This window comes from Mucilaginibacter phenanthrenivorans (genome assembly GCF_024721155.1).
GTDB classification, from domain to species: Bacteria; Bacteroidota; Bacteroidia; order Sphingobacteriales; family Sphingobacteriaceae; genus Mucilaginibacter; species Mucilaginibacter phenanthrenivorans.
The window spans coordinates 403700-461370 of sequence record NZ_JAHVAP010000004.1; the positions used below are offsets into that span (position 1 = coordinate 403700).

The following is a 57671-nucleotide window of genomic DNA, read 5'->3' on the forward strand; positions in this document are numbered from 1 at the left end:
TACTTTTCGCGTGCGAATAAATGAGCACAGGCCTCTCCTATTCCGGAGGTGGCACCTGTAATTAATGCAATTTTAGCCATATATAGGTAACTAACGCAGCGAAATTATGTTTTTTAACCGGAATAACTTGTCATTTACAGGCAATGAAACTGCTAATAAAGGTACAATCCTGCTTTATTCAAAAATTAAACTGAACATTACCGTATGCAATCCTAATTTATTGATTGGGCTTGAGTATGGCTGATTGTCATGGATTAGCATATCGCCAAATGAGTTTGACACCTTTATTTCAGGCGAGAGTTTAAAGAACTCGAAATAAATATCGCAGCCAAGACCGGCCTCGTACGAGCCAAATCCTCCAACATTTTTAACCAGCCTGGCCAGTGGATCGATGTTCGGGTCCTGATTTTTTGATCCTATAGCTAATGAATATTTTAAACCACCCAAAATATAGGCTCTAAAGTCTTGGATCCGGTCTGATTTTAGTTTTATCGATAAGGGAAAATCAATAGTGGTTGCCTGTACTTGCTTGGTTACGTCCTTAGTTGCATCGCCATAAGTATAACTAAGCGACCTGTCCGAAAAGACCAGCGACGGGTTTACACGCGTTTCCAAATGGTCCGTTATCCGGTACCTGGTAATAAAGCCAATAGCAAAGCCCGGCGAATTTGCGGAACTGATACCCGTGAGCGGATCGGTTATATATCTATTGGTACCCGTGTCAAAAAACGGGTCGCGCCAATTGGTTTTTTTATCAATTTTATAATAGCTGCTAACGTACGAAAAGGAAAAACCAAAGCTCAAATCGTTCAAATCGGCACCACCACCCCAGGCTGGTACTCGTGCCTGCCCCAGTAAATCACCAGTGCTCAGCAACAATAAAACCAGTGTCAGGTAGCCGTATTTAATCATTTAATCCCCGTATAAATTGAACAAATACCAAACGCCAAAGGCCTGTGTTTGGTATGCTTGAAGCCTACTTTGTCCATAAGCGCGGTAAATGTTTTCCCGTCAGGAAAAGCAGCTACTGACTCGGGCAGATAAGTGTAGGCCCTTGCATCCTTTGAAAATAATTTACCAATTCCGGGTGTAATATAATTAAAATAGAAGTTATAAAGTTGTTTTATAGGGAATACCTTTGGTTTTGAAAATTCAAGTACCACAGCCTTCCCGCCTGGTTTTAACACGCGATGAATATCAGCCAGGCCTATTTCCAGGTTTTCAAAGTTACGTACCCCGTAGGCGACGGTAACCGCGTCGAAGCCATCCGCATCAAAAGGCAGTTTTTCCGAATCACCCAATTTCACCTCAAATTTATCTCCCAGGGCGCGTTTGCTTATTTTTTGCTCGGCGATATCAAGCATCCCTCTCGAAATGTCAACACCGATAATTTTTTCAGGCTTTAATATTTTAAGTGCCTCAAAGGCGAAATCGCCGGTGCCGGTGGCAACATCAAGAATTAATTTAGGCTGATCCTTTTTAAGCTCATTTATGGCTTTTTTGCGCCAGATGATATCAATCCCAAGCGACATAAAATGATTCAGGAAATCGTAGGTTTTTGAAATGTTGTTAAACATATCTGCAACCTGTTCTTTTTTTGTGCCCTGCTGATCGGTATACGGAGTTATGGTTTTGCTCATTTTTAGTAGTGGGCAGCAAAGATAAATGATTAGGTTGGTTTTGTGTTGATTGAGTTGATTAAGTTAGATTGGGTTGACTTAGGAGAAAATAGTTATCTGAAACTCATTCCCAAAGCACTATTAGAACAGGTGCTATTCAACCGCAGATTGATGTATATAATGACTCGTCCGGAAAAAACTACTCACTGCCAAAAAGTGGGTTTACATGGTTTACATAGTTTTGGGTTTACATTGATATAATTTATTGATAATCAAATATTTATGTTGATATTATAAAAAAACAATGGGTTTACATTTTTGGATAAATATGCATCTGGCTAAAAATGTCAATTCATAAATAACACAACACCGGGTTATTTTTAAAATTCTGTAAATTCTGCTCCGAACATTTTTTTTTGATAATGCCCCGGTTTGAAATTAGTATATAACTAAAAATAAAGCGAAATTTAAAAAGGCAATTGAGCAACCCTTCAGCTAAGATTTCATATGAACATACCAGAACAAATTGAAAATTATATCACCAGCCAGCCTGAACCAAAACGTAGTGACATGGAAGAGCTGCATACGCGCATACTCCAGGCATTACCAGGGTGTAAACTATGGTTTGATGATGGTAAAGACAGTGAAAATAAAACTGTTAGTAATCCTAATATAGGCTATGGATTTTACACCATAAAATATGCTGACGGAAAAACCAGGGAGTTTTTTCAAATTGGTATGAGTGCAAACACCACAGGAATCTCTGTCTATATCCTTGGTATCAAGGACAAGAAATACCTGGCCCAAACCTATGGAGAAAAAATAGGCAAGGCGAGCGTGACGGGGTATTGCATTAAGTTCAAAACGCTAAAAGATATAAATGTTGACGTACTTATAACGGCAATACAAAATGGCGTTGAGCTTACAAGTGAAAATTAAATTTCAAACTGAAACATAAGCTTATTTTAAATTCCCCCCTTAATGTTATACCTTTCACTATTGATGCGCTACTCCCCTTAATGTCCATCAACACCAATTATATTTAGTATTTAGCAAACCCTGTTACCCGTACTATGAAAGAAAAACCAGAACCATCCCGCAGAAATTTCCTCCGTAAGCTTGGCACCGCTACTGCAGCCGTAGCCGTAGGACAAAGTGTGTTTGCGGCAGACAAAAAGAACGAAGTATTTGCCTACTTAAAACGACAAGCCGGCATTAGCGCCAACGACCAGATCAATATTGCCCTGATTGGCGCCGGCGGGCAAGGAACCGAAGACACCATTGTAGCCCTGCAAATTCCGGGCGTAAAACTGGTTGCCGTCTGCGATTTATACGATGGTAGGTTGGCTGATTCAAAAAAACGATGGGGCGCTGATATTTTCACTACTAAAATTTACAAAGAGATTCTGAACCGCAAGGATATTGACGCAGTTATTATAGGCACACCCGATCACTGGCACCAACAGATCTCGGTAGATGCCCTGCATGCTGGGAAACACGTATATTGCGAAAAACCAATGGTACACGCCATTACCGAGGGGCCTGCAATTATACAGGCTCAAAAGGAAACCGGAAAGATCTTCCAGGTTGGTAGCCAGGGTGTATCATCATTGGGGAATGAAAAGGCAAAAGAGCTTTTGGCAAGCGGCGCTATCGGCCAGCTTAACTATGCCGAGGGCTTTTGGGCAAGGCGCGGGCCGGTGGAGGTTTGGCAATACCCTATTCCTGCCGACGCATCCCCGCAAACTGTAGACTGGGAAACTTATGTCAGCAATACGCACAAACGTCCGTTCGACGAGAAACGCTTTTTCAGGTGGCGCAACTATACAGATTATGGTACAGGTATGGCAGGCGATTTATTTGTCCACCTTTTTAGCAGCCTGCATTTTGTAACAGGTTCTTTTGGGCCTGAGAAAATTTATGCTTCAGGCGGGTTGCGCTTTTGGAACGATGGACGCGAAGTACCAGATGTTTTGCTGGGAACATTTGACTATGCAAAAAATACTGCTCACCCTGCATTCAACCTGTCGCTGCGCTGCAACTTTGTTGATGGCACCAGCGGAACAACCTACCTGCGTTTAGTAGGAAGCGAAGGCGCAATGGATATTACCTGGGATAAGGTGGTATTAAAAAGAAACAAAGTGTTTGCTTCTGACGATCCCTTTTACCTGGAAAAATTAAGACAAAGCGGCGATCGTAATCCCGAAAGAAAGCGGATGTTGCCCCCCGAGGAAATTGCTTACGAAGCTGACAAAGGATATTTAGGCGGCCCTTATGACCATATGAATAACTTTTTTACCGCTATCCGCAATAATGGCAAGGTAACCGAGGATGCCACTTTTGGCTACCGGGCTGCTGCCCCGGCCCTGTTGTGTAACGACAGCTATTTTAAAAATCAGCCTATGTTTTGGGATCCGGAGAAAATGATAAAAAAAGGTTAAACCTGAAAGGTCTGTAGGGGCGTATCGCATACGCCCTCGCCAAATATTTCGTAAACCGTAGGGGCGTATAGCATACGACCTCGCCGCCATTCAATAAATACAATCACAAATTCTAAAAATAATTAAAATGAAAAAGCTAAGCATATTATTAACAGCAATAATTTTAACGGGGGCAATTGTCTCAGCAAAACCGCCACGCAAATCGCCCCGTGCAAAATCCTCCAAAATAAAAACATGGACCAGTTTGTTTGATGGCAAAACACTTAAGGGCTGGCATAATTTTAACAAGACCGGTGAAGTAAAAAGCTGGGCTGTTGTGGATGGCTCGCTGGTTTGCCTCGGCACTGCCCCTGACGCTGCCGGAGGCGATATTGTTACTGACAAGCAGTACACCAATTTTGAACTATCGTGGGATTGGAAGATAGAAAAGGGCAGCAACAGCGGTGTAATGTACCACGTTGTTGAAGATCAAAAATATCACACCACCTACGAAACCGGGCCGGAGTACCAAATTATTGATGACCTTGGCTGGCCGGATAAATTGGAGGACTGGCAAAAAACCGGCTGCGATTACGCCATGCACCTGTCCAACAACCAAAAGAAGCTAATGCCTGTTGGCGAATGGAACACCAGTAAGATCATTTTCAATAAAGGGCACGTAGAGCATTGGTTAAACGGCAAAAAGATCCTTTCGTTCCAGGCCTGGGATGCCGACTGGACCAAAAAGAAAACCAAAGGCAAATGGAAGGATTACCCGGATTACGGCCTTGCCAAAACCGGCTTCATCGCCCTTCAGGATCACGGGCATAAGGCCTATTTTAAGAATATTTGGATAAAGGAGCTATAACATTTTGTCATTCTGAGCATAGCGAAGAATCTTCTCCGCAGGAACGATATACAACTGACAGGTCTACAACATACTTGTCCGCCGTGAAAGTCGCTTTCTGAAGATTCTTCGCTCTCGCTCAGAATGACAAAGAAAATCTTAGTTCAGTTCAGCTAGCAAACCTTCAAGATCCAACCTCTGTGTAAACATCGTCATGTCACCATTTTCATCCTTTGGCCATTTATCACGCGGGCGGTCCCAATATAGTTCAACGCCGTTTCCGTCTGGGTCGTCCAAATAGATGGCTTCAGAAACACCATGGTCTGATGCACCCGTAATTGGATATTTAGCGTCGATAAGGCGTTGTAATATAGCAGCCAGATCTTTTCTTTCGGGATATAAAATTGCGGTATGATATAAACCGGGAGCATATTCAGGTGCGGGTGATGCGCCTTTGCTGTGCCAGGTATTTAAACCAATATGGTGATGATACCCTCCTGCCGAAATAAACGCGGCTTGCCCGCCATACATCAGCATTTTATCAAAGCCAAGCAGGCCGCAGTAAAAATCAAGTGATTTTTGCAGGTCGCTTACTTTTAAGTGCACATGCCCAATGCGGGTTTGTGCAGGTATTTTATATTCTTCCATTTAAATTACATGTTTAAACATCAAATTTACGCAAAATATCATTCTTCTTTTGTTTGATGATTGTAAAATCGCTATCTGTAAATATATTTTATTCCTGTCTCACGTCTCAAATCTCACATCTCAAATCTAAAACCCTACCTTTGCCCCATGATCGTAAAATCAGCAGAATTTATTTGCAGCAACACCCAGATGTCTAAGCTACCGCCGCCGGTTAAAGCGGAGTATGCCTTCATCGGGCGTTCAAACGTAGGTAAATCATCCTTAATAAATATGCTTGCCGGAAAAAAAGGTTTGGCAAAAACTTCGCAAACACCCGGTAAAACCCAGCTCATCAATCATTTTTTAATAAACGACAGCTGGTACATTGTGGATTTACCCGGCTATGGTTATGCCCGTGCCTCAAAAACCCAAAAAGCCAATTGGAATAAATTCATCCATACCTACCTGGACAAACGCGAAAGTTTGCAATGTGTAATGGTTTTGATAGACAGCCGGCTTGAGCCGCAAAAGATCGACCTTGAATTTTGCAACTGGCTTGGCGAAAAGGGCCTATCATTTGTGTTGGTGTTTACCAAAGCCGACAAGCAATCATCCATAAAAACAGATCAGAATATCGCCAAGTTCCGCAAAGCGCTTTTAGCTACTTTTGAGGAAGTACCGAAGCATTTTTTAACCTCTGCCGAAACACAACTTGGCCATGATGAGGTTTTAGCCTTTATCAGCCAGGTAAACCAGCAATTTACAATACCTGAAATAAATTATTAAAAACAAAAACTATGAAACGTACAGCACATGCCCATTGGAATGGTACTTTAACCGAAGGTAAAGGAGAGATCACTACCCAAAGCACCACTTTAAACAACACCCAGTATTCTTTTAAAACCCGTTTCCAGGACGGAGTTGGCACTAACCCTGAAGAGCTGATTGCAGCAGCACACGCAGGTTGCTTCACTATGGCAGTAGGCGCAGCGCTTAGCCAGGCCGGTTTTACACCAAATGATTTATCTACCGATGCGATTTTAGACCTTGATATGCAGGCCCTTGCTATAACCGGCATTGCCTTAAACCTAACAGGATCTTTAATTGACGGTGTTAGCGAAGAAAAATTTAAAGAAATTGCAGAAGGCGCAAAAGCTAATTGCATTGTATCGAAAGCGCTAAGCGTGCCTATTACGCTTACCGTTGTTTACGCATAATTAGTTGATTAGTGGGTGGTTGATTAAGGGACTAGTTGAAATTTCAATTTAATCCAACTTAATCAACCACTCTCTTAATCTAACTTAATCAACCACTCACCCGTACTCAGTTTTTTATAAATCCAAGCTCGGGATGCTGATAGGCCGGCTTTTTAAGCTGCACTATTAAATTTTGAAAACTTTTCAGGGGGCTCTCGCCCGCAAGCATATTTACCAGCCAGGCAGGTACACTGCCTCCCGGGTCAACCTGCAAAGTATAAACTACCCTAACCCTGTTGTTGCCTGCGGGCGTAAGGATCCAAAGGCTTTTTGACGACCGAACCCGTACGATGCCGTCCTTTACCGGAACCATCCCGTTAACGGAAGGGCCATCCATAGTCACAACTTTTGTATCTGCATTCTGATGAACGGTAAGGTGAGCCACAAAATCGCGGTTTTGCACCGGCCATGGAATACTTACCTCAGAATAATAATAAAGCTCTGACGGGGAGACCTGCTTGATAAGGGTACACGATTTGGTATGATCAAGCCATTCGACACAATTTTTTACATCAAGCAAAACCATTATTAATTGCGACAAGTTGGTATTCAGTTCGCAATCAACTTTTACCGCCTTAAATTTAGAGGTGGAAACAGTACTGACATAAACCTTAATGCCATCCTTTTCAGTTTTCAGCTTCCATTCAGATTGGGCGGAAACTATAGATATTCTTAAAAGGAGAATGAGAGTGATAATAGCCCGGTACATTAAAAAATTGTTATTTAAACATCAAAACTAAATAACTATTAATTGTTAATAGCAACAATGACGCTTTATGACAATTAACTGGGAAAAGCCATTTTCGGTTACAATAAATCCCGCTGATGCCGTTTTGGTTTAGTTCATTATTGTTGTAATTTCGGCTTTCATTACTACCCATAAAAGTGCTTAGTATCCTCAAAAAAGAAATAACTTCTTACCTCAGTTCCCTGGTAGCCTATGTTACCATTGGTGTGTTTTTGTTAGTGTTGGGTCTGTTTTTATGGGTGTTCCCCGAATCGAGCGTTTTAGATTATGGCTATGCCGGGCTCGATAGCCTTTTTAACACCGCGCCCTACCTGTTCATGTTCCTGATTCCGGCTATTACCATGCGGTCACTGGCCGAAGAACGCAAGGAAGGCACATTTGAACTGCTACTAACCCGCCCGCTGGCCGACTGGCAGATTGTATTGGGTAAATACTTTGCCTGTCTTATTTTAGTATTGTTTGCATTGCTGCCAACGTTGGTTTACTATTATTCAGTTTACCAATTGGGAAATCCGCAGGGGAATATTGATACCGGCGGCGTAATCGGATCTTACATCGGTTTGTTTTTATTGGGAGCAGGTTTTGTTGGTATCGGCTTATTCGCATCCTCAATTAGCAAGAATCAAATCATCGCGTTTACTATAGCGGTGTTTCTGTGCTTCTTTTTCTATAGCGGATTTGATTCCCTCAGCCAATTACTGTCGCTGCAAAGTCTCGATCTGCAAAACCTTGGAATAACTGAACATTACCAATCCGTTAGTCGTGGCGTATTGGATACCCGCGACCTTATTTACTTTATCATACTTGCCGGCTTGTTTATTTGTTTGACGCTTTTTGTGTTGATAAAACAAAGGCAAAAATCAATAAAGGATGGGGTGCTGATTGGCTCCCTGGTTACTTTAGCTGCCTTGGGAATTGTATCAAGCCTTACTTTCACCCGTTTCGACTTTACTAAAGAAAAACGTTTCACCATATCGCCAATAAGCCGGGGCATTATGGACAGCCTGAAAGAGCCTGTACGTGTTATAGTTTATTTAAAAAGCGATAATCTGCCAGGTGGCATGAAGCGCCTGCAACGCGCAACAAAGGACATGCTGAGCGACTTGCAGGCTTACAGCCACGATAAGGTACAATTTAACTTTATTGATCCCGTGGCAGCTACTAAAAGCTTTTCGCCTGACGCGCAAAGGCAGGAATATGATTCGCTGGCTGTGCGCGGCGTTGTAGGCCAAAACCTTACGGTAAAAACGGATAATGGCGTTTCTGAAACTTTAATATTTCCGGAAGCATTGATACGGTGCGATGGAAGAGAACTGGCTGTTAACCTGTTGCAAACCCGCATCGGCGCGTCTGATGAGGAAGCGTTAAACAATTCTATCCAAAACCTTGAATATGCTTTTACATCGGGCATTAAAAAGGCAAGCAGTGGCGGTAAGCCTAAAATTGGCTTCACTGAGGGGCACCATGAATTAACCGACCTTCAATTAAATGGTGCCATGAGCGCATTGGCAGATGGATACCAGGTGGGCAGGGTCGATCTAAAAACGATCCCCTTAAGTGTATTGACTAAATTAAGCCTGCTTGTTGTTCCAAAACCAGATTCAAAATTCAGCGAAATTGAGAAGTTCAAGATAGATCAATACTTAATGCGCGGTGGCCGCGTGCTTTGGGCAATTGACCAGGTAAATGCGGAGCTGGACAGCCTGAGAGGCCACGGCGATCAAATGTCGTTCCCAAAACAATTGGACCTGGACGATCAATTATTTACCTATGGCGTCCGCATCAACTATGACCTGATTGCCGACATGAGTTGTTCGCAGATCCCGATCAATACAGGGGCTGTTGGCGGGCAGCCACAGATCCAGTTATTGCCCTGGTTATACTATCCTATTTTTATACCTGCGTCAAAAAATCCGCTGGTAAAAAACCTCGATATCCGCAGTGAGTTTGTAAGCAGTATTGATACCCTCGCCATAAAAAACGTTACTAAAACAGTGCTCCTTAGCACATCGCCATTTAACAAAAAAATAAACGCTCCGCATATACTATCGTTGCAGGCAGTTGAACAGGAGCCCGATCCCAAGGACTTCCGGGGATCACCAAAAGCTGTTGCTGTGTTATTAGAAGGCAAATTCCAGTCTGATTTCCAAAACCGGCCGCTACCTGAAGGTTTAAATGAAAACGTACAGATCATCCCCCAAAGCAAGCCAACAAAAATGATCGTGTTGAGTGATGGCGATATGCTGAAAAACCAGGTAGGTGCTGATGGTTCTCCATATCCGCTCGGGTATGACCATTATATGCGCCGCAGCTTTGGTAATAAAAACTTTTTGCTGAACATTGCCGATTACATGACCGACGATTCCGGCTTAATCACTTTGCGCACCAAAGAGATCCAGATCAGGTTGCTTAATCGCGCCCGCATCCGCAGCGAAAAACTGTATTGGCAGATACTAAATAATGCCTTACCCCTTGGTTTGTTGGTAATGTTTGCTATTTTTCAACATTATATGCGCAGACGGAAGTATGCCCATTAAATTTTTTACTTTTGATAGATTAATTCCTACTATATGAGATTTATTGTTTCTACATCAACATTACTCAAGCAACTACAGGCTGTAAGCGGGGCCTTGAGCAATAGCACAGTATTGCCTATCCTTGAAAACTTTTTGTTCGAGATAAAAGATGGAAACTTAACTATTTCCGCTACCGATCTGCAAACCAGCATGACCACCTCATTGCCGGTTGAAGCTAAGGAGAATGGCCGCATAGCCATCCCATCACGGATCTTATTAGAGACCTTGAAATCACTGCCTGAGCAACCTGTTAATTTTTCGGTTGATGACAGCACCTTCGCTATTGAAATAAACGCCGGCGACGGTAAATACAAGTTGAACGGCGAAAATGGCGAGGACTTCCCTAAGATTCCGGTTGTTGAAAACGCATCGTCTGTAAATTTACCTGCTTCAGTTTTAGCCGAAGCGATAAACAAAACCATATTTGCGGTAAGTAATGATGAACTGCGCCCTGCAATGACAGGCGTTTACTGCCAGTTATCAACCTCTTATCTTACATTTGTAGCTACCGACGCACACAAGCTGGTGCGTTACCGCCGTAAGGATGCAAAGGCTGCAAGCACAACATCGTTCATATTGCCTAAAAAAGCATTGACGCTTTTAAAATCATCATTACCAAGTGACGACGTAAACGTGGCGGTTGAATACAACAGCACCAGCGCATTCTTCAAATTCGGCAACATTAACCTTGTCTGCCGTTTAATTGACGAGCGCTATCCTGATTACGAAGCGGTTATCCCGTTAAACAACCCTAACAAATTAAGCATCGATCGCCAGTCGTTCTTAGGCTCATTGAGCCGTGTTGCCATTTACGCCAACAAAACTACCCACCAGGTAAGGCTTAAAATAAACGGCAGCGAGTTGAATATATCATCCGAAGATATTGACTTTGCAAACGAGGCACATGAGCGCTTAAGCTGTCAGTATGAGGGCGAGGATATGGAGATAGGTTTTAACGCACGTTTCCTGATCGAGATGCTTAAGAATTTAAGCTGTGAAGAAGTTACCCTCGAAATGTCGACACCTAACCGTGCCGGGATCTTGTTACCACAGGGTGGCGATGAAAACGAAGACGTGCTCATGCTGGTAATGCCGGTAATGCTAAACAGCTATGCCTAATGCCGAACGGCATTCTTTAATTGAATTTATTTTATTCTTGAATATTTTAAATTATAAATCCAAATTCGGGTCCGGCGTAAAAACCGGACTTTTTTATTAGCCCCGATAACAAATTTTATTATAAGCAGTTATAATAGCAATTATTATATGAACACGCGTTACCTGATTTTACTTTTTGTGGCTGCTGCAATTGGCTTGTCCTCCTGCAAAAACAACGACAATGTTTTTCCCAAGCAGGTTTCGGCCTTTTATAAAATAATAAATGGTTCATCAGATACGCTCAATTACTACCTGAACGGTACCCGTCAAAACAATGGCTCAAGCCTGTTTCCAGGCGGGGCCACCACATATTACCTTGCGGTGCCGGCGGGTTCAGATAACTTTCAGTTTAAAAAAAATGGCGCCTTGGATGTGCTATTCAGTGTACCTGAAAAACTTGGAGATAGCGTAACATACTCTCTTTATATTTATGGTCCGTCGGTCGATCAGACTTTTAAAACCACAGACGTTTTTAACCCGGATACCAGTACAGTTGTAGACAAAATCACCCAAGCCAGGTTTGTAAACGTATCGCCCGATATTGGCGACCTGGACGTTTACGTAGGCGATACACTTAAATACCAAACCGGCACGTTCAAATCATCCAATTTTATCACCTTCGGTAAGGGGGTAAAGGATGTGAAAGTTTACCTGGCCGGCACTAAAACATTGGCTAAAGACACCACATTTACGATGACCGACCATACAATTTATACCATATACTCGCACGGTTTAAAAAATGGTAAAGGCGCTACAAAGTTTAACGTAGCGTTTACACTTAATTATCAAAATTAAAAGAACATCCATAACTATATATGAATAGCAAAAAATATTTTAAGATCTCTGGCTGGCTATTTTTATCCATAATAGGACTATGGTTTACCTGGTCAATATCATCATGCGGTAAGGCTGCAGTTGTAAGTGCCGCAGGCTTGAATATTAAATATGAGGTTTTTAATTTGAGCCCCGATCTTGGACCGGTTAATCTTTACATTAATTTTTTAATAGCAAACAGCACACCTTTTACTTATACTTACAGCCAGGGATATTTTACCATAGCTAATCTTGATACGGCCTATCGTTACCGGACGCCAATAATTAACGGTGTAGGCGGAGATGTTGTATTTATACGCCATGACACACTTACCCGAAATACGCAATACAGCCTTTTTATTACAGGCAATGTTGCCACCAACACGTTGTTACCAATTTTCACGGTAGATACAGCTACATTGCCTGCTGTGGGCCGTGGTAAAGTTCGCTTTGTTAACGCCTCGCCAACAGGTACCGCAGGTATTGATGTTTATGCAAACGGTTCTTTAGCTTTTAGTAAAATAGCTTATCCTAAATTTACGCCGTACATTGAGGTACCTAACGGCAGTTATACTTTTACTATTACAGCCACCGGATCGTCGACTATTTTAAAGACCTTACCCAGCGTAAGTATCCAGGACGGCAGGCTATACACTTTATATACATCGGGTTATACCAACCGTGCTGATTCAGCAGCATTTAACGCGGCTGTAATAACGAATAGGTAGAGTAAGGTTGTAGTTGTTGTAGAGGTTGTAAAAGTTGAAATCATTTGCAGCAGAAAAATTAGCACTGCCAACTCTACAACATTTACAACATTTATAACTTCTACAACCTTTACACAACACTTACAACTTCTACAACCTTTCCACAACACTTACAACTAAAATCCTTATTTTTACCCCCAAACTTTAAAACATTGGAACTAGTTAAAAGCCTGATTGATTTTATATTACACATTGATAAGCACCTGGCAGCAATAATAAGCCAGTACCATGCCTTAACCTATTTAATATTATTCGCTATTATTTTTGCTGAAACAGGCTTTGTGGTTACTCCATTTTTACCCGGCGACTCGTTATTATTTGCGGCAGGTGCATTAATAGCCGGCGGCAATACAGGTTTAAGTATTTACCTGCTTGGGCTGATATTAATTGCAGCAGCCTTTACCGGTAATACAGTTAATTACCTGCTCGGAAATTATTTAGGCCCGAAGGTATTCAAGGAAAAGAATAAAATTTTAAAACTTGACTATTACCTTAAAACCAAGGCTTTTTTTGATAAGCATGGCGGAAAGGCTGTAATATTCAGCAGGTTTATACCTATCATCCGTACGGTGGCACCATTTGTGGCAGGTGTTGGCAAGATGCCACTGGTACGTTACAGCTTATACAACATTATTGGTGGCGCAGCATGGATCACCCTGTTTCTTGCTGCCGGCTATGAACTTGGAACACTCGATTTTTTCAAGAAGCATTTTGCAGTGGTAGAAATTTTGATTATCCTGATCTCAATTATTCCGCCTATTTATGCTGCGGTTAAAGGCGGTAAATCTAAGCAGGCTGCTGTTTAATATCACCAAATTTCTCGCGGGCCTTTCTTCCACGGTATCCAAACAAGATGCTGTAAAGGAATGGTATCGACATGTAAATAAAACCGGATGTTCCTTTATACTCAACCGGTGCAATTAAGACGAACAAGATACCTGCTATTCCAAGTCCGGCATTGCAAAGATTCAATATAATATAGGTGTTCGTTTCAAATTCTTCGGCTGGAGATAACTTTATCTCCCTTGCAGATTTTTTTGCGTGTAAATACATAAAAAAGAACAACGTGTAGATTGCCGCATATCCGGAATGATAAACATACATAAGCGTAGGCTGCTGCTCCTGGGTTATCATCACCCCGGTGTGACCATGATCGTTATATTGCCCGTCTGAAAATAGCGCAGAAAAAAGAAATTTTAGGGGATAGACATACATCAATACCACAAACAGCAGCAGCGCATTTAAGAAGGTAACGTAGGCGTTATTTAAGCCATACCTGCGGAAATAAATATTCTGGCTGTTCCAGATCATAAATAAGATCCCGAAACAGCAAGCAAAGCTAAAAAAGCCTTTGAACACCTCAAAAAGTTCATCGAATGTTCGCGGTACCTCCAGCGACACCATGATAAGCGTTATGACAAAGGCGAAAACCGCATCGCTAAAGGTTTCCAGCCTTGATGGTTCATGGCTCCGCCATTTAAAAACTGATGCCTTACCCTTAGTTAGCGCTGCTATTTTTTTCCTCATACGGTTATTTAGCAAAAACTAATACTTTTCCGCTTTTATACAAAGCCTCTTCTTGTTGGATTTTTGCCCGTTCGGCATTATCCATGGGTATTGCTATAAGTTTATTTAAATCTGGCTGCCCTGCATCAACCCAGGCAGAATACCAGTAGCTGCCTACAGTCAGAATTGCAGCGCGCATCCGGCGCTCAACCATTCCCTTTAACATTTTATGATAAGCGGCCGCATAAGCAACTGAATAATCTTTAACTTCCTTCTTTCCATGAAGCACCATCTCATATTTTTTATCAGCGGGAAATGATTTATTAAGCATCCGTTCAAAGCGCAATACGGTATCAACGCTTTTAAACGAGCTGCGGCATATTTTAAAAGCCTCTGTCAATGGATTTTCAATATACCGGGCCTTGCCAACGTAGTAATTATAATTGCCGCTAAACAGCTCAGGCAGCCTGCTCTCCCAAAGCGTATGGATGCCGGTTTGATTGGTAAGTTGCCCGTTGTAGTTTTGGGTAAGATGAAGCGGTACGTGGGCATCGGCTATGTAATGCCCTAAGTTTGCAGAAGTATTTAAAATGGCCGTGGTATCATGTTCCTTAAATGCCCTAACCAACCTGTAATAGTTATAATGAATGGTCCATGGTACGGTACCATATTTATCCAGCGTATCGGCGGTATATTTTGCAGCCGCATCGTACCAGTTATGCGGGATATGTTTAAACGGGTCTTTACCATAATGATCGGCGTTCAGGTAATGACGTCTTCCTTCGGAAGAATCTACATACCGCTTTTTGTCCGCGCTAATGGCGTGCTCAGTTAAGTATTCAATGTTACTCTTATAAAAGGCAGACATTGGCTTTGGCAAAGTATAAACTGCAAGCCGGCCTATTTTATAGTGGGCGTAAAAGCCCCATGAGGAAAAGAGGAATATTAATGATAATCCAATTAAAATGGTTAGGCCGCGTCGCATGTTCAAATATAGTTGTATGAATGAAATGTTTTTCGTCTGAATCAGAATTTGCTGGATTTTAGAATTTACAGAATGAAAGTTTATTTATTAGCCTAACATTTCAACCTTAAAACTTTACAACTTTACAACATCTCTAAAAAAACAAAAAAGGTATTTGATATTAAAAATAATCATCCTATATTTGCAGTCCTTAAAATAAAAGAAAAAAGAATAACAAAGCTATACAATGGCAAATCATAAATCATCATTAAAAAGGATCCGTTCAAACGCTGCGAAGCGCTTACGCAACAGGTACCAGGCTAAAACCACCAGGAACGCCATCAAAAAATTAAGAGGCACTACCACTAAGGCTGATGCAAGTGTGCTTTTGGTTAAAGTAATTTCAATGCTTGACCGTTTAGCTAAAAAGAACGTTATTCACAAAAACAAAGCTTCAAACAACAAATCAAAGCTTACTAAATTTGTTAATACCTTAAAATAAGGTTCCGATATTTATACAAAAACCCGTTTCATCAATTTGAAGCGGGTTTTTTTGTTGTTTTATTTTTTGAAAATAATTTAACGTTAATTTAAAAAAAGCAGAACAAAACCTCCCTCCTGTTACGTATAAATGTCTGTATAACAGCTACAGTTATAATAATTTACAGGTAAAAAACATCAGGCGTTGAGGATTTACATAACCCTACTTTTATTATTCATTTCCATTTCGGGATTCGCGGCGGTCGACAGGGGCCGTGTGGATAGTTTAAAAACATTAGTTGCTTCGTCTTTAAACGGGCAGTCGGAACCTGATACCATAAGCATAAACAGGCTAAACAAACTTGCAGTAAACTATTTCGATTCAAACCCGGACAGTACGCTATACTATGGCCACAAGGCTATCGATCTCGCCAGGAAAATTAATTATAAAGCCGGTTTAGCAAATGCCCTTGTGCAAACAGGGCGCGCAAACTTTCCGAAGGGCAAGTTCACCCAGGCGCAACTTGATTTTGATGAGGCTATTTCCATTTATAAAACACTAAATGATTTACCCGGGCTGGCCTATTGCTATAAACTTTATGGCCGCATGGATAACCTATTGGCTAAATACCAGGTTGCTTTATATTACCTGAACCAGGCGCTTGATATAAACGTAAAATTAAAGAACGATGCCGAAATTGCCGATTGTTATAAAAATATAGGCATCGTATACTTTAGCGAGGGGCAAAATTCAACTGCTCTTGATTATTATTATAAAGGACTTTACATAACGCTTAAAGCCGACGATAAAGGTGCTTCTGCGGCTATTTACAACGACATTGGCGTTGTTTTGCAGGGCATGGAAGTTTATCCGAAGGCTCTTGATTATTATCGCAAAGCGCTAAGTCTGTTTAAAGGGATTAAAAACCTCAATGGCGTAGGTACGATCAACGAAAACATAGGTGAAGTGCTTATCGCTCACAAAGAGTATGACAGGGCAATCGTCCATCTAACAAAAGCCATCAACATTGCTAAAAAGCAAGATGATAAGGATGGCATGAGCTCAGTTTATACCGACCTGGGACTATGTTATGCACATAAAAATCAGTTTGGGCTGGCAAAAAGATACCTCGATACATCGTTGCAAATTGCAAGCACGTATAAAATTGTTTATAACCAGGCCTATGCTTTAATTGGCATGGCTACGATGTATAACCTGCAAAAAGATTTTGCCAATGCTTATAAATATGCCACCGAGGGACAAAAACTTGCGGGCACCCTTCGGAATTTAACTGTACGCTCAAATGCTGCCCTGCAACTTAACCAGACATTAGCGGGTCTGGGTAGATTCGATGATGCATATAAAATGCTTAGGCGGTACAACGAACTGCGCGACAGCCTTAATAATAACGAAAGTATTCAAAAGCTTACCTCCAACAATCTCGAGCTTGATTTTGCTTCAAAAGAACGTGCGCTTAAGCAGCAAAACCGCGAACGTGATGAATCTTACAAACAGCGCATAAAACAACAACGCCTGATCAATACGGTATTTTTAACCATAATAGCAGGTATGATAACTGTTTCAATTGTGTATTACCGGCAAAAGCGCAAACAGCAAAAGATAAACACATTGCTGGAAGAAAGGAATCGTGAAGTATTACAACAAAAGTCCGACCTCGATGACCAGGCACAAAAATTAAACAACCTGAATGTTTTAAAGGACAGACTAATATCTGTACTGGCACATGACCTCCGTGCGCCGTTAAGTACATTACGCGGTTTATTCAGCCTGCTGCAGGATGAAACTATTTCGCACGAACAAATGTTGGAAATGATTCCCGGCGTGTTAAAAAAACTTGAGTATACCTCCGACTTCCTTGATACGCTCCTTTTCTGGATCAACAGCCAGATGGACAATTTCGAAAGCTCGGCAAAGAGCTTCCATCTGAAGGATATTGTTGCCTATGAAACAGAAAGCTATTATGAGCAGGCCAAACTAAAGGGCATTACGCTTATTGATAATGTACCTTCGGATGCCGTCGCTTCTGCCGACCCGAATTCCATTCGCATTGTTATTCGTAATTTAATTACCAACGCTATTAAATTTTCAAGCCAGGGCGATATTATCGAAGTTTCAGCCATTCAACAAGACGATCACAACTATATTATCTCGGTAAAGGATACCGGAACAGGCATGAGCGACGAACAGCTTGGAAAACTGTTTAAAAGCAAGGTAAATAGTTTCGCCGGTACAAATAATGAGTCGGGTACAGGTATGGGAATGTTGTTTTGTAAGGACCTTGTTGAAAAATGCAGCGGCAAGATCTGGGTTACCAGTAAACTGGGTCATGGAACTAAGTTTTCGTTTACCGTTCCTATGGGCACCATGACCGAGAAGCACCTTCAAGTAGCTTAATATCAGTTAATTTTTGCAGATTGATATCGCACTAGCCATTAGTGAGATCGATAAAGATATTCTCCAGCGTTTTGCCCTTATTTTTACCTCTCAATCCATCAAGGGTATCGTTTGCTACAATTTTGCCCTTATTGATAATAATTACTTCATTACAAACAGCTTCAACTTCCTGCATAATGTGGGTTGAAAGGATAACTGTTTTTGATTTACCAAGATCAAGAATCAGCTGGCGAATGCCGATCAATTGGTTAGGATCAAGGCCAGAAGTAGGCTCGTCCAATATCAACACTTCAGGATTGTGCAAAATGGCCTGTGCCAGGCCTACGCGCTGTCTGTAACCCTTTGATAATTGTCCCACCTTTTTATGCTGCTCCGGACCAAGGCCGGTTTGTTCAATTATTTCGGCTATGCGTTTTTGGGGCGATTTCATTTGATGGATCCCCGCAATAAACTCCATCGATTCTTTTACATACATATCAAGGTATAAAGGATTACTCTCGGGCAGATACCCTATGCTGCGCTTAACATCTATGGCCTGCGTTTCCACATCAAACCCGCATACCGAAGCCTTACCCGAAGTTTGAGGAATAAACCCCGTAAGTATTTTCATGGTAGTTGACTTGCCTGCACCATTCGGCCCCAGAAAACCTAAAACGCCCGGTTTGGCGCTAAAGCTAATCCCATCAAGCGCCTTTTGCACCCCATAAACTTTGGTTAATGATTCAACAACAATGCTCATGGTTCAAATGTAGGGGATAGTAATGAGATGTGAGATGTGAGATGTGAGAAATTTCGTTGGCTTGGGCTTTTAATCCCAAACCCTTTAATCAGTAGATCATCGTTCAAAACAATCCCCGCCAAAAAAGCAGCCTATTATCATACAATTGCAATCAAAAACTCATACTATTGTCAACGCAGTTTCAAACAATCCAATTAGGCAGGTTGGCGATAATTTAATTGTCATATTGTCATGGATACAATTGCGGCAAGCTATTTGAATAGTATATATTTGTAATACAAAAAATTAAAATTTAGAAATCATGGCTTTAGAAATAACTGATGCAAACTTTGACGAACTCGTCCTTAAATCTGACAAACCGGTATTAATCGACTTTTGGGCCGAATGGTGTGGTCCTTGTCGTATGGTAGGCCCGGTAGTTGAAGAAATTGCAAAAGAATATGAAGGCAAAGCGGTTGTAGGTAAAGTTAACGTTGACCATAATCCCGGTATCTCAGTAAAATTTGGTATCCGTAATATACCAGCTCTATTGTTCTTTAAAAACGGCGAGATCGTTGATAAACAAATAGGCGCTGTTCCAAAATCTGTTCTTACTGATAAATTAGCTAAGCAATTAGTTTAATTTATTTAATTACACTGATATTAAAATGATTGCACCGATTGGGAAACTAACCGGTGCAATTTTTTTATATTCGCTATGCAGTTAATCGGGGTAATTTTCCTATAATCGGTGTAATCTCTGTATAATCGGTGTTATCTCCCTATAATCGGTGTTATCTCCCTATAATCGGTGAAATTCAAAAAGAATGCTTAACGACGATCAGCATATAAGACAATTGGCCAACCTGGAGCTTTTAGCCAGGCAGGTGGTTGAAGGTTTTATAACAGGTTTGCACCAAAGCCCCTTTCACGGTTTTTCTGTTGAATTTGCCGAACATCGTTTGTATAACAATGGCGAATCTGTAAAAAATATCGACTGGAAACTTTTAGCGCGTACAGATAAGCTGTTTGTGAAACAGTTTGAAGAGGAAACCAACCTGCGTTGCTACCTGCTACTTGACACCTCGTCGTCAATGAATTTCCCGGATAAGGGAATCAACAAGCTGCAGTTTTCTATTTATGCTATAGCATCGCTCATGTACCTGTTCAAAAAGCAGCGCGACGCGTTTGGGTTATGCTTATTCAGCGACAAGGCTGATATGATCACCCAGGTAAAATCAACCTCGTCCCACTTATTTTACCTGTATGCCGAGTTGGAAAAAGCATACAATAATCCTAAAATAAATACAACTACCAACATCACCCAGGTGTTGCACCAGGTGGCCGGGCAGATCCATCAGCGCTCAATGATCATTCTTTTTAGCGATATGTTGGAGAATAGCCTCAACCCCGAAAAAATGCAATCGCTATTCGCGGCCATTCAGCATCTAAAATACAATAAGCACGAAGTGGTGATTTTTAACGTGAACGATAAGCACCACGAACTTGATTTTAATTTCGATAACCGCCCTCATCAATTTATTGATATAGAAAGCGGCGAACAAGTGCGGGTACATCCAAATAAAATACGTGAATCCTATATCACTTCGTTAGCGCACTACCGCCATCAGCTTGAACTAAAGTGTGCGCAGTATCATATTGACATTATTGATGCTTATATTGAAGATGGCTACAACAATGTGCTTAAATCATATCTCATTAAGCGGAACAGTATGATATAGAAAAAGCTGTCCTTTTTTCTAAGAACAGCTTTTATTAGGGGTAACAAAGGAACTAAAACTCGTTGGTAAAATAACACAGCTATTATGAAGATTTAGTGAAGTTCCCTAATTAAAAATAAGTTTTATTGATGTGCCCTTGTTACTGGCCGATTTAATTTGAATTTTAATCCCGTGAAAAGCGGTTATACTTTTAACAATAGCTAACCCGAGTCCGTAGCTTTCACGCTCATCTGTGTCCAGCTTTTCAAAACGATTAAAGGCTTTTTCAATTTGCTGTTCACTCATTCCTGTACCTGTATCGGTAATTTCAAGGACGTATCCTTCTTCATTGAAATAATCCCCAACAGTTATACTTCCCTCCTCCCGGTTATACTTAATAGAATTATTCATGATATTAAATATGACGGTATGAATGAGGCTATGATTACCGAGTATAGTGTATGAATGTTTGATATTGTTATTAAAAACGAGCTTTTTATCTTCAAGCCTGTCTTCCAGCTCGCTAAAAACCTCGGTTACTACATCTGCAATCTTCACTTCATCATTTTTATTAAACTGGTTATTCTCAACCTTTGAGATCAAAAGCAGGCTGTTTATGATCGATTTTAGCCTGTTTAATGTTTTAAGCGAAGCAAAAATTTTGTTTTCGCTATCCTCTTTTAATTCTTCGTTCAACAAAACATTTTCCAGCCGCGAGCTGATAATTGAAATCGGCGTAAGCAATTCATGCGATACGTTGGCGATAAATTGCTTTTCCAGGATAAACAGATCGGCTATTTTTTTCATCAGGGTACTTATGCTGTCATCAAGCAGCTCAAAATCCTGGGTACTGGTTTTAACTTTTTCATAATCAAAGTTCATCGGGTCATTTACCTTTATCAGCTTTCTGTCGATGATCTTATAAAACGGAGCCAGCAGGTATTTGGTAAAAATTAAGTCGATCAGAAGGGTAAGTAATAAGGCAACCACCAGCATCAATAAGGTAAACTCCTTAATGGTTTGTTTTAGCTGCACCACAGCGTCCATGGTATCGCCTATCTCGAGCAGGTAACTATGGTTCTCAAAATTAAACCGATAAGTAAGTATCAGGTAATTGTCGGTTGTTCTTTCTATGGTGCGCCGTTGCGTGCTAAGGCTTTCAGTTTGCTTCAGGCTAGCCTCATAGGGAATTTGCTTCAGAAATATATACTCCTCCTTTAAAATATTGTAATTGGTGAAGGTCTGTTCCTGGCTGAGAACCTGGCCAATTTCCTTTGTGGAAAGGTTTTTTATGAACGTGTTCTTTTTATTTTTCAGCCTTAACGATATATGTGAATAGGTGATCTTCTCCAACGAAAACAATATCAGCAAACCTGTAAAAACAATAATCGCCAACTTGGTTAGCGTATTGTATAAAGCCAGTTTTATTTGTAGTTTCATTGTCGTTGGTTGTAAAGGTTGTAGTTGTTGTAGAAGGTTGTAAAGATTTTTAAATGTTCGGTTCTCCAAGCATAACCCTTACGACCTCTAGAACTCTTATTAACTCTTACAACTCTTATTAACTCTTACAACTAAATATTCACCCTATACCCTATACTTCTCACCGTTTCAAACCACTCGATAGGTTCAAACTGGGATAGTTTTTTTCTGAGATTTTTAACATGTACATCAACAAAGTTCGAGTCGGAGTTAATTTCGAGTACATCGCCCCAAACATGTTCAGTTAAATTTGTACGGGATATTACCCGGTTTTTATTAAGAACCAGGTAGTTAAAGATCTCAAATTCTTTTTTGGTCAGATTTATTCGTTCCAGGTTATAATGTACCGTACGATTTTGAATATTGATCCTAAATTCCTTTACAGTTATGTCGTTACTCTCCAGTTTGTGTTTGCGCCTGGTTATTGCGTGCATCCGGGCCAGCAGTTCGTTTAACGAAAACGGCTTTGCCAGGTAGTCATCCGCTCCTTGTTCAAGGCCGTGTACCTTATCGTCGACTGCTCCACGGGCCGTTAAGATAATTATTGCATCGTCGCGGTCCTTTAAACCCTTTAGCATCTGCAGCAAATCAAAACCGTCGCCATCGGGCAGCGTTAAATCAAGCAGTATAAAATCGTAGTTGTTAACAAAAATCTTCTCGCTTGCCACGTTTTTGGTGTGCGCGTGCTCAATAGTGAAGCCTTCATGACTTAAAAATTCGTCAATTTCAAGCGCAAGGCCCTTTTCGTCTTCTACAATTAATACGTTCATCGGCAAGCAAGATAGTAATTTGGTTTATTAAGTTGTAAATGTTATAAAGGTTGTAAGTGTTGTAGCATCACCAACATACTTTACTCTTTACAACTTTTACAACAACTACAACCGTTACAACTTAAATTAATCGTAAAATTGCCGCAATCAATTTTGATGCAGTGGTGTTACAGTATAAATGCTTTTTTTAATATGAGACTTTCCATTGAACGCAAGCCAATAAGAATTAATCCAGATCCAAAACGTGTAATTGCCAGGTTTTTCTTTAATGGAAATGACAGAGCCAAAGAGGTGATTCAACGAGTTATGAATATCAGCGAAGACATGGCTTTTGGCATAGTATCACCGCTGTTGCAGGAGTATTCAAAACGACACCGAAACATTACGCGCGCGTTGAACAGGCATTGCAGCAAACTAAAACCTCTTTTTACTGAACTCGACATAGATTATGACTCCTTAACGGTATACCGCAAACTATTGATCGGGTCTTATTTCACGCACGAATATTCTATTGAATCGGCGGCCTTTTTTAATCCGTCGATAGTTGAAGATCCCGATCAAACTGAATTACAGGAGGGCCAAAGACGGGTTATCATTAGCTTCAGGGCTGTTGGTGAGGGGCACATTTCGTCCATAACATTCAGGCGGGCACTAATTGACCAGGCCAACAACATCACTGTTTTGCCTGCGGGCAGCTATATTGATGAGGCTGAAATAGTTAGAAATGCTGTTTATAATAAAAAACTATTCTTTAACAAAGCTGCGGTAACCCAAATCGATATCAACGTTTTAAATGAGCTGGAATCAAAACTCGATCATCATTTTGAATATGCCAACCTGCGCCGGATAATTAGCGATTCGCAAAAGCTGCAGGATACGGATATGAAAAAGCTGGAATACGATAAGGTATTATGGCTGGCTGACTCTTATTATGAAATTGTATTTTCGTTAGACACCGATATCTCCGACCGTGTGATATTTCCAATCTCCGAATACGAACGTAAGGGTATCGAAGATGCGCGATTTGTTCATTTTAAAAATGACGACGACAGCACAGTTTACTACGCAACCTATACCGCCTATGACGGTTCGCTTATAATGCCGAAACTGTTGCAAACCAACGATTTTTATAATTTCAAGATAATGCCCCTTTATGGCAACGGAGCACAAAACAAAAATTTGGCACTTTTCCCAAGGAAGATAAACGGCAAATTCGCCATGATATCAAGAATAGATGGCTGGAACAACTACATCATGTACTCGGATAAGATTAATATCTGGGAAAAACCCATCAAGCTGCAACAACCTAAATTTAGCTGGGAGTTTATCCAGATAGGAAATTGCGGCTCGCCAATAGAAACCGAACATGGCTGGATAATGATAACTCACGGCGTGGGCCCTATGCGCAGGTATGTACTTGGCGCCAGCTTACTAAAATTAGATGATCCTGAAGTTGAAATAGGGCGACTAAAGGAACCCTTGCTGATCCCCAACAGTGATGAACGCGAAGGGTATGTGCCTAATGTGTTATACTCCTGTGGCTCTATTGTGCATAATGGTAAATTGATCATTCCTTATGGTGTGTCCGATTCTTCAACCGCATTTGCCGAGGTGGATATGAATGAACTTATTGCCAAATTAATAGCTGATAAAAAAGAAACAGATAAGTCGGGCGTGTAAAACAGCCCTAACGTGATAGGATTTGCTTATACAATTCTAAATAATCCGCCACCATTTTATCGCTGGAAAATTGACTTTCAGACCAATCCCTGCAATCCTGTCGTTCTATTTTTGCCAGGTTATTGACGACTTCGACCGCCTCATCTATATTATCTACCAAAAAACCCGTCTCTTCATGCCTTATCAATTCCGGCATCGAGCCTTTGTTAAAGGCAATAACGGGGGTACCGCAAAGCATGGCCTCAGCTACGCTCATGCCAAATGGCTCGTTAAAATTTATGGGATGCAAAAGTGCGGCGGCATTCCGTAAAAGCTGATTTCTTTTAACTGGTTCGGCATTGCCGAGGTATTGAATATCTTCACTTAAATGCGGCTTAACCTTTTCGTTGAAATAATTCTCATCCTGTATTAAGCCAGCAATCAGTAATTTCCGTTTACTTTTTTGGGCGATCTCTATCGCCTCGGCAGTACCCTTGTCATGGTGGATCCTGCCTAAATACAATAGGTAATCTTCAGGCTTATCGTTAAACTCAAACTGTTCAACATTCAAACCATTGTAAACGGTGGCGATATAGTCCAGTTCTGCACTCCGGTCTGAATTGCTAATGGATACGTAATGACCAATCGCGTTATATTTTTTATAAACCGGAATTATCTTCGGGGACGAAAAACCATGAATGGTGGTAATTACCGGTGTTTTTATCAGCCCCGAATAGGTAAGCGGCAAAAAGTCGAAGTTATTGTGGATAATGTCGAACTCGCCGGCCCTTTCCATCAAATTACTGATGTGCAGGCATTCCAAAACCTTAGCATCCTGGTTCCTGTCCTCTTCGTATCCTTTTTCACAAACAGAAAACAGCTTACCGTTGGTAATTGAATCGCCGGTAGCAAAAAGAGAAACATCTATTCCAAGTTTGATCAAACCCTCTGCAATATTCGAGGCCACCTGCTCCCACGGGCCATAGTGCCTTGGCGGCGTCCGCCAGGCAACTGGGGCTAATATAGCGACCCTCATTTAAAACGATAGTGAAACATGTTGCCCCGGTTTATTATATTCATACTCATGCTCAAATGCCTTCAATACAGTTAGGTGCGAAATCAAATACGCAAGCGTACTTTCGGCTCCCTGGTTGCGGTTTATCCCCGTTGGCAGCAAACCGTCGCAACAACCCTTTGTCTCATGATCATAAAGCGGAGCCCGCAAAGTATTTTCGCCCAGGAACCATTTGTAACTTAAAAACATCTTCTCGATATATTGGGGCTTCTTGAATGTGGTATAAGCCTGGAAATGCATCAGCACCATAGCCATAGTTTCGATAGCCTGCTGATCGAATGTTGGGAATGTACCACCCTTATAATACCAGCCGTCATTACCAACAGGGCTCAGATAACCGTTTGATAGGGTTAGCTTATCTAAAAATGCCATTGTGTTTAAGGCAACCTCCTTTACCTTGTCGTTCCCTGTAATTTCGCAGGAATGAAGCAGGGCCAAAGGCAATATGGCATTATCATAGGTCATTTTCTCTTCAAACCATTGCCAGTCTTCACTTTGGTGATGGTCATAAGCGTCAATCAGGGGTTGGGTTAAATTGATCATTTCCCTGATCATCCCATCATCCCCCGGAAATGCCTTTAAATAAAGGCTTATCCCAATTATGGTATTTGCCATTCCCCTTAAATGTTTTAAGGTTTTAAAATGAGGGAACGATTTATGAAAGATCTCCGTAGCAAACTCACGGTATGAATTACTTGATGAACAATCTATCAAATACCCAAGCGACCAGATGGTACGGCCAAACGAATCCTCCGATCCTATTTCATCCAAATACCGGCGGTCAAAGCTCAGGAAGTTGCGAAAGTTGCCATCTTCGGTTTGCATATAGTGAATATAGCTGAGGTAGATCGGCAAAAGTTCAAATGCTTCGCGGCTTTTACTGCGCTGATAAGCCATCAGCGCCATTATCAACGCCCGGGCGTTGTCATCCAAACAATAGCCCTCCTTTAAATTGGGGATCCCATATTTAGCATGTTGAACAATCCCTGTATCGTCCGTTAACCGCAAAACATGGGTTAGGCTGAATTTTGGCATTATCTCTGGATCGACAATGCTATTCTTTAATATTTTATCGCTAAAATCGTGGTTTACGCTTGCTTCCTGTGCTACCCGGATAAATTCAGATCCGATAACGGGCCAGCGTAAATGCAGGCCATATTCGTAAGCATTTTGCTTGAGTTCATTCAACACACGTTCCTGGTCTAACAGCTCGTTTACGATCTCGGCTAACGCCTCAGCATCTTTAAAATCGAACATACGCCCGCGGTTGTTTGCCAAAAGTTCAGTGGCATGCCAATACGGAGTTGATACAACTGCCGCACCCGCACCTACTGCGTACGATAAGGTTCCGCTGGTAATCTGCGCCTCGTTTAAATAAGGCGTAACATATATATCTGTTGCAGAAAGATAATCAACCAACTCCTCTTCTGATACAAACTTATTGATAAAGCTTAAATGCTTTGATACACCCAATTGTGCAGCAAGGGTTTTCAGGTGATCCCTGTACTCTTCTCCGGAGTTTTTTATTACGCCGGGATGGGTATTCCCTAATACCACATACATCACATCGGGATGGTTTTCAACAATTTTAGGCAGCGCCCGTACAACTGTCTCCAAACCTTTGCCGCGGCTTATCAAACCAAACGTCAACATTACCCGGTGCCCCTTAAACTGGCTTAGGCTTTTTACAGGATTTGGGCTTGATGCTTCCACGTCAGGCACACCGTGCTCAATTATCTGGATCTTTTCAGCAGGTATATCATAAATGGTAGTTAAAAACTCCACCGCCCGCTTACTCATCACAATTATTTTTGATGATTGCTCCGCAATCTCCCTGATAATAATGCGCTGCACATAGCTTGGATCCTTTAAAATAGTATGTAAGATAGATATTAACGGTTTTTCGAGCCGGTTTAGCAAGGGCAGGATGTAGATACCGCTTTCACCGCCATAAATTCCGAACTCGTGCTCCATTATACAAACATCGGCATTGCTGGTGTTTATATAATTAGCAGCACGGATGTAGTCCTTTTGATGATTTTGCCTGATAACATATTTAACCTCCTCCGGGTATTCATATTCCGTCATGCTCTCAGAATCATTTAAAGCCACAACAAAACCACCGTTCAGCAACGATTTCCTTTCGGGGAAATTTGCATTTATGGCCCGCATTAAATTCTGATTAAATGTCGCTATTCCGCATTCGCGGGGAGGATAGGTTGATATGTATGCTATTTTCATGTTTACGTAGAAGATGTATATTTAAAACCCCTGGTTTAATTAATTGTTTAAAATTGTGACTTAAAAAGCGGGCAGTTTTGTTCAACAACATGCATATATGACCTTTAAATGGCCGTTTAGATGCATATTCAGTATAGTTATCACAAATTATACCATTTTAACTCAAACTATAATTCAGGGATGGTAATAATGTTAGCACACTAATTACGAAATGGTATTTACTTAAATGGAGGGAATATCAGAACCACCATTACAAGGTGCGCTCTTTCGCCAAGATACGATTTAAATCACGGTTTTTTGCTCCGCACAGAGGTATTATATAATGCATGCTTTAGCAGTAGAAGTCCACCGCTTCCAAAATAACCTCACAAGCCTTTTCAATTTCCTGCGTTTTAATTACCAAAGGCGGTGCGATACGCATGGAGTTGCTGCAATGTAGAAACCAGTCGGTTATTACACCGTTTTCAATACAGTGGTCAATAATTTTCTTTACCAGCTCAAAGCTTTCAAATTCTGCGGCAAGCATGAGGCCCTTACCTCTTACTTCCTTAATTGCAGAGTGAACGAGCAATTTTTTAAACAGGGCTTCCTTTTCAGCAACCCCATCAATCAGCCTTTCATTAAGTAAAACCTCGAGCGCCGCCAATCCTGCAGCGCAACATACCGGGTGACCACCGAATGTAGTAATATGCCCGAGAATTGGATTTTCTTTTAACGCGCCCATTATTTTGTTTGATGAGATAAAGGCGCCAACCGGCATCCCCCCTCCCAGGGCTTTTGCCAGCAATAAGATGTCCGGCTTAATATCAAAGTGTTTGAAAGCAAATAATTTGCCCGTACGGCCAAAAGCCGCCTGGATCTCATCCAAAATCAGTAGCGTACCGGTTTCATTACAGCGTGAACGCAATGCCTGCATATAAGCTGCATCAGGCACCCGGATACCCGCCTCACCCTGTATCGTCTCGATAATAACACAAGCGGTTTCAACGGTTATCAATTCAAGATCTGCGGGCTCATTAAATCTTATAAAACTAACACCCGGCAAAAGTGGGCGGTAGGCTTGTTTAAAGTCCTCGTTCCCCATTACGCTTAAAGCGCCATGTGTGCTGCCGTGGTAGGAGTTATGGCAAGCAACTATTTGCTGCCGACCGGTAAAACGCTTGGCCAGCTTCAATGCCCCCTCAACGGCTTCCGCACCCGAGTTGGTAAAATAAACCGATTGTAAATGATCCGGTAATAACGAAACTAACTTTTCAGCAAACCGTACCTGGGGTGTTTGCACATATTCGCCATAAACCATCAGGTGCATATACTTATCCACCTGGTCTTTTATCGCATTAATAACGTATGGATTTCCATGGCCCAGGCTGCTTACACCAATACCCGATATCAGGTCAATAAAAGCTTTCCCGGCCGCATCATACATATAAATTCCCTCTGCCCGCTCAAACTCAAGCAGCAACGGAAAATCAGTGGTTTGTGCATTATTAGCTAAGAAAAGTTGTCGCAGGGTGGGCATGGTGCAAAGGTAAGTCTTTAGTCTCAAGTTCAGAGTCAAAAGTCAACTTCAAAATTAGTGACAATCGAATCCACGATCTCCACAAAACCAATGACCCAATGACTAATGACTAATGACTAATCCCCTGCTCGCACACTGCGTTCGCTCAGGATCTTGAGCGCTTCGTCATTAAATTCGCGCTCGCTTTTGTACAGGATGCTTACTTTTTCGGGAGGTAAAATCTTGTAAAATTGATCGCGGTATTTTCTTTTGATCTCTACAAGCTGACTTTCATACTGCAGGTCCTGTTCAACCTGTTTGGCGCCATCAGCTGTGGAACTGGAATTGTTTATCCGTTTGAGAATGCGCACGGCGGTAAGTTCCTCGTTATATTTACGGTATAGGGGCCAAAAAGCCTTTGCCTCATCATTGGTAAGTTTCAGCCGCTGGCTTATAAAACTTTCCTTAACAGCCTGGATCTTTCGTCCACCGGCAGGTTTAGCCTGTTTTACAACTGTCGGCCTTTGATTGTACCGCTCAACAGGCCGCTGCGCCGGATTATATGGCTGCACCGGCACAAGTACACGGCGCTGCCCATAGCCCGTAAAGCTAATGAACACCATAATTATTATACCGAAAACAAACCTTATCAGCTTACTCATCTAAATTTATTACTGCTCGTTATTCAAATCTTTTCGCAAGGCATTTTCTAAACTCTGATCGTCAATATTCGCATCATCAGCGGCAACTGATTGCTGAGTATCTGAAGGATCAGCGTTTAATTCCAGGTAATTCTTTATGTCATCTGCCGAAACACCTGACAACTCCTTATGTAAAAAAGTGCCCTTATGCTCAATAACTGATCCTGTAAGCTCACTTAATAATATCCCACCGCATAAAGCCAACGCAATACAAGCGGCAGTAGCATACTTAAAGAAGTTGGAAGTATACATCTTCCTAACTATCCCCATGCTTTTAACAGCATTGGCGTTAACCGTTTTATCTAAAATATTTTTACTGAGGGTATCAAAGTAGCCTTCGGGAACAGTAAACTGTTCCGCAGGCTCTCCTAACGCCTCCTCAATAAAAACGCGGCTTTGAATCTGCTGCTGCAGATTTTCAAAATAACCTTCGGGCACAGTAAACCCATGCTCATCAGTATTTAAAGCTTCCTCTATTGCTATCCTGCTCTGTATGTTACCGGTTAACTCCTCAAAATAATTTGCAGGAACCTCAAAACCGCCTGTTAGCTCATCATCTTTTAATTCTTCTAAATTCTTCAACGCTACAATCCGATCTCCGAGGTCGTCAAAATAACCGGCTGGCACTGTAAACGGATTAGCAGGATTAATCTGTTTCAGTGACATGTATTCGTTCAGCCAATCTTTATTTTCCATTTCACTCTTCATATCTGTTGTATAGATGGAATAATTTTCAAAAGGTTTAAAATTATTTAAAATTAATCTCTACCAATTAAGTAGGCTTCTATTTTCTTTACCGCGAGGTGAAAGGAAGCCTTTAATGCGCCAACGCTGGTACCCAAAACCTGCGAAATCTCCTCGTACTTCATATCCTCATAATATTTCATATTGAATACAAGTTTTTGCTTTTCGGGCAGGGTTAGTAAGGCTTCCTGTAATTTACGTTGTGCAGCATCGCCATTAAAGTATGTAGAGTCGGCTAGAGTGTCAGCCAATTCATACGCTACATCATCAAGCGATATATTATTTTTTTGCTTTTTCTTATTCAGGAAGGTAATGCATTCATTGGTGGCTATACGGTACATCCAGGTATAAAGCTGCGCGTCGCTTCTGAAGCCGGCCAGGTTTTTCCAAACCTTTATAAATACATCCTGTACCAGGTCATCGGCATCGTCATGATCAATTACCATGCGCCGCACGTGCCAGTATATCTTTTGCTGATATTTTTTCAGCAGCATGTTAAATGCCTCATTCCGGGTTTTCTCATCCTGGAACTTGCTTAATATCTCTGCGTCGTCAACCTCTTTTGGCATGTAACAAATAATTAAACTTAAATCTTTATTAACTGCTTATTATTTACAGGAGCAATATTACTATTTTTCCTATTATATTTTAAGTCCTCTCCTTTGGAGAGGGTTGGGTGAGGCTTTATTGCAACAGATCAAGCACCTGCTTGGTTGCATTTTTAGTGTCAACCTTATCAAGTATATGGCTTATGGTACCATCAGGGCCTATAATAAATGTTTTTCGTGCAGTGCCCATATATTTTTTGCCATACATATTCTTCTCTACCCAAACGCCATAAGCTTCATTAATAGCCTTATCAGTATCAGCAATCAGCGGAAACGGCAGGCTATATTTTGTTTCAAATTTTTTGTGCGATTTTTCGTCGTCGGTACTAACACCTATCACTTCAAAACCCTGGCCAAGCATCGCCTGGTAGTTATCCCTGAAGCTACACGCTTCTGCGGTGCAACCTGGGGTATCGTCCTTCGGGTAAAAATAAAGGATCACGTTTTTTCCCTTAAAGTCTGATAAAGAAACCGTTTTACCATTTTGATCGTTAGCTGTAAAATCCGGGGCCTTGTCGCCTGCTGTAAGTGTTGCCATTGCTATCTGTTAAAAGCAGCAGAAAAGTATCTGCTGTTGTTTTTGTTATCGGTAACAGTTAATTCGAAAATATGTTTACCATGCGCAATATCGCTATTAAAGCTATAATTTAATATTTTACTTTTAAAATCCCACACCATCAAAACCCATTTACCGTCGATCTTCCCCGCGATAGTTTTAATACCCGACAGGTTATCCCCTATTCTGAATGAAATAGTTTTTGCGGCTGCAAGATTAGCTTCGTTCCTGATATTAATGGGCACAATAACCGGAGCTACGGTATCCAGCTTTATATAAAAATCGCCAAATAAGGTGGGCTGTGCCTTAATATACCCATCCTGGTACGTGCCGCTATAACAGGCCCCTTCGGTACTTACAATTACCGCTTTATCAGCAAATTTCCCAATGGTGCTGTCGGGCTTTATCCAAAGGTCAAAGTTTTCATGAACAGGCGTATATTTGTTATGGATGCGATGAATGGCCGAATATGTCCCCGGTCTTTCCGGTAGTGTCGAATAAGTGAAATCTATATCATCATACAGGTTCCCCGGGTTAACACGTACCCGAACTTTGTCGTTGCTAAACTCATTTACCTTGTCGTAACGAAACAAATTCCCGGCGGGCTTTAAAACCGTTTGGTTAACGGACGCAATACTCGATTTAATTTTCAGACTTAATGTAGATGTGTTTCCGGCTATATCCTTTACAACATATTCAACATCGTGCATGGCATCATCATTAAATGTAACCAGGCCGCGATTTATTGATTGCGGGTAAAGCGAGATCTTACTGCCGGGCAATATGAAGCACTTTTGAAACCACCTGTGTGTTTTCAATAATTCAGGATAATCAACATAGGCGTTTATGGCGTGTGTTTGGTTGAATGCGAAACGCTCAACAGCGAATGTATAAACCGTTTTTCCATCCACCTTCAATTCACACGAATAGATTCCGTTATGATTTGGAGATACGCTGTTCATATCCGTTGTGATTATGCCGAACCCGATTTGGCCATTCAAATTAATTACCTGGGGCTTTGTTAAATGATAGTTACCGTTATTGCCTGTTACGGCAAAAAATTGCCGTGGCGTTTTTTCGGTAAACGGACTACCGTCCACGTGATAAATACTGATAGCGGAGATGGTCGGCGGCACCTTATCCGGAATAGTTAAACCAAACAATTGCGGGTTAATTGTTTCTTCGGTTTGGGTATCCCTGATCTCGAAATGCAAATGCGGACCTGCAGACGCGCCTTCATTTCCTGAAATAGCAATCACCTCGCCCTGGCAAACCTGTAGCTGTAGCGGATCGAGCTTAAAATCAACTTCAAAATTTTGCTGTTTGTATTGCTCATCTCGAATCAGCTTTTCCATCGCCGGGCTAAACGATTTGATGTGCCCGTAAACTGTTGTAAAACCGTTGGGATGTGTTATGTAGATAGCATGCCCAAATCCGCCAAACTGGATGCGCAAACGCGAAACATAACCATCATAAGCAGCATGTACCGGGTAACCGGTTTGCTGGTTGGTTTTAAAATCCAAACCTGAATGAAAGTGAGCTCCCCTTAATTCGCCAAACGAACCGGCGGTAGACGGCGGCAGGTCGAGCGGATAGCGAAAAAACCTTTGAGGATATGGCTGACTTTGGATAGGGCCTTGTGCAAACACACTAAAACAAAAACAGCATAAAACAATTAGGGGCACTATAAATTTCTTGATCATACTTGATTACTGTTCCGGAATTTCGAATTGATTCTCTTTCCGACTTACGGACTTTACTGACTTACGGACTTTCGGACTTTCGGACTTCCCCCTACTTCACGTAGAAATCGAGCATCTTTACATCTTCAATATAACCTTCCAGTCTGTCGCCTACATTTACTTTGGCAACGCCTTGCGGTGTTCCGGTGTAAATAAGGTCGCCTTTTTTTAGGGTGATGTATTTTGATACAAAGGCAATGATGTATTCAAACGAAAATAACATGTACGAAGTATTGCCGGTTTGCCTGTTTTCGCCGTTTACATCCAGCTTAAAATTGATGTTTTTCAGATCAGCAAATTGCGATTTTGGGACAAATGAACTGATAGGAGCCGAATTGTCAAACGCCTTTGCAAGTTCCCAGGGCAGCCCTTTTTCCTTATGCTTTGATTGAATGTCGCGGGCGGTAAAATCAACACCAAGACCAATTTCTTCAAAGTAATTCTGCGCGAATTGCTCACTAATGTGCTTACCTTCTTTACTGATCTTGATTACGATCTCAATCTCGTGGTGGATATCCTCCGAAAAATCAGGATGATAAAATGGCTTGTTCTCTTTCAGCAGTGCTGTTTCCGGCTTCATAAATATCACCGGAACACCCGGAATAGGGTTATTTAACTCTTTGGCATGCTCGGCATAGTTGCGGCCAATGGCAATTATCTTCATAATGCCGAAATTAAACTAAGATTTGTAGGATAAAAAGATTTTAGGAGTAAAAATTTAAAAATCGAATTAGATATAGCTTAAAGAGCAAGTTTCTCAGGATTCTGGCGATTATCCCAAAACACTAAAAGTTCAATGTGATTTGATTTTATCCTATAAAACAAACTAACTTGTTTCACAACAACACATTTGTAAGCGTTGGCTTCTTTAGAATTAGGAATATAATTGAGGATTGTTGGATATGTACTTGATAACCTCTTCAGTTCGGTGCATAAAAGCTTTTAATTCTTTTCTGTCCATTCTTCATAAAGATATTCAAGCGTATGCGTGTAGGTTATCCTGGCCTTGGGCGACCAGATTATAGAATACGAAGACATTACCTTCCAATAAAACGGCTTTTCATTTCAGTCATTACGTCGTCATGCGGAATCCCGTCACCTCTGTCAAGTTGATCTTTTGCTTCATTGATAGCACTCTTCACCTGTGCAGGCAAATCATTCCAAAAATCATTGTCTGACAATCCTACCAATGACTTAATTTCATTAAGTAAAAAATCGTCATCGCTCTGAATGATCCTTTCTGCTATCCTTTGTTTTAATTCAATATCCATAACTTGAGTAGTTATATAAAGGTAACGATTAGAATCGAACAATTCTTATCTTCTAAATCCTACAAATCCAAAAAATCTTAGTCTCAGTTAGGAATAACCGAGATCCTTTTAATTACCGATTCGGTACCGGCTACAATGCGGACAAAGTAGAAGCCCTGGTTTAATTTATTGGTGATAGAGTATGAGAAGGCTTGCTGACCAGGTTCAACCCTTTGGTTAAACAAAGTAAAAATATCATTGCCCAGTACATCCATAATCTTTATAGTGACACCCGATGAGCGGGATATAGCATACTTAAGGTTAATTTGATCTGTAACCGGGTTGGGATACACCTGTACGTTTGACAGCAGCTTATCATCAGATTTTACAACACTTAGTTTGGTAGTTGAAATAACGGCCGGTTTTATCGGCGGCAATACTAAATGAAGTGTGCTTTTAAATGTAGGTGTTTTGCTTGCGCGGGGTTTTAGTAAATGCAGAATGCTCGTATCAGTTTTTTGAAAACTCATAGCATCCGAAAAGGCGAAATTCATAAAGATTGCTATCGCAATTATTATGATCCATTGTTTTTTATAAGTAGAATTTCGCCTCATGCTTTTTATTATTTACAAAAGTATAAATAAAGCTGTCATCAGCTTAAATACACACCGCAATTATTATACATTTTAACAAAATTTAACAGTCAAAGGTTTAATCCTGCCATAAATTTAGCTTTTCTTTTGCTAATATTTATTATTTAATCACTTAATTGTAATTTTTAATACTTTTGGGCTTTTGAAAGTATAAAGTGTCGAATCATAAAGATCTGCAAAAATTAACTGCCGCAGGGCTGTTAATAAGTTTAGGAATAATTTACGGTGATATTGGTACTTCCCCGCTGTATGTATTTAAAGCCATTGTTGGTGATAGATCCATTTCAGAAACTTTAATATTAGGAGGAGTTTCCCTTATTTTCTGGACACTTACCCTCCAAACCACATTAAAATACGTAGTAATTACTTTACGGGCCGACAATAAGGGTGAGGGTGGCATATTCTCACTTTTTTCGTTAGTACGCCGCCGTGCCAAGTGGCTTATTGTACCTGCAGTGATCGGTGGTTGCGCTTTACTTGCCGATGGTATTATTACGCCTCCCATCACTATTTCATCGGCAATTGAAGGGCTGCAGGGTAAGTTCCCGCACCTGGAGACTATGCCTATTGTGATCGCTATTATTATCTTCCTGTTCATTATACAGCAATTCGGGACCTCACTGGTAGGCAAGGCTTTCGGGCCAATGATGTTTATCTGGTTCACAATGATGGGGATTTTAGGACTTTCCTTTATCTTCAAATCCCCTACGATATTTAGGGCGCTAAACCCCTATTATGCATTTCAATTGCTTACAAGCCATGCCCCTCATGCTCATCCTTTAGTAATTATAGGTGCGGTATTTTTGTGTACCACCGGGGCCGAAGCATTATATTCTGATTTGGGGCACTGCGGCCGTAAAAACATCCAGATCAGCTGGATCTATGTAAAAACGTGCCTGGTGCTTAACTACCTTGGACAGGCTGTTTGGCTTTTACAGCACAACGGCCAACAAATGGATCTTAACTTACACAATCCGTTTTATGAGATCATGCCCGAATGGTTCCTTATTTACGGGATCGGTATCGCTACCGTCGCTGCGGTTATCGCCAGCCAGGCTTTAATTTCTGGTTCGTTTACGCTTATTGCTGAAGCCGTACGCCTGAATTTATGGCCAAAGGTGCGCATAAACTATCCATCAGAACAAAAGGGTCAGCTATATGTGCCGAGTGTAAACTGGCTATTATGTGCAGGTTGTGTTGGTGTGGTGCTTTTATTTAAGGAATCGGCCAATATGGAGGCTGCCTATGGTTTGAGTATTACCGTAGCTATGCTGATGACCACCATCCTTGTGGCTAACTTTCTGCGTCGTAAAAAGTTACCAACCTACATCGTTGCCATATTCCTGGTTGTGTATTTGCTTATTGAAGGAACGTTCCTTGCAGGTAACCTGGTTAAATTTGTGCACGGTGGCTGGTTTACATTATCCGTTGGATTGTTCTTATTCACCATTATGTGGACATGGCACACTGCCCGCAGGATCCGCAATCGCTATGTTAAGTTTATAGAAATAGAGGATTATTTCAGTATCCTCAAAGAGTTAAGTGATGACGAAACAGTGCCTAAATATGCCTCGCAGCTGGTTTACTTAACCAGCGCAAACTTCAATTCGGAGATTGAGTCGAAAATCATTTACTCCATATTACAAAAGCAACCCAAACGCGCCGATGTTTATTGGCTGGTGCACGTTGACGTGGTTGATGAACCCTACAAAAAGGAATATGAGGTTGATGTATTGGTGCCAAATAAACTCATCCGTATCGACTTTAAACTTGGGTTCAGGGTTGAGCAGCAGATAAACCTGCTATTCAGAAAGGTAGTTGAAGACCTTGTTAAAAAGGGCGAGGTTGATATTACAAGTAGGTATAAATCTTTAAACCGCCATAAAATTGTAGGTGATTTCAGGTTTGTGGTTATCGAAAAGGTACTGTCCCGCTCACATAATCTTTCTTTCTACGAGAGCTTTGTAATGGGTTATTATAAGATACTAAAAAAGATAAGCCTGTCGGAGGAACGCGGTTTCGGGCTCGATCTGAGCTTTGTTACTGTTGAAAAAGTGCCTTTGATGCTGGCTGCCCCTGAAACTGTAGAGATACACAGGGTACATTAATTCAGAAGATTTTAATGGTCAAAGAAGGCTGGTAATTCCCATTCTTCTTTGACCGTTATTATATAAAACAAGCCCGAAACTATCAGCCTTAACGGAACAAGTCAATCGTTTTCCAGGTTAACTCAATATTAATTCAGAATTACTACAGTTTTAGGTAATATTTTTGTTCCGTTTGAATTAACTATAACTGGCTTACGCTACTTTTTGCCTATTTGAAAAAACTATACCTATAAAATATTGTTAAGATTCAAATTTCCGCCATTGAAAAAGCTAGTAATTGTTTTGTTGTGTATTATTTCGTTCAGGGCCGGTGCACAAGTTACTGATACCACCATAAAGAAACTTGGTGATACTATCAAAAAGGACCTCACAACCGCTCCCGATACGGTGCAGCACTTGCATAGTAAAACTGCTGCCTTAATATTCCCTGCAGCTTTGGTAGGTTATGGAATAGCCTCCTTTGTATTTCACCCGGTGCGCAGGTTTGATTATTATGTAAATAGCGGATTCAATAAGTACTACCCGCATTCCTCCGGGAGTATTGAAAGCTACTTCCAGTTTGCTCCTGTTGCAATGGTTTATGGGTTAAACCTGGTTGGTGTTGAAGGCAAGAACAGGTTTATTGATCGTACTGCCCTGCTGGGCCTTTCAGCAGCGTTTGCAGGCGGATCTGTTTATATTTTAAAGAACACTACGCATCGCCTGCGGCCCAATAACGCCAATAAATTATCCTTTCCATCAGGCCACACTGCAAATGCCTTTATGGGTGCAGAATTTTTAGCCCAGGAATATTCGGGTAAATCACCGGTTTATGGTATAGTGGCTTATTCATTTGCAATTACAACAGGTGTTTTCCGCATGTATCACCGCGACCACTGGTTTAGCGATGTGGTTGCAGGCGCTGGGTTCGGCATCCTTTCTACAAAGGCTGCATATTTAGTTTATCCTTATGTAAGAAACGCCTTTAGCCATACCAGCAAAGCAGGCAAGCACACTATGGTGATGCCTATGTACCAGGATGGGGTAAAAGGGATGTCGTTTGCTATGGAATTGTAGGCTGATAAAGTTTACAAACTTTCGTGTGTCTTGTTAAGCAGGCTATGCTTATATCCGTAAGTAAAGTATATAACCAATCCGATTATCAGCCAAATTAAAAATCTAAGCCAATTGGTATAGCCTAGTTCTGTCATTAAATAAAAACAGCTCAGCAACCCAAGTACCGGGATAAGCGAAAGGTTTTTCACAAACGACAACACCGTTAATACAGCCGAAAGAATAATAAACAAAAACATCGGAAAGTTTTCATGCGCATTGTTACCGCTGAACAAACCCATGAAGTTATGCCTGAAAAAATACACACCAATAATAAATACGGCCGGAACTATATATTTTGAATTGATATATGGCAGATGAAAACGGCCCTTTTGAGCAGCTTCACGTGGCAATAGCAATACCCCGCCGCAAACCAAAACAAACGCAAACAGGGTACCAATGCTTGTCAAATCTGTCACCTCTGTAAGGTTCATAAACAAGGCTGGTATAGCAACCACAAAACCGGTTACAATTGTTGCAAATGATGGTGTATGGTATTTGGGGTGGATCCGTGAGAACGCCTTAGGCAATAAGCCATCACGGCTCATGCTCATCCAGATGCGTGGTTGACCCAGCTGGAAGATCAGTAGTACACTCGCGGTAGCAATAACTGCACTGAATGATATGATCCCGCTCAATGCTGTCAGGTGCAATTTAGTGAATACATAAGCTAGCGGATCGCCAACGGCAAGTTCCTTATAGCTTACCATACCGGTGAGCACCAGTGCAATCAATATATAAAGTACAGTACAAATTATCAGCGAATAGATCATCCCCCGGGGCAGATCGCGCTGCGGGCTTTGGCATTCTTCCGCCGTGGTTGATATCGCATCGAAACCTATGTAAGCAAAGAACACGCCTGATACGCCCTTCATTACTCCCTTGAAGCCATTAGGCATAAATGGATGCCAGTTCGCCGGGGTTACATAAAAAAAGCCTACAGCTATAACCACAATAACGATAGCTATTTTTAAAAACACCATCGCGTTGGTGGCTTTTTTAGTTTCGCGGATGCCAATATAAACCAGGTAAGTTATTATGATCACGATAAGCAATGCCGGGGTATTGGCTATCAGTCTGAAACTGCCAAAACCGGGGGCGTTGGCCCATGCAGCAGCGCCCTGTTTAAGCGCATCAGTTATTTCGTTAAGGTGATGAATGCTGGTTAACCGCTGTACTTCTTCATGCGCCTTAAATGCGGTAAAATAATCCGTGGTAAGGTATTCCGGCATGTGAATGTGGAAGCCCTCCAGCAGGTTTACAAAGTAAGTGCTCCATGATATAGCCACCGCTATGTTGCCTATGGCATATTCCATTAGCAGGTCCCACCCTATTATCCATGCTATCAACTCACCGAACGAAGCGTAGGCATAAGTATAGGCGCTACCCGCAACAGGGATGCGAGAGGCAAATTCTGCATAACACAATGCTGAAAATCCACACGTTACCGCTGTAAGTACAAATAATATGGTTACGCCGGGGCCGCCGTTAAATGAGGCAAGGCCGATGGTTGAAAAGATCCCTGCACCCACTACTGCGGCAATCCCCATAAGGGTGAGATCTTTTACTGTAAGTTCTTTTTTTAGATGACCCGAATGTTCTGCATCGCTAAAGCCGCTTGCTACGTCGGTTAATATTTTGTGAATAGATTTTTTACGGAATAAACTTTTCGACATCAGTTCTTAATAATTTGATCAGGTATTGTAAACATAACCATTTTTTTGCATTCAGTAATGATATGCTTACTTTGCACGATGAATATAGGAATAAATGATGTTTTAAAACAAATCAGGCTATTTTTTATCCCTTATCTTGTTTTTTTGGTTGCATGCCTGGTAGTTAAATTTCTCTTTACAAAGGAAGAGATCTACTTTGCAGTGAACGGCATATACAGCACATTCGGCGACTTTATAGCCCCGTTTGTGACAGACCTTGGCAACGGCTGGACCATTATCGCACTATCCGCCATACTGGTACTCTTTAATTATCGTGTAGCTTTTTTAATGGCGACCAGCTATGCATTAACCTCATTAACAGCGCAACTTGTGAAAAATATTGTCCATGCACCGCGACCAACGTTGCTGTTCAAAGCACGGCTGAGCCAAATACACGTGGTTAAAGGCGTGTATTTATTGCAGTTCGACAGTTTTCCATCAGGTCACACCGTAACCGCTTTTTCGGCGGGGGTGCTGATCACCTACCTCGCGAAAAATAAAAATTGGGGAATTTTACTGGTGATAGTTGCCATAGCTGTTGGTTACTCACGAATGTATCTTAGTGAGCATTTTTTTGAAGATGTAATGGCGGGGTCAGTGTTGGGCGTAATAGTTACCGTTTGCTGGATAAGCTTTATCGACAGCAAAGAGTTTTTACACCGAAGCAGCTGGAACAAGGGCCTGCTGAAAAGGTCTTAAACAAAAAAGTCCTGGGCCATTACGGACCAGGACTTTATCGGTTTGTTTTTTAAGATCAGAAATTAGCTGATCGCCAGTTTCTTTCTTCTACGTACTACGGTAATAATAATTAATAACAATACTACTGCGCCGCCTCCATATACGCCTATTTGCACAATGGGCGACATGCCTTTAGCATTTGAAATATATTGGTCATTACGCTGCAACTGAGGCGAAAGTTTAATAGATGATGAAAACGCCTTATACTCATCCTTTACAACATCCTTTCTTTCTTCAGGATACACGTATTCAAATGTATAAGTTGCATCCTGGGTATAAAGCAGCGTAAAGTTTACCAACTGCACGGTGCCGTTGCCATCATCATTTTTTAAGGTAAACACTTTTGCCTCTAATGTACCAATCGTGGTGTCGCGTACATGCTGGGCGCTGGCGTTGTTACCTGATTGAGCCTGGATACTGCCAATGTATTTCTTTAATACGTTGTTCAGGTCATTTTCCTTTTTTAAAGGTGTGTTATTCTTTTCGTTAGGCGCATTTATAACGGTCATAAAACCATATAAGCCGTTTGCTGAATATATATGCTGGCCAAGGGTATCCTTTTTCTGAAAGCCTGCAGGCAACGAAACAGTAACAAGGCTATCTACTTTTACAGGCTTAAGCGCTGTTTGGCTGAACGCCGATATAGCAAATGATATAAGGGCGAAACTTAATAATATCTTTTTCATAATTATTAAACTGCAAAAACACCAATTGGTTTTAATTTTACATGTTTTAACAAATATGTTATGATATTTTTATGACATATTAAGTTATTTTACAGCTAGTTATGACAAATACGACAATGTCAAAATAACACGTTCTTACTATTAATTAACCTAGATAATTCATTAAATCAAAAGCGGGATAACCTTAAGAAACTCGCTTTCATATCTTTAACTGTTACTACTTTACATGTTTAAAATAGTTGTCAACGGCATTAAAAATTTCATAATCAGTTCCTGCAATATATTGTAATCTGATTAGGTTTGTTGAATTACTGTCTAATAATCCAATTTCAATAGCGGAAGAATTTTTAAAGTTTACCTGACGGATAAATTTTATATTCTCCCAGTAAAATTGATTGTGTCTTGTATTGTCGATTATCCCCTCTTTATTAATTTCAAGAGCAATCTTATTAGTAATTACTGGGACAAAATATTTTACACCAACAATAATTAGAAATAACAGCATTATTGCTTCAAATCCAATCATTATTTTTATATCGGCTATATCTGTATAATTAAAACTCTTTAGTAAAAAAACAATAAACAATGCTAATATTCCAAAGAAGCTTATAAACCCAAAGCCTTTATTGTATTTGAATTGAATGGTGTCCATTGAAATATTCCTTACAACTTATCCATCTCGCCCTTTACAAACTCAGCAAGTTCCTTTACATAAGCGGCGCTGAAATCAAACTTGATCCCGGCTGTTTCGTAAATCTCCTTGATGGTTTTCGTATAACCCAACTTCAAGGCATCCAAATATTGCTGTAGTCCTTTTTCCGGGTTTTCTTTATAATTTTTCCATACGGCTATTGCCCCAAGCTGGGCCATCCCGTATTCAATATAATAGAATGGCACCTCGAAAATGTGCAACTGTTTTTGCCACAGGTTATTTTCCGCATCCTGGTGTTCGCTCCAGTCGGCAAAGCCTGCGCCAAACGGCTCGTAAATCTTGATCCATGCTTCTGTACGCTCCGCATCGGTATGGTCTGGATTAGTATAGATCCAGTGCTGAAACTGGTCGACCACGGCTACCCATGGCAATGTTTTCAATACATCAAAAAGCTGATCGCGTTTGGCACGCTTCAGGTCTTCTTTGTTATCAAAAAAAACATCCCAGTTATCCATCGACATCAATTCCATCGACATAGAAGCCAATTCTGCAACCTCACTTGGGCAATGTTTAAAATCATTCAGCTCTAAGTCGGCCGTTAAAAATGTGTGTACCGCGTGACCACCCTCGTGAACCATGGTAGTCAGGTCGCGGAACGTATTGGCCGAGTTCATAAAGATGAACGGCGCGCCTGTTTCTGATAGCGGGTAGTTATAACCGCCCGGAGCTTTACCCTTACGGCTTTCTACATCAAACAGGTTATTATCCTTCATGATCTCCAAACGCTCACCCAGGTAGCGGTTAATATTGCTAAAGCATTGAATGGACTTCTCAATCAGCTCATCACCGCTGTTAAAAGGCTTTAACGCAGGCTTGCCCGATACATCAACATCCATATCCCAAGGTTTCAGGGTATCCAATTGCAAAGCTTCCCTGCGCTTTTCTGCCTGTTCCCTAAGAATAGGCACAATTTCCTTTTCAATTGCCTCGTGGAAAGCGTAGCAATCCTGCGGGGTATAGTCAAATCTTCCTAAGGCCTGGAACATGTAATCGCGGAAGTTTTCGAACCCTGCGTTTACAGCAACCTTATGGCGCAATACGCGCAGATGGTCAAAAAGCTGATCAAGCTGATCCTTGTCCTGTAAGCGGCGGGCGGTGATCTTTTCCCAAACTTCCTGCCTTTTTGCGCGGTCGGTATCCTTTAAAAATACAGACGCCTGCTCCAAAGTAAATTCCTTATCACCGATATGAACCGACATCGAGCCGGTTATTGATTGATATTTCTGCTGCTCAACCTGGATCTCGGTCTGGATGGGAATGTTCTCTTCCCTGAATAGTTCCAATGATTTTTTAACGCCACGCAGGTAAATGAAATATTTATCGTGATCCAGTTTGTCAACCAATTCGCTGTTAACCAGCTTTATATTCAGGTCGTTACTGAAGGGAGCAATCTTTGGCTCAATTTCGGTAGCAAAGTATTGAAAGTTTTGCAATAGTTCTTCGCTGGTGGTATCGCAGGTCATCCGGATATAGCGCCAGGCAAAATCTTCTTCCAGGGCGGCTTCAACCTCGCTGCGGTCATGCAGCCATTTTTCAAGGTCGGCCACTGAATTTATAGCGCGGTCGCGTAGTTCAATATAAAGCGGTTCCAGGCTTTCCCATTTAATTTCGAAGCCGGCTGGGATATATGTTCTTGTTTTTTTGTGGATCATGGTTATCTAATTTGCAGATATGCAAATGTGCAGATGTGCGGATGAATATCCAAGAAATAAAAAAGAATGTCATGCTGAACTTGTTTCAGCATGACATTCTTAAATAACGATCCTATCTTCCGGACTTTCGGACTCCTCCCACTACTTCTTCGCATACAACGTCTCCGACATCAGCTTCAACCCATCCTCATAGCTTGTTGGCTTCACCTTAAACGCCTTTTCAAACTTGTCGCTGTTAAAAATATAATCGTGATCATATTGGTAGTACATTTCAACCGTGCCCATTACCACTTTTTTGAATAAACCAAAGATCCAAAGCATAAACTTTTTAACCGTGAAAAACTTAGGTTTAACTCCATAAACACGCGCCGTCATTTCAATAAACTGCTTGCCGGTAATAGCAGGTGCAGTCGGCATGTGCCAGACCTGGTTATCACTTTCCGGGTGCTGGCCCAGCAGGAACATACCCTTACCCATATCAGGGATATAGCTAAAATTATGCAGCTTGTTTGGGTTGCCTATCCACTGAGCTGTTTCGCCTTTGGCATATTTGTCCAGCACCATCATATCTACAAAGCTGTTCATGTTGTCGGTGCCGTAAAAGTCGGCGCCGCGGGCTATTGAAGCACGGATGGTGCCTGCTTTTACTTCAGTCATCAGCATGTTTGCAATTTTAGCGCGGATGCCGCCTTTTACGCTGCAAGGTTTATAAGGTGTTTCTTCCTTCATCGGTCCGTCAACCAGGCCGTACATGTAAACGTTGTCAAAGAATATCAGCCTGGCGCCGGTTTCCTTACCCAGGTTGATAAAGTTTTGCATAATAACCGGCCACTGTTCGGCCCAGATCTTTTTGTCGTAAACCAACCCGGCAGTTAGATAAATTACAGACGATCCCTTTGACGCTTCCAGCAATTCGTTATAATTTAAAAGGTCAGCCTTTTTCCAGCTTACATTTTTATTATCGCTTTTAATTGGCTTGCGACTTACAAGACGGATGGTTTCATTAATATTTTCAAGTTCGCGGGTAAGTGCATTCGCTACTGCGCCGCCGGCTCCTAATATGGTGTGCATAATTTTTCGTTTTTGATTTAATCAAAGGTACATCAGCTTTGACGCTCAAAACGTTAACAAAAGATAAGGAATTGAGTTGATTAGAGGTTAGAGATCAGAGATTAGGCCTCATTGTTTAGAAAGCTGCATTTCGGCGGTATCCTGCTAATTCTCAAATCCTGTAAACGGCGAAGCCCTCTTGAACGCCTTAAAAAAAAATAAAAACGTAAAAAATTCTGATTCAGACATTGACATGTAACTCTAATACAATTCTAATACCTATTATGTTTTTTTTAATAAGATTGGGGTTAACTTTATAACATCAAACTTAAATCATGAAAAAGCATCTCTTCTTTTTTGCAGTAATATTTTTCACTTCAAGTTGCTTTGCATTTGCCCAAAACAAAATAGATAAATATTGCCAGGTTATAATAGGCCCTAAAAACGGTTTAACAACCAAAAGGATAGCAAAAATTTCCTTTGGCGATAACAAAGATTTATTTGCGCTAAAAGACACCACTGTTTTCCAAAAGCTACATTTTAATGTTGATCACATGGTAACCGAAACCGATGTTTTAAATTACATGAGCAAATCAGGATGGACTTTAGTTGATATTCATTCCGCATTTCAATACAACCATTATGAGGTGATATATTTCAAAAAAGCATTTGACATTTCAGAGTTGGCAGAAACTCCATCAAATTAAATTATTGCTCTGCTTCAAATCCAAGATCCGAAATCATTTACCTCGCCTCTACTAATATTCTTCTTCTTATCCTCGACAACGAAACCGGCGTTATCCCTAAAAAGTGGGCAATGTAATGCTGCGGCATGCGCTGCAGGATTTCGCGGCCGGTGCTTAACAAATCCATATAGCGTTCTTCGGGTGTTTTTGTAACAAACCCGGATACCCGGTCTTCATAGCAGATCAAATAATGTTCAGCTACCAGGCGACCGAAGCGTTCCATTTTATAGGCCAGCATGGGGTTTGCCAACATGAGCTGCATATTTTTATGGGTGATGGTGATCAGCTCTGTGTCCGTAAGCGCCTGGATATAGCTTACTGCCGGCGTTTGTGTCAGATAGCTTTTGTAAGAACTGACATACTCATTTTCAAAACTAAAATAGCCGGTTAGTTCCTCGCCGTCTTTAACATAATAATACCTCACAGCACCTGCTACAATAAAGCCAATATCTTTACAGGTCATTCCCGGCTCCACAAAATGCTTGCGTTTCTTTAAGGTGCTGAATGAAAGATGCTGCGTAAATACGATCCATTCCGCCTCGTTAAACTCAACATACTTTTTAAGCTGTTCCCTGAAAATGCCTTGTGCTTTTAACTCGTCCATGGTTTTGCTGATGTGCGGATATGCAAATGTGCGGATGTGCAAATGAAAATCCAAAGAAAACCTTAATAGATTTACTCCCGATAAACCACCAAGCTTTCTATCTTTCGGACTTTACTCACTTTCCGGACTTCCGGACTCCCTACCTAATCCACAACCTGTCCAGCAAAAAGAATACCGCAAATACAACGCTGGCTATTCCATTAGTGGTCATAAATGCAAAGTTAACGCGACTCAAATCATTGGGTTTTACAAGCAGGTGCTGGTAGATCAGCATGGTGCAGAAGAAAACGATACCTACATAATACAGTACGCCAACCTGCGTAAAAAATATCGGCATGATAACAAAAGCTGCAGAAAGGATATGTAAAAAGGTAGATAACCTCAAAGCGTTTACCTTACCCAAATATGCGGGGATGGAATGCAGGTTTTCGCTGCGGTCGAAGTCTTCATCCTGTAAGGCATAGATAATATCGAAACCGCTTACCCAGCAAAGTACAGCAAATGAAAAGAATAAGGGCGTTAACGCAAATTGCCCGGTTATTACCAAATAAGCCCCTATAGGCGCTAAGGATAAACCCAAACCCAATACCAAATGGCAAAGCGCGGTAAACCGTTTAGTAGCGCTGTAACCTAATACTACCAGCAAAGCTACCGGCGAAAGATAAAAACAAAGATCATTTATAAACCAGGTGGTAGCAATAAACAACAGGCAATTAACAATAGTAAATGTCAACGCCGCTGCCGGGCTGATCCTGCCTGACGGAATATCCCGTTGTTTGGTACGCGGGTTTTTTGAATCGATATCCCTGTCAAGGTACCTGTTGAACGCCATTGCCGAATTACGGGCAAACACCATACACAGAATCATCATTACCAGCTTCATCCAGTCGAACCGGTGATCGGTAGTGGTAACTGCCAGAAAGAAGCCGATAAAGGCAAAAGGCATGGCAAAAATGGTGTGCGTGAAGGTAACTAAGGAAAGATACTTTTTCATGTATAAAGCGTTAAAACGGGTGTCATGCTGAGGCACTCGAAGCATGCGGGCAAAGGCCTCTGCGCTCACCCTTCGAGTGCCTCAGGGTGACACCCCTGAAGACTATGCAAAATTAGCAATTATTTATGCCATTTGGCTCTTTCATACTGAACAGGCCATTTTGTTTCGTGGTCCAGCTCGTGCGCGGCACGTAAGGGGAAATATGGATCGCGTAAAAACTCGCGTGCCATGATAACAAAGTCAGCCTGCCCGGTTTGGATGATCTCGTCTGCCTGTTTGGATTCTGTGATCAGGCCAACTGCCCCGGTTAAGATCCCTGCTTCCTTTTTTACTTTTTCGGCAAACTCAACCTGGTAACCGGGTTTTAACGGAATTTTAGCCGTGGCAACATTACCACCTGTTGAGCAATCAATCAGGTCGACACCTTTATTGATCAACTCCTTCGCAAGATAAACGGAATCGTCGGCAGTCCAGCCGCCTTCGGTCCAGTCGGTTGCCGAAATACGGACAAACAGCGGGTTTTCTGCCGGCCATACTTCTTTCACGCTCTCAATAACTTCCAGTAAAAACCGGATCCGGTTTTCAAACGAGCCGCCATATTCATCGGTACGATGGTTGCTCAACGGCGATAAAAACTCGTGGATCAAATAACCGTGTGCGCCATGCAGCTCAATCACCTTAAAACCTGCTTTTAAAGCACGCGCTGCTGCCGCCTTAAAATCAGCTTTTACTTTTTCAATACCGGCTTTATCCAGCTCCAACGGCGGTTCTTCCGTCGGGGTAAATGGTATCGCGCTCGGAGCTACAGCTTTCCATCCATTCGGCTGATCCGAGGAAATCTGCGCGTTCCCGTTCCATGGCAATTCATGACTGGCCTTCCTGCCTGCATGAGCCAGTTGCGTTCCAGCTACCGAACCATGTGCATGAATAAAATCGGTTATTTCTTTTAGTTTTTCAATGTGTTCGTCTTTATAGATTCCTAAATCCCCATAAGAGATCCTACCCTCCGGCGATACGGCCGTTGCCTCAGTAATGATCAAAGCAGCGCCGCCAACAGCCCGGCTGCCCAAGTGCACCAGGTGCCAGTTATTGGCAAAACCGTCCTCGCTGCTGTATTCACACATTGGCGATACCACAAGGCGGTTCTTAAATTCAACGTTCTTTATTTTTATAGGAGAAAACAGGTGTGGCATAAATACTTTTTATATGTAAAGATGCAGAAGAGGTAGTTTGTTTTTATTGTTTGATGGGATTTTTACGGTGGGATGATAGGGAAAAACTCACCGAATTGTCATTGCGAGGAACGAAGCAACCGCGAACTTTGCAGAGCGAACAGACAAGTTTATCAACCCGAATGGTGGAGATGCATAGCGACGAGGTTGCTTCGTCGTTCCTCCTCGCAATGACAAATTTTTTTATCTTTTATCAATTAAAAGCATACTCCCTCCCCTTAACTCCCACAACTGGCGGCACATGCGTTTTCTCAAACAAATCATAACCCGGCTTCATGGTTTTCCAAAAGGCAAGTGAGGGATAGCGTGAATATTTATACATGTGTTCATTATCCATCCGGAACGGAAAGATATCAAGATCTATCTTTTGCTGACCGGCTTCAAAAGCTTTATAAACCAGCGTGAAAATTTCGTCAATCCGTGGATCGGTCATGGCATAGCAACCTATTGAGGCACAATTGCCGTGCACCATTATCTCTTTGCCGGTATAGCCCTTTAATTGTTCCAGTTTGTTTGGATAGCCCACATTTATAGCCAGGTGATAATTGCTTACCGGGTTTAATTGCTTTGGCTCAATGATGTAAAAGCCCTCCGGGCTCTTCCCATCCCCTGATTGTGTTTTAGTGCCCAGCCCGCCCGAGTAGGTGCAAACCTCGTAGGTTTTAAATAGCTTATATTGTTTACCTGCCTTTACCCAAACTTCCAACTCGCTTATTTCCTTAAAGATCCTGATGTAAATGGGTGAGTTTGGTTTAAATCCTTTGGCTTTTAGCTCATCCTGGAGTTTTGGCCATACGGTTAAACGTACAGCTTTTGCACGATCGCTATCGGGCAAATTGCTTTTTGGGCTGATGAGCAACGAAGCCACCAGCAGGAGGCAAAGTAATTTAGGCATCGGTTTATTTTTAGTAATTGGTAAAATACCATATTGAATCAACTATATTATTAGTTAATTCAATAACCGAACGCTTTAACATTTAAAATATTGTTTTACAACAAATTGCCTCAGCATCTATTCAAACTAAATCTGAAATCGAAAATCCGAAATCTGAAATCCTCTCCTATATCCCCAGCACCTGCTTAAGCTTCACATAGCCAGTTTTACTCACCGGCACCTTAGCGCCAGATTTCAAGATGGCCAAATGTGCATCCTTTTCGTAAGGGTCAATCCGGGTAATTTGTTGAATGGCGATGATATAGGAACGATGAACGCGGACAAACTGTCGAGGATCCAGCGTTTGTTCAAAAAAGTTCATGGTTTTATTTTTGAGGAAAGAGCCCTCAGAGGTATATACGCTTACATAGTCATCATCAGCAGCAAGGTATTCAACGTCCTGCACCGGGATGATCTTGACTTTAGTACCTGTCTTAACAACTATCCGCTCATGCTGCGCCGGCGAGTTTGATGCCGTTTCCAGCAGCTCCTCGGTATGCTTTTTTGCAGCAACCGGTTCGGTTGAGGTAGACAGGTATTTATCTATCGCCTTATTAAAGCGATCCTTGTTAAAGGGTTTTAGCAGATAATCAACCGCGTGTGCTTCAAAGGCCTTTATGGCATACTCGTCAAATGCAGTGGTGAATATTACAGCGGGCGGGTTTTCAACCAGCTCCAGCATTTCAAAGCCATTTATTTTGGGCATCTGCACATCCAGAAAAATCAGGTCGGGCTGGTGCTGCTGAATTGCCTTGAGCCCCTCAAAGCCATCACCACATTCCTGCATCACCTCAATTTGAGGATATGCCTGCAAATACTCTAATACAACCATCCGGGCCAAAGGCTCGTCATCAATAACTAATACGCGTTTCATATTTTATAACTGCGGTACTTTAATAATAGTTGTAAATATATTATCATTTGCATGAGTTTCCATCAAATCATTACGTGCAAAAAGCAAATATAATCTGCGTTGTACTCCGCGAAGCCCAAAACCGGTGCCTTTTCGTGGCCTTGATGTCTGTGGATCATAAGGGTTTTGCACCATCATTACCAGGTAGTTACCATCCATTTCAGCTCTTATGCTTACCACCACATCGCCTATGGTGTCATACAAACCAAATTTTATGGCATTTTCAACAATGGGCTGCAAAAGCATCGACGGTAATACCGCCTGTCCCGATTTTTCGTCGCAGCTGATCTCGGTCTGCAACCGATGCCCGAACCGCACCTTTTCAATATCAAGGTAGAGGTTCAAATGCGTCAGCTCCTCGGTTAATGGCACTTGTTGCTGATCGTCCTTCTTTAAAGTTCCGCGCAAAAAGTCTGAAAGCTGGTGGATCATCCGCCTTGCTTCGTCCGGCTTAAAGCCAATAAGGGCATTTATGGAGTTTAAGCTATTGAATAAAAAGTGTGGTTGTAGTTGCTGCCTTAAGTTATATAGTTCCGCATCGCGGGCCAGCTGTTCGGCTTCGGTTTTGCGTTTTTCATTTTCCTTTTGATCCAGCTGCGTATAATACAGCATACTGATCATCGCCATCCAGCCTATGGCCAAAAAGTTAGTAAAAAGCCTAATTATGAGCGAGTTGGATAAAAAACTGGTATAGGCCGGCCCAGTGGCCAAAAACGGAAGCACCCACCGGCTGCCAAATGCACAAATAGTCGCAAGAGCTGCTATCCAGATCAGGATATTAAGGTAGTTGCCTTTTTCAGGCTGATAATAGCGTAGGTTATTATTGATGAGCCAGCATGCTGAAGCAAGCAGAATGGTACAAACCAACCCGTCCGTTGAGGCAATATACCATATAAACCCAAAGCTGTGGATCACATACGTATGCAAGCCAGCCCAAATCAGCCCGCAAGTAATAAAACCTGCGTACAGCCGTGAAGTAGATATGTTGGTTGGTATGGCCATTTTTTTTAGAAGTCCGGAAAGTCGGGAAAGTCAGTAAAGACCGAAAGTCCGGAAGGCTTGTGTTGGTTGTTTGGTTTTAAGTGTTTTATGTTAGGAGATCAACACCGACTACAATTAGTAGCTTCTTATGTCGACCCCAGCAAAAATTGAAACGCCTTTAAGTATTAAAATCTTATCGCTCCCTACTGATGCGGTGCTTTTTAGCCTTTTGTCCTCAATTCCTGCAAACACGGCAGCAATATCAGGAACTACCTGCCAGTGCGGAGGAACGATCATTTTCACGCCGCCGAAAATCTGCGTAATATCGATGATCACTTTACCGTTGATGTCCGCCTGGGTAAAATCCAGTTCGGCACCGCCGAAAATGTTTACTATCTCGCCGCCTTTAAAATTCTTGGAAAGGATGGTCTTTTTTACCGATCCGAATACGGATACAGTGTCGAGGTAATCATCTCCTGTTGGCTTGTATGATCCCGACGGGCTAAAATGTGTAGCCTTCGGCCCTGCTTCGGGATCAATGGTATAATCAACAATCGGGTCCGCAGGAGGCGTGCCAGTACCTGTTTTCCAGTCCCATTTATTATCCTGTTGGGCATTAATGTTTGGGTCGAAACGGTTGTTGCGCCTTACTATCATCCAGATGCCGAATGCAATTATGCCGGCCGGCCAGATAACGCCACTTGCCCCGTGTAAATTATTTACTAATAGTAATATTGAGCCAACAATTATCAGTGTCATGGCAGATGGTTTCCTGAAGTTATTTTTAAAACCCAGGTACAGGCCAAATCCCATTATCCATAATGGCCAAAGTGCAATTCTGTCGGGAAAAAAATCGAATTGCTCAAGCAGCATTACGCCTCCCACTATCAGTAAAAACATCCCAGCCAGGGCTTTGCCATTGCGGGGATTATTAGGGTGTACTATATCGTTGTCCATTATATTATTCTGCAAAGTAAATCTTGTCCAAAACTAAGGTAACATTCTAAGTGTGGCAAACAAAAACTGGCGGTATATTTAAAGAAGTCGGTAAGACAATGTAAAGTGTCGGTGAAAAAGTTGGATGCATTAACAATTTATTCCGCGAATTTAATTTAGGCTAACTTCCACGCTCCAGTCTGCCCCGCTTTCAACGTGGTAGATCTTCCCAAAGTCGCCCATATTTATAGCAAACGAAAGCTGTAAAAGGCTGTTGATATAAGCCAATGGTTTGCCCTCTGCAACACCGCCAAAAGTTTGGCTGTAAGGCATATCGCCCTTGTAAATTTGCTTGTCTTTATAGCGAATGATAACGTGTACAATATCGCCGTATTTGGGTTGAAGCTGATCGAACAAAGTCTGCGGGATGTTTGTCCACACGTTGCCATATTGCACATCCAGCACCGGGATATCGCCCTTGATCGCTTTGCCTGCCAATACAGCTTGTTGATATGGAATAGATACTACTTGTTTTGGCAAAAGCGGACCAACCTGCTCAAATGTAATTACTCCCGCAGCCAGCCTGGCGGCGGTAAAAGCGTATACATCGCGGCCATGAAAAGTGTATGATTTTTTTGAATCCTTACGGCGATTAACTTCTTCGTCTATCGACCTGATCTCATCGATTCCCAATGATTCTGCAACCAGGGTCAAGGTACCATTGTCGGGCGTAACGATAAAATGGCCCGATTTTGTTTTCAGTACAACCGATTTACGTGCAGTGCCAACACCGGGGTCAACTACCGAAACAAACACCGTACCGGCCGGCCAGTATCTAACAGTTTGTTCCAGGCGATACGATGCCTCCCAGATGTTATAAGCTGGAATCTCATGCGTAAGGTCAAACAGTTTCAGATCGGTTGAAACACCCATAGAAACACCCTTCATGGCTGAAACAGCACCATCTTTTAAACCAAAATCCGACTGAAAAACAACTATTTTATTTTGTGCCGATGCTATTACAGACGATAAAGAAAGGACTGTAAAGAAGATAAGTGAACGTAAATTTTTATTCATGCTGCTAATTTTATATGACCCTTACAAATTAATGCTTTTTAATATATTTATTGCATCACAATTTATATAAATGGAGCAAGAGTTTACTACTTCAATATATTGGAAAATAGCTTACATCGCCGGATCAATCGCAATTGCCGGGTTCGTCATATTTATTTCCTTTTTTAAAGTCCCCAACCCAAATTCCAATGTACTATTTGCTCCTTTGATATTCGTAATTTTTGCCATTTGCGTTATAATAAACATGATAAAACGCAAGGTCAGTATTTCAGATTACAGTATAATTAAATCAAGCATCTGGGGCGTAAAGGAAATACCTAACGAAGATGTTAAAGGTTTTAAAATTGGAGATAAAGCAATTTATATTAAGTCCATCAGTGGAAATGCAAGAATATCAATAAGAGATTATACCACTATCGAAAACGTTAGTGAACTGGTTAAGTGTCTAAATGAACGTTACACCAATTTAGACGAGGTTGAATATAAAGCTGAATTAGGGGAAATTTTACAGGACCAAAATCTTGGAATTTCTGAAGAAGAAAGAAAACAATCCTTAAATAAAGCAAGACAAATGTCAATGGCATATAATGTCGGCGGATTTTTATTGTTCTTTTTGTCACTTCTAATCTTTAAGTACAACCCCATTGTTGATTTTATCGTTTTGATTTATCCGTTAGCCGGGGTGCTGATCATGATTCTAAGTAAAGGATTAATCAAACTTATAAGCAAAAAAAACAGCGCCTACTATCATATTTTTATTGGAATGTATATGGCTGTGATAGTTACATTAATCAAAACAATTGTTGATTACAACGTATATCAATATAGCAATTTATGGGTAACGGTATTAGCTTGCAGTGTTATTCTTATACTTGTTTTCTACGTCATCAGCATTAAAAAATCCACCAACATGGTTGCGGGTCAATTTATTATGGCTATAATAATCTCGTTTTGTTACTCGTACGGCTCAATTCTTAAAATCAACTGTACTTTCGATAAATCGCCATCTCAACTATATACACCTGTAATAATAGATAAACACATCACCCATGGTAAAAAAGATAGCTACTATTTGAAACTTAACCAGTGGGCTGCCAGACCTGTGCATGATACTGAAGTTGGCTACGATTTATATTATAGAACTAATATAGGGCAACATGTTGATGTTTATTTAAGGAAAGGTTTTTTAAACATTCCCTGGTTTACCATTTCCGACTAAAATAAAGAAAGCCACCCCGATAAACCGGGGCAGCTCTCAACCGCTATGAAAATGCGTTATTAAATTATACGTGTGTATAATTGGAGTCCTTATATTGAGCATCGCTGCGCTTATTGTGTTTCATAACCATCCAGGCACCTGTACCTATTATGGCAACCGGCCAAACAATACGGTCGGCGTTGTCAATGTTATCGGTAAGCAAGCAGGCAACACCAATAATGATCATCCAGATCCAAACCGGCTTCCTGAAGTTGTATTTACCACCCATGTACAGCCCGTAGCCTATGATCCACATCGGCCAGCTGTAAAGCCATTCGGGTATATAAAATAAGTCGAACTGGTCAATAAGCAATAAACCACCGATGATAATAATAATTATCCCGGCTATTACCTTGCCGTTGGTTTTGTTGGGGTTATCTATGATAGTTTCCATTGTTTCTAAATTTAAATCTTACCTAAAAGTACGGCAGTATTTAAAGTACAACAACGGAATATTGGTAAGGTGTTAACCAATGTCGGCAAAGACAAAGAAAGTGTCGGTGAAAAAATCGGGGTAAGGTTTGCGAAGTTGAACCCTCGCAAACCTTTCATGTATTATGCCTCCGGCTCCTGCTGGCTCAGGCAATGGAAGCTGCCTAACCCCCATATAATATCGGTAGAATCAATCCCGACAACCTTTCTGTCCGGGAAGCATTGCTGCAGGATCTCCAGGGCCCTCTCGTCATTAGCGCAGCGATATGTTGGTACCACAACAGCCGAGTTGGCAATATAGAAATTAGCGTATGATGCCGGTAAACGCTGATCTTCGTAGATCACAGCATCAGGCATTGGCAGTTCAACAATGTTCAGTTGCTTACCATTAAGCAGCCGCATGGTTTTTAGCTGTTCAAGGTTCTCTTGCAACAGGTGATAATTTTCGTCGTCTTTCTTTTCTTCAACCACAGTAACCACGGTATCCTCGTTTACAAAGCGGGTAATATCGTCAATATGGCCATCGGTATCATCGCCCACAATACCATCGCCCAGCCATAATATTTGCTGAACACCATAGTAGTTTTGCAGATATTCTTCTATTCGCTGCTGGTTTAAATGCGGGTTACGGTTCTTATTGAGCAGGCATGCTGTTGTGGTTATCAAGGTCCCCTCACCGTTAAAATCGACAGAGCCGCCCTCCATTACAATACCAGGATGGTATACCGGCAAACCGAAGCGCTCACCAATTTTTGTAGGGATCACATCATCAAGGTCAAACGGCGGATATTTGCTACCCCAGGCATTGTAGCCCCAATCAACTATTGCCTTTTGTTTGGTATCCGGGTTCACCAAAAACGCCGGACCATGATCCCTGCACCAGGCATCATTGGTTTCAAACTCAAAAAACTCAATTTGTTTTAAATCAACCCCGGCAGCTAATAGATGTTGCTTGGCAAAGGATGCCATTTGCTCATCCTTTACATTAATGCGCACTAACTCACCTTCACTAACTATCTTAATAAACTCGCAGTACTTGGGATAGATCAAATCTATCTTACCCGGCCATGATGCTTCCTTATGGGGCCAGCTTAACCAGGTGGCTGTATGTTTTGCCCATTCTGCGGGGAAGAAGAAGTTGTTCTGTTTGGGGGTGTTCATAGTTGAATAGTTTATGGCAAATTATAGGGTGTCATACTGAGGCACTCGAAGTATGCGGGCAAAGGCCTCTACGCGCACCCTTCGAGTGCCTCAGGGTGACACCCAAGGTAATTTTATTAATCCTCGTCGAGAAACCGTTTTGTTATGGGCTGGTAAGAATCTATACGGCGATCGCGCATAAACGGCCAATGACTCCTGTAATAATCTGATTTGTCCAAATCCAATTCCTGTACCACCACTTCCTCCTCATCTGTAGACGTTTGATGGATTAAGGCACCGAACGGATTGGCAAAAAATGATCCGCCCCAAAACTTAACACCGGCTTCCTCACCTACCCTGTTCACGCTTACTACGTGCACGCCATTAGCAACCGCATGTGAGCGCTGGATAGTTTGCCATGCATTATATTGTTCAACGTTTGTTGCTTCGTCCTGTGTAGTGGCCCAGCCAATTGCTGTTGGGTAGAATAAGATTTCGGCACCCATCATAGCTGTTATGCGCGAAGCTTCAGGGTACCACTGATCCCAGCAGATGAGCACTCCTATTGTAGCATATTTTGTTTTGAATACCTTGTAACCAAGATCGCCGGGGGTAAAGTAAAATTTCTCGTAAAAGCCGGGGTCATCAGGAATGTGCATTTTGCGATATTTACCTAAATAAGCGCCATCTGCATCTAAAACTGCGGTGGTGTTGTGGTAAATTCCCTGCGCCCGTTTTTCAAATAACGAGGCGATGATCACAACATTCAGCTCCTTTGCTACAGCAGATAAAGCATCAGTAGACGGGCCGGGGATAGATTCAGCGAGTTTAAAATTGTCGTAGTCCTCAACATCGCAAAAATAAAGCGAAGTGAACAGTTCCTGCAGGCAAACTATCTGCGCGCCTTTTTGGGCGGCTTCACGTACCTTAACAATTGCTTTATCTAAATTTTCCTGCTTGTTGGCTGTACAGGTCATTTGTACAATGCCTACTTTTACTTTACTCATCTCGCTAAAATTTGCGCAAAAGTACGGTTTTAGTCCGAAAGTCGGGATAATC

At 41.5% G+C, this 57671-nt stretch carries 57 protein-coding genes (1 of these 57 cut by a window edge); 20 read left to right on the forward strand and 37 right to left on the reverse strand.

The features are described from left to right. The 3 genes from KXD93_RS11300 to ubiE all read right to left on the reverse strand — a co-directional run. Window positions 1-80: the beginning of an SDR family oxidoreductase gene (locus KXD93_RS11300; RefSeq protein ID WP_258137203.1), read on the reverse strand. The gene continues 679 nt to the left of window position 1, outside the view; the window shows 80 of its 759 coding nt (coding positions 1-80); its start codon is at window positions 78-80; its stop codon lies off the left edge, out of view. 94 nt (window positions 81-174) lie between these two features. After that, window positions 175-912 (reverse strand): type IX secretion/gliding motility protein PorT/SprT, encoded by a 738-nt coding sequence (gene porT / locus KXD93_RS11305; protein WP_258137204.1) that lies wholly within the window; start codon window positions 910-912, stop codon window positions 175-177. Continuing rightward, on the reverse strand, window positions 909-1640 hold the full coding sequence (ubiE, locus tag KXD93_RS11310) for a bifunctional demethylmenaquinone methyltransferase/2-methoxy-6-polyprenyl-1,4-benzoquinol methylase UbiE (protein ID WP_258137205.1): 732 nt from the start codon (window positions 1638-1640) through the stop codon (window positions 909-911). Before ubiE ends, porT begins: the two co-directional genes overlap by 4 nt. 486 nt (window positions 1641-2126) lie before the next feature. On the opposite strand from ubiE, the gene KXD93_RS11315 reads away from it, so the two are divergent. From KXD93_RS11315 to KXD93_RS11325, 3 genes are all read left to right on the forward strand, one after another. After that, window positions 2127-2558 carry a DUF1801 domain-containing protein gene (locus tag KXD93_RS11315; protein WP_258137206.1) on the forward strand — a complete coding sequence of 144 codons (432 nt, stop codon included), beginning with the start codon at window positions 2127-2129 and terminating at the stop codon, window positions 2556-2558. A gap of 134 nt (window positions 2559-2692) precedes the next feature. Further along, window positions 2693-4060 (forward strand): Gfo/Idh/MocA family protein, encoded by a 1368-nt coding sequence (locus tag KXD93_RS11320; RefSeq protein WP_258137207.1) that lies wholly within the window; start codon window positions 2693-2695, stop codon window positions 4058-4060. Window positions 4061-4187: 127 nt separating this feature from the next. Then, window positions 4188-4907: a 3-keto-disaccharide hydrolase gene (locus KXD93_RS11325; RefSeq protein WP_258137208.1), complete on the forward strand. Its 720-nt coding sequence runs from the start codon at window positions 4188-4190 to the stop codon at window positions 4905-4907. 138 nt (window positions 4908-5045) lie between these two features. Here KXD93_RS11325 and KXD93_RS11330 read toward each other — a convergent pair whose 3' ends face one another. After that, on the reverse strand, window positions 5046-5534 hold the full coding sequence (locus tag KXD93_RS11330; RefSeq protein ID WP_258137209.1) for a VOC family protein: 489 nt from the start codon (window positions 5532-5534) through the stop codon (window positions 5046-5048). 147 nt (window positions 5535-5681) lie between these two features. On the opposite strand from KXD93_RS11330, the gene yihA reads away from it, so the two are divergent. Beyond that, window positions 5682-6299 carry a ribosome biogenesis GTP-binding protein YihA/YsxC gene (yihA, locus tag KXD93_RS11335; protein ID WP_258137210.1) on the forward strand — a complete coding sequence of 206 codons (618 nt, stop codon included), beginning with the start codon at window positions 5682-5684 and terminating at the stop codon, window positions 6297-6299. Between the two features lie 11 nt (window positions 6300-6310). Then, the gene (locus KXD93_RS11340; protein WP_258137211.1) at window positions 6311-6730 is read left to right on the forward strand and encodes an OsmC family protein; all 420 of its coding nucleotides are present in this window, start codon (window positions 6311-6313) and stop codon (window positions 6728-6730) included. Between the two features lie 106 nt (window positions 6731-6836). Here KXD93_RS11340 and KXD93_RS11345 read toward each other — a convergent pair whose 3' ends face one another. After that, window positions 6837-7478 carry an START domain-containing protein gene (locus KXD93_RS11345; protein WP_258137212.1) on the reverse strand — a complete coding sequence of 214 codons (642 nt, stop codon included), beginning with the start codon at window positions 7476-7478 and terminating at the stop codon, window positions 6837-6839. Window positions 7479-7654: 176 nt separating this feature from the next. On the opposite strand from KXD93_RS11345, the gene gldG reads away from it, so the two are divergent. From gldG to KXD93_RS11370, 5 genes are all read left to right on the forward strand, one after another. Further along, entirely contained in the window at window positions 7655-10054 is a 2400-nt protein-coding gene (gldG, locus tag KXD93_RS11350; protein ID WP_258137213.1) for a gliding motility-associated ABC transporter substrate-binding protein GldG, read from the forward strand. A gap of 33 nt (window positions 10055-10087) precedes the next feature. Beyond that, window positions 10088-11212, forward strand: a complete 1125-nt coding sequence (gene dnaN, locus KXD93_RS11355; protein ID WP_258137214.1) for a DNA polymerase III subunit beta — start codon at window positions 10088-10090, stop codon at window positions 11210-11212. Between the two features lie 147 nt (window positions 11213-11359). After that, window positions 11360-12046 carry a DUF4397 domain-containing protein gene (locus KXD93_RS11360; protein ID WP_258137215.1) on the forward strand — a complete coding sequence of 229 codons (687 nt, stop codon included), beginning with the start codon at window positions 11360-11362 and terminating at the stop codon, window positions 12044-12046. Between the two features lie 20 nt (window positions 12047-12066). Next, window positions 12067-12792, forward strand: a complete 726-nt coding sequence (locus KXD93_RS11365; RefSeq protein WP_258137216.1) for a DUF4397 domain-containing protein — start codon at window positions 12067-12069, stop codon at window positions 12790-12792. Between the two features lie 191 nt (window positions 12793-12983). Further along, entirely contained in the window at window positions 12984-13637 is a 654-nt protein-coding gene (locus KXD93_RS11370; RefSeq protein WP_258137217.1) for a VTT domain-containing protein, read from the forward strand. On the opposite strand, the gene KXD93_RS11375 is transcribed toward KXD93_RS11370, so the two are convergent. Together KXD93_RS11375 and KXD93_RS11380 are read right to left on the reverse strand one after the other, a co-directional pair. Further along, window positions 13618-14358, reverse strand: a complete 741-nt coding sequence (locus KXD93_RS11375) for a TMEM175 family protein (RefSeq protein WP_258137218.1) — start codon at window positions 14356-14358, stop codon at window positions 13618-13620. The genes KXD93_RS11370 and KXD93_RS11375 overlap by 20 nt on opposite strands. Window positions 14359-14362: 4 nt before the next feature. After that, on the reverse strand, window positions 14363-15322 hold the full coding sequence (locus KXD93_RS11380) for a zinc dependent phospholipase C family protein (RefSeq protein ID WP_258137219.1): 960 nt from the start codon (window positions 15320-15322) through the stop codon (window positions 14363-14365). Window positions 15323-15548: 226 nt separating this feature from the next. Here KXD93_RS11380 and rpsT point away from each other — a divergent pair, with 226 nt between their 5' ends. Together rpsT and KXD93_RS11390 are read left to right on the forward strand one after the other, a co-directional pair. After that, window positions 15549-15803 (forward strand): 30S ribosomal protein S20, encoded by a 255-nt coding sequence (gene rpsT / locus KXD93_RS11385; protein ID WP_258137220.1) that lies wholly within the window; start codon window positions 15549-15551, stop codon window positions 15801-15803. Window positions 15804-15986: 183 nt separating this feature from the next. Next, window positions 15987-18197, forward strand: a complete 2211-nt coding sequence (locus KXD93_RS11390; RefSeq protein WP_258137221.1) for a tetratricopeptide repeat protein — start codon at window positions 15987-15989, stop codon at window positions 18195-18197. A gap of 31 nt (window positions 18198-18228) precedes the next feature. Here the strand turns inward: KXD93_RS11390 and KXD93_RS11395 are convergent, their stop codons facing one another. Beyond that, window positions 18229-18936: an ATP-binding cassette domain-containing protein gene (locus KXD93_RS11395; RefSeq protein WP_258137222.1), complete on the reverse strand. Its 708-nt coding sequence runs from the start codon at window positions 18934-18936 to the stop codon at window positions 18229-18231. 301 nt (window positions 18937-19237) lie between these two features. On the opposite strand from KXD93_RS11395, the gene trxA reads away from it, so the two are divergent. Together trxA and KXD93_RS11405 are read left to right on the forward strand one after the other, a co-directional pair. After that, window positions 19238-19558 (forward strand): thioredoxin, encoded by a 321-nt coding sequence (trxA, locus tag KXD93_RS11400; RefSeq protein WP_252787942.1) that lies wholly within the window; start codon window positions 19238-19240, stop codon window positions 19556-19558. A gap of 184 nt (window positions 19559-19742) precedes the next feature. Beyond that, window positions 19743-20657 carry a DUF58 domain-containing protein gene (locus KXD93_RS11405; RefSeq protein WP_258137223.1) on the forward strand — a complete coding sequence of 305 codons (915 nt, stop codon included), beginning with the start codon at window positions 19743-19745 and terminating at the stop codon, window positions 20655-20657. Window positions 20658-20762: 105 nt separating this feature from the next. Here KXD93_RS11405 and KXD93_RS11410 read toward each other — a convergent pair whose 3' ends face one another. After that, window positions 20763-22076: a sensor histidine kinase gene (locus tag KXD93_RS11410; RefSeq protein ID WP_258137224.1), complete on the reverse strand. Its 1314-nt coding sequence runs from the start codon at window positions 22074-22076 to the stop codon at window positions 20763-20765. A gap of 131 nt (window positions 22077-22207) precedes the next feature. Beyond that, complete coding sequence (locus KXD93_RS11415) at window positions 22208-22885, reverse strand: response regulator transcription factor (RefSeq protein WP_258137225.1); 678 nt, start codon at window positions 22883-22885, stop codon at window positions 22208-22210. A gap of 192 nt (window positions 22886-23077) precedes the next feature. Between KXD93_RS11415 and KXD93_RS11420 the strand changes: the two genes are divergently transcribed. Then, window positions 23078-24565 (forward strand): glycoside hydrolase family 130 protein, encoded by a 1488-nt coding sequence (locus KXD93_RS11420; RefSeq protein ID WP_258137226.1) that lies wholly within the window; start codon window positions 23078-23080, stop codon window positions 24563-24565. 7 nt (window positions 24566-24572) lie between these two features. Here KXD93_RS11420 and KXD93_RS11425 read toward each other — a convergent pair whose 3' ends face one another. From KXD93_RS11425 to KXD93_RS11475, 11 genes are all read right to left on the reverse strand, one after another. After that, window positions 24573-25580, reverse strand: a complete 1008-nt coding sequence (locus KXD93_RS11425) for a glycosyltransferase family 4 protein (protein ID WP_258137227.1) — start codon at window positions 25578-25580, stop codon at window positions 24573-24575. Beyond that, window positions 25581-27860: a glycosyltransferase family 4 protein gene (locus KXD93_RS11430; RefSeq protein ID WP_258137228.1), complete on the reverse strand. Its 2280-nt coding sequence runs from the start codon at window positions 27858-27860 to the stop codon at window positions 25581-25583. 331 nt (window positions 27861-28191) lie between these two features. Beyond that, entirely contained in the window at window positions 28192-29379 is a 1188-nt protein-coding gene (locus tag KXD93_RS11435; RefSeq protein ID WP_258137229.1) for an aspartate aminotransferase family protein, read from the reverse strand. Between the two features lie 116 nt (window positions 29380-29495). After that, window positions 29496-30020, reverse strand: a complete 525-nt coding sequence (locus tag KXD93_RS11440; RefSeq protein WP_258137230.1) for a hypothetical protein — start codon at window positions 30018-30020, stop codon at window positions 29496-29498. A gap of 9 nt (window positions 30021-30029) precedes the next feature. Next, window positions 30030-30767 (reverse strand): hypothetical protein, encoded by a 738-nt coding sequence (locus KXD93_RS11445; protein ID WP_258137231.1) that lies wholly within the window; start codon window positions 30765-30767, stop codon window positions 30030-30032. Between the two features lie 50 nt (window positions 30768-30817). Beyond that, window positions 30818-31372 (reverse strand): RNA polymerase sigma factor, encoded by a 555-nt coding sequence (locus tag KXD93_RS11450; RefSeq protein WP_258137232.1) that lies wholly within the window; start codon window positions 31370-31372, stop codon window positions 30818-30820. Window positions 31373-31487: 115 nt separating this feature from the next. Then, window positions 31488-31949, reverse strand: coding sequence for a thioredoxin-dependent thiol peroxidase (gene bcp / locus KXD93_RS11455; RefSeq protein WP_258137233.1), 462 nt, complete (start codon window positions 31947-31949; stop codon window positions 31488-31490). A gap of 2 nt (window positions 31950-31951) precedes the next feature. Then, window positions 31952-33670, reverse strand: a complete 1719-nt coding sequence (locus tag KXD93_RS11460) for a M23 family metallopeptidase (protein ID WP_258137234.1) — start codon at window positions 33668-33670, stop codon at window positions 31952-31954. 91 nt (window positions 33671-33761) lie between these two features. Beyond that, on the reverse strand, window positions 33762-34373 hold the full coding sequence (locus KXD93_RS11465; RefSeq protein ID WP_258137235.1) for a fumarylacetoacetate hydrolase family protein: 612 nt from the start codon (window positions 34371-34373) through the stop codon (window positions 33762-33764). 373 nt (window positions 34374-34746) lie between these two features. Further along, window positions 34747-34980 carry a hypothetical protein gene (locus KXD93_RS11470; RefSeq protein ID WP_258137236.1) on the reverse strand — a complete coding sequence of 78 codons (234 nt, stop codon included), beginning with the start codon at window positions 34978-34980 and terminating at the stop codon, window positions 34747-34749. A gap of 83 nt (window positions 34981-35063) precedes the next feature. Continuing rightward, window positions 35064-35573 (reverse strand): T9SS type A sorting domain-containing protein, encoded by a 510-nt coding sequence (locus KXD93_RS11475; protein ID WP_258137237.1) that lies wholly within the window; start codon window positions 35571-35573, stop codon window positions 35064-35066. A 194-nt stretch (window positions 35574-35767) separates the two neighbouring features. Between KXD93_RS11475 and KXD93_RS11480 the strand changes: the two genes are divergently transcribed. Further along, complete coding sequence (locus tag KXD93_RS11480) at window positions 35768-37720, forward strand: KUP/HAK/KT family potassium transporter (protein WP_258137239.1); 1953 nt, start codon at window positions 35768-35770, stop codon at window positions 37718-37720. Between the two features lie 261 nt (window positions 37721-37981). Then, the gene (locus KXD93_RS11485) at window positions 37982-38776 is read left to right on the forward strand and encodes a phosphatase PAP2 family protein (RefSeq protein ID WP_258137240.1); all 795 of its coding nucleotides are present in this window, start codon (window positions 37982-37984) and stop codon (window positions 38774-38776) included. Between the two features lie 11 nt (window positions 38777-38787). Here the strand turns inward: KXD93_RS11485 and KXD93_RS11490 are convergent, their stop codons facing one another. Continuing rightward, entirely contained in the window at window positions 38788-40488 is a 1701-nt protein-coding gene (locus KXD93_RS11490; protein WP_258137241.1) for an amino acid permease, read from the reverse strand. A 78-nt stretch (window positions 40489-40566) separates the two neighbouring features. Here KXD93_RS11490 and KXD93_RS11495 point away from each other — a divergent pair, with 78 nt between their 5' ends. Further along, window positions 40567-41226, forward strand: a complete 660-nt coding sequence (locus tag KXD93_RS11495; protein ID WP_258137242.1) for a phosphatase PAP2 family protein — start codon at window positions 40567-40569, stop codon at window positions 41224-41226. A 62-nt stretch (window positions 41227-41288) separates the two neighbouring features. Here the strand turns inward: KXD93_RS11495 and KXD93_RS11500 are convergent, their stop codons facing one another. From KXD93_RS11500 to KXD93_RS11515, 4 genes are all read right to left on the reverse strand, one after another. After that, window positions 41289-41951, reverse strand: a complete 663-nt coding sequence (locus KXD93_RS11500) for a hypothetical protein (protein WP_258137243.1) — start codon at window positions 41949-41951, stop codon at window positions 41289-41291. A 217-nt stretch (window positions 41952-42168) separates the two neighbouring features. Further along, window positions 42169-42603, reverse strand: a complete 435-nt coding sequence (locus tag KXD93_RS11505) for a hypothetical protein (protein ID WP_258137244.1) — start codon at window positions 42601-42603, stop codon at window positions 42169-42171. An 11-nt stretch (window positions 42604-42614) separates the two neighbouring features. After that, window positions 42615-44315: a M3 family oligoendopeptidase gene (locus KXD93_RS11510; protein WP_258137245.1), complete on the reverse strand. Its 1701-nt coding sequence runs from the start codon at window positions 44313-44315 to the stop codon at window positions 42615-42617. 141 nt (window positions 44316-44456) lie between these two features. Further along, on the reverse strand, window positions 44457-45386 hold the full coding sequence (locus KXD93_RS11515) for an NAD-dependent epimerase/dehydratase family protein (RefSeq protein ID WP_258137246.1): 930 nt from the start codon (window positions 45384-45386) through the stop codon (window positions 44457-44459). A gap of 314 nt (window positions 45387-45700) precedes the next feature. On the opposite strand from KXD93_RS11515, the gene KXD93_RS11520 reads away from it, so the two are divergent. Continuing rightward, window positions 45701-46072: a hypothetical protein gene (locus KXD93_RS11520; protein ID WP_258137247.1), complete on the forward strand. Its 372-nt coding sequence runs from the start codon at window positions 45701-45703 to the stop codon at window positions 46070-46072. Between the two features lie 37 nt (window positions 46073-46109). Here KXD93_RS11520 and KXD93_RS11525 read toward each other — a convergent pair whose 3' ends face one another. The 8 genes from KXD93_RS11525 to KXD93_RS11560 form a co-directional block, all read right to left on the reverse strand. Continuing rightward, window positions 46110-46769, reverse strand: coding sequence for a Crp/Fnr family transcriptional regulator (locus tag KXD93_RS11525; RefSeq protein WP_258137248.1), 660 nt, complete (start codon window positions 46767-46769; stop codon window positions 46110-46112). An 85-nt stretch (window positions 46770-46854) separates the two neighbouring features. Continuing rightward, the gene (locus tag KXD93_RS11530; RefSeq protein ID WP_258137249.1) at window positions 46855-47709 is read right to left on the reverse strand and encodes a UbiA-like polyprenyltransferase; all 855 of its coding nucleotides are present in this window, start codon (window positions 47707-47709) and stop codon (window positions 46855-46857) included. Window positions 47710-47828: 119 nt separating this feature from the next. Continuing rightward, window positions 47829-48902: an NADPH dehydrogenase NamA gene (namA, locus tag KXD93_RS11535; RefSeq protein WP_258137251.1), complete on the reverse strand. Its 1074-nt coding sequence runs from the start codon at window positions 48900-48902 to the stop codon at window positions 47829-47831. Window positions 48903-49134: 232 nt separating this feature from the next. Next, a complete protein-coding gene (locus tag KXD93_RS11540; RefSeq protein WP_258137252.1) occupies window positions 49135-49836 on the reverse strand; it encodes a L,D-transpeptidase family protein in 702 nt (233 codons plus the stop codon). Window positions 49837-50002: 166 nt separating this feature from the next. Further along, entirely contained in the window at window positions 50003-50749 is a 747-nt protein-coding gene (locus tag KXD93_RS11545; RefSeq protein WP_258137253.1) for a LytR/AlgR family response regulator transcription factor, read from the reverse strand. Between the two features lie 3 nt (window positions 50750-50752). Beyond that, window positions 50753-51790: a sensor histidine kinase gene (locus KXD93_RS11550; protein WP_258137254.1), complete on the reverse strand. Its 1038-nt coding sequence runs from the start codon at window positions 51788-51790 to the stop codon at window positions 50753-50755. Between the two features lie 114 nt (window positions 51791-51904). Continuing rightward, window positions 51905-52726, reverse strand: a complete 822-nt coding sequence (locus tag KXD93_RS11555) for a LiaF transmembrane domain-containing protein (protein WP_258137255.1) — start codon at window positions 52724-52726, stop codon at window positions 51905-51907. Between the two features lie 150 nt (window positions 52727-52876). Continuing rightward, window positions 52877-53782, reverse strand: a complete 906-nt coding sequence (locus tag KXD93_RS11560) for an SAM hydrolase/SAM-dependent halogenase family protein (RefSeq protein ID WP_258137256.1) — start codon at window positions 53780-53782, stop codon at window positions 52877-52879. A 244-nt stretch (window positions 53783-54026) separates the two neighbouring features. Between KXD93_RS11560 and KXD93_RS11565 the strand changes: the two genes are divergently transcribed. Further along, complete coding sequence (locus KXD93_RS11565; protein ID WP_258137257.1) at window positions 54027-55001, forward strand: hypothetical protein; 975 nt, start codon at window positions 54027-54029, stop codon at window positions 54999-55001. A 64-nt stretch (window positions 55002-55065) separates the two neighbouring features. On the opposite strand, the gene KXD93_RS11570 is transcribed toward KXD93_RS11565, so the two are convergent. The 3 genes from KXD93_RS11570 to KXD93_RS11580 all read right to left on the reverse strand — a co-directional run bounded on the left by KXD93_RS11570 (window position 55066) and on the right by KXD93_RS11580 (window position 57619). Next, window positions 55066-55434, reverse strand: coding sequence for a LiaF transmembrane domain-containing protein (locus tag KXD93_RS11570; RefSeq protein WP_258137259.1), 369 nt, complete (start codon window positions 55432-55434; stop codon window positions 55066-55068). Between the two features lie 161 nt (window positions 55435-55595). Further along, window positions 55596-56633 (reverse strand): agmatine deiminase family protein, encoded by a 1038-nt coding sequence (locus tag KXD93_RS11575; protein ID WP_258137260.1) that lies wholly within the window; start codon window positions 56631-56633, stop codon window positions 55596-55598. Between the two features lie 116 nt (window positions 56634-56749). Continuing rightward, the gene (locus KXD93_RS11580) at window positions 56750-57619 is read right to left on the reverse strand and encodes a carbon-nitrogen hydrolase (protein ID WP_258137261.1); all 870 of its coding nucleotides are present in this window, start codon (window positions 57617-57619) and stop codon (window positions 56750-56752) included. Between the last annotated feature and the right edge of the window lie 52 nt (window positions 57620-57671).

Coding starts and splice junctions, on each gene's coding strand:
- porT (WP_258137204.1), bottom strand. CDS start 912: ATGATTAAATACGGCTACCTGACACTGGTTTTATTGTTGCTGAGCACT.
- ubiE (WP_258137205.1), bottom strand. CDS start 1,640: ATGAGCAAAACCATAACTCCGTATACCGATCAGCAGGGCACAAAAAAA.
- KXD93_RS11315 (WP_258137206.1), top strand. CDS start 2,127: ATGAACATACCAGAACAAATTGAAAATTATATCACCAGCCAGCCTGAA.
- KXD93_RS11320 (WP_258137207.1), top strand. CDS start 2,693: ATGAAAGAAAAACCAGAACCATCCCGCAGAAATTTCCTCCGTAAGCTT.
- KXD93_RS11325 (WP_258137208.1), top strand. CDS start 4,188: ATGAAAAAGCTAAGCATATTATTAACAGCAATAATTTTAACGGGGGCA.
- KXD93_RS11330 (WP_258137209.1), bottom strand. CDS start 5,534: ATGGAAGAATATAAAATACCTGCACAAACCCGCATTGGGCATGTGCAC.
- yihA (WP_258137210.1), top strand. CDS start 5,682: ATGATCGTAAAATCAGCAGAATTTATTTGCAGCAACACCCAGATGTCT.
- KXD93_RS11340 (WP_258137211.1), top strand. CDS start 6,311: ATGAAACGTACAGCACATGCCCATTGGAATGGTACTTTAACCGAAGGT.
- KXD93_RS11345 (WP_258137212.1), bottom strand. CDS start 7,478: ATGTACCGGGCTATTATCACTCTCATTCTCCTTTTAAGAATATCTATA.
- dnaN (WP_258137214.1), top strand. CDS start 10,088: ATGAGATTTATTGTTTCTACATCAACATTACTCAAGCAACTACAGGCT.
- KXD93_RS11360 (WP_258137215.1), top strand. CDS start 11,360: ATGAACACGCGTTACCTGATTTTACTTTTTGTGGCTGCTGCAATTGGC.
- KXD93_RS11365 (WP_258137216.1), top strand. CDS start 12,067: ATGAATAGCAAAAAATATTTTAAGATCTCTGGCTGGCTATTTTTATCC.
- KXD93_RS11375 (WP_258137218.1), bottom strand. CDS start 14,358: ATGAGGAAAAAAATAGCAGCGCTAACTAAGGGTAAGGCATCAGTTTTT.
- KXD93_RS11380 (WP_258137219.1), bottom strand. CDS start 15,322: ATGCGACGCGGCCTAACCATTTTAATTGGATTATCATTAATATTCCTC.
- rpsT (WP_258137220.1), top strand. CDS start 15,549: ATGGCAAATCATAAATCATCATTAAAAAGGATCCGTTCAAACGCTGCG.
- KXD93_RS11395 (WP_258137222.1), bottom strand. CDS start 18,936: ATGAGCATTGTTGTTGAATCATTAACCAAAGTTTATGGGGTGCAAAAG.
- trxA (WP_252787942.1), top strand. CDS start 19,238: ATGGCTTTAGAAATAACTGATGCAAACTTTGACGAACTCGTCCTTAAA.
- KXD93_RS11405 (WP_258137223.1), top strand. CDS start 19,743: ATGCTTAACGACGATCAGCATATAAGACAATTGGCCAACCTGGAGCTT.
- KXD93_RS11410 (WP_258137224.1), bottom strand. CDS start 22,076: ATGAAACTACAAATAAAACTGGCTTTATACAATACGCTAACCAAGTTG.
- KXD93_RS11415 (WP_258137225.1), bottom strand. CDS start 22,885: ATGAACGTATTAATTGTAGAAGACGAAAAGGGCCTTGCGCTTGAAATT.
- KXD93_RS11420 (WP_258137226.1), top strand. CDS start 23,078: ATGAGACTTTCCATTGAACGCAAGCCAATAAGAATTAATCCAGATCCA.
- KXD93_RS11425 (WP_258137227.1), bottom strand. CDS start 25,580: ATGAGGGTCGCTATATTAGCCCCAGTTGCCTGGCGGACGCCGCCAAGG.
- KXD93_RS11430 (WP_258137228.1), bottom strand. CDS start 27,860: ATGAAAATAGCATACATATCAACCTATCCTCCCCGCGAATGCGGAATA.
- KXD93_RS11435 (WP_258137229.1), bottom strand. CDS start 29,379: ATGCCCACCCTGCGACAACTTTTCTTAGCTAATAATGCACAAACCACT.
- KXD93_RS11440 (WP_258137230.1), bottom strand. CDS start 30,020: ATGAGTAAGCTGATAAGGTTTGTTTTCGGTATAATAATTATGGTGTTC.
- KXD93_RS11445 (WP_258137231.1), bottom strand. CDS start 30,767: ATGAAGAGTGAAATGGAAAATAAAGATTGGCTGAACGAATACATGTCA.
- KXD93_RS11450 (WP_258137232.1), bottom strand. CDS start 31,372: ATGCCAAAAGAGGTTGACGACGCAGAGATATTAAGCAAGTTCCAGGAT.
- bcp (WP_258137233.1), bottom strand. CDS start 31,949: ATGGCAACACTTACAGCAGGCGACAAGGCCCCGGATTTTACAGCTAAC.
- KXD93_RS11460 (WP_258137234.1), bottom strand. CDS start 33,670: ATGATCAAGAAATTTATAGTGCCCCTAATTGTTTTATGCTGTTTTTGT.
- KXD93_RS11465 (WP_258137235.1), bottom strand. CDS start 34,373: ATGAAGATAATTGCCATTGGCCGCAACTATGCCGAGCATGCCAAAGAG.
- KXD93_RS11470 (WP_258137236.1), bottom strand. CDS start 34,980: ATGGATATTGAATTAAAACAAAGGATAGCAGAAAGGATCATTCAGAGC.
- KXD93_RS11475 (WP_258137237.1), bottom strand. CDS start 35,573: ATGAGGCGAAATTCTACTTATAAAAAACAATGGATCATAATAATTGCG.
- KXD93_RS11490 (WP_258137241.1), bottom strand. CDS start 40,488: ATGTCGAAAAGTTTATTCCGTAAAAAATCTATTCACAAAATATTAACC.
- KXD93_RS11495 (WP_258137242.1), top strand. CDS start 40,567: ATGAATATAGGAATAAATGATGTTTTAAAACAAATCAGGCTATTTTTT.
- KXD93_RS11500 (WP_258137243.1), bottom strand. CDS start 41,951: ATGAAAAAGATATTATTAAGTTTCGCCCTTATATCATTTGCTATATCG.
- KXD93_RS11505 (WP_258137244.1), bottom strand. CDS start 42,603: ATGGACACCATTCAATTCAAATACAATAAAGGCTTTGGGTTTATAAGC.
- KXD93_RS11510 (WP_258137245.1), bottom strand. CDS start 44,315: ATGATCCACAAAAAAACAAGAACATATATCCCAGCCGGCTTCGAAATT.
- KXD93_RS11515 (WP_258137246.1), bottom strand. CDS start 45,386: ATGCACACCATATTAGGAGCCGGCGGCGCAGTAGCGAATGCACTTACC.
- KXD93_RS11520 (WP_258137247.1), top strand. CDS start 45,701: ATGAAAAAGCATCTCTTCTTTTTTGCAGTAATATTTTTCACTTCAAGT.
- KXD93_RS11530 (WP_258137249.1), bottom strand. CDS start 47,709: ATGAAAAAGTATCTTTCCTTAGTTACCTTCACGCACACCATTTTTGCC.
- namA (WP_258137251.1), bottom strand. CDS start 48,902: ATGCCACACCTGTTTTCTCCTATAAAAATAAAGAACGTTGAATTTAAG.
- KXD93_RS11540 (WP_258137252.1), bottom strand. CDS start 49,836: ATGCCTAAATTACTTTGCCTCCTGCTGGTGGCTTCGTTGCTCATCAGC.
- KXD93_RS11545 (WP_258137253.1), bottom strand. CDS start 50,749: ATGAAACGCGTATTAGTTATTGATGACGAGCCTTTGGCCCGGATGGTT.
- KXD93_RS11550 (WP_258137254.1), bottom strand. CDS start 51,790: ATGGCCATACCAACCAACATATCTACTTCACGGCTGTACGCAGGTTTT.
- KXD93_RS11555 (WP_258137255.1), bottom strand. CDS start 52,726: ATGGACAACGATATAGTACACCCTAATAATCCCCGCAATGGCAAAGCC.
- KXD93_RS11560 (WP_258137256.1), bottom strand. CDS start 53,782: ATGAATAAAAATTTACGTTCACTTATCTTCTTTACAGTCCTTTCTTTA.
- KXD93_RS11565 (WP_258137257.1), top strand. CDS start 54,027: ATGATAAAACGCAAGGTCAGTATTTCAGATTACAGTATAATTAAATCA.
- KXD93_RS11570 (WP_258137259.1), bottom strand. CDS start 55,434: ATGGAAACTATCATAGATAACCCCAACAAAACCAACGGCAAGGTAATA.
- KXD93_RS11575 (WP_258137260.1), bottom strand. CDS start 56,633: ATGAACACCCCCAAACAGAACAACTTCTTCTTCCCCGCAGAATGGGCA.
- KXD93_RS11580 (WP_258137261.1), bottom strand. CDS start 57,619: ATGAGTAAAGTAAAAGTAGGCATTGTACAAATGACCTGTACAGCCAAC.